This is a genomic window from Cellulosimicrobium sp. G4 BAM 1002 (assembly GCF_057126935.1).
On sequence record NZ_CP182109.1, the window covers coordinates 789,303 to 846,580 of the forward strand.

Here is a 57,278-nt window from a genome sequence, read left to right on the forward strand (position 1 = left end):
CTCGCTCGACGGCGCGGTGAAGCTGCACCGGCACGACCTTGTGTCGCCGCTGGCGCAGCGGCTCGTCGACATCGGCGCCCGGCTGTTCCCGCCGAAGCCCGATGGCGGCGCGGAGCTGACCGAGGAGGAGAAGCGCGCGAAGGTGCTCGAGCTGATCCGCGGAGGCGGCGAGGACGGTGCGGCCAGTGGGTCGTGATCGTCCCGAGGCGATCCCGCTCTTCCACACCCCACGAAACCCGAACCGCGAGACGACCGGACGGCAGAAGGCCGGCGTCGCGCGCGCCATGGGTCGCCCGTTCATCCCGTGGCAGCGGGACGTCGCGGACGTGTGGGGCGAGATCGACCCGCACACCGGGACCTACTGGTACGACACGCTCGTCCTGCTGGGCCTGCGCCAGATCGGCAAGACGACGTTCACCGTCGTTGAGGGCACCGAGACGGGCCTGTTCTACCCCGACGCTCTGATCCGCTATACGGCGCAGACGAAGGGCAAGGCGGCCAGCCGCCTCGAGGACGAGTTCTGGAAGATCCTGCACCGGTCACCGCTCGAGATGTTCCTCGACCACAACTACGGCCGGCGCACAAACAAGCCCGGGTGGGACGGGACGACCGGTGAGGAAGCGATCCGGTTCACGACCGGCGCAAAGTGGGAGGTCGAGGCGCTCAAGGAGGATTCGGGCCACGGCCCGAGCCTGACGAAGGGCATCATCGACGAGGCGTTCGCCCACCTCGACGGCCGCGTAGAGCAGGCCATGCGACCGGCGATGCAGACCATCGAGCACGCGCAACTCATCATCGCGTCGGCCGCCGGGCACTCCAAGTCGCTCTACCTGCGCGCTCGCCAGCTCCAGGAAGAGGCGCGCTTCCGCTCGCTCGTCGAACAGTACGGACCGCTCGGCCCGACCCGCGCGCGGGTGTGCTTCGTGCAGTACGCGCTGCCGGCGGACATGGACCCGGACGACCCGGCGTCGTGGTGGCACTGTCACCCCGGCCTGGGGTGGCTCACGACCGAGGCGAAGCTCGCGGCCGCGCACGAGGCCGCGCAGAGCGACCCGTGGGAGTTCTACCGCCCGTACCTCGGGTGGTGGCCCGAGGCGAAGCGTGACGAGTGGGTCATCCCCGAGGCGGCACTGCGCGACTGCGCAGAGCTCGACGAGACCGTCGACTGGTCCGGCTCCCCGGTGTACGGCATCGACGTCGCCCCTGATCGCTCGGTGTCAACGATCGCGATCGCGGCCGCCGCGCCGAACACGCGCGCGTGGGTCGAGGTCCCGCGGCAGGACATCGGCACGGGGTGGATCGTCGGCGCCGCGGAGAAGCTCCGGCTCGAGTTCGGCGGCTCTCTCGTCGTGCTCGACGGGTCCGGCCCCGCCGCGTCCCTCGCGCCGGACCTGCGTAAGGCCGGCTTCGAGGTCGTCGAGCTCGGCGCCCGTGAGGTCAATGCCTCGTGCGGCGCACTGTTCGACGACGTGGTGCAGACGAACCTCACGCACTCCGGCGACCCCGAGCTGTACGCCGCGGTGAAGGCCGCAGTGAAGGCGCCGTCCGGGGACTCCTGGCGGTGGGGCCGCAAGCGCTCGCTCGAGGACATCACCGCCCTGTACGCCGTCACGCTCGCCCGGCACGGGTACGTCACGCACGCCCCACCGGACTACCCCGTCGAGGACAGCCTCGGCTGACAGGAGGGAGGGCACGAGTGCGCGAGATCATCACGACCGTCCTCGAGCTCGTCGGCGGCCTGGCCGTCATCGTCGGCATCACGCTGTGGATCGCGGCGGCGTCCCTGCCACTGGCGCTCGTCGTCGCGGGCGTCCTGCTCGTCGCGTACTCGTGGCTCCTGACGAACCCGACCGCGCTCGCCACGGCGGCCGCGGCGCTCGCGGCGCGGCGCCGCGGCAAGCACTCGCGAGAGGAGGACGGCTGGTGAGCCTGCTCTTCTCGAACATCGAGTCGCGCGCGACCACGCGCGACGCGTTCGGCCTCGGCGCCGGCGAGGTCCTCGTCGACCCGCTGCGCCTGATCCCGTTCTACGCCGCGACGACGGGCATCGCGGACGACGTCGCCGTCACGCCCTGGGCCGGGTACCGGTCCGGCCCGGACGGCATCGGCGTCAAGATGTCGCCCAAGCCGCCGCTGCTCGACGACCCGGGAATCGGCCTGGACTTCATCCCGTGGATGAGCCAAGCCCTGATGTCCGCGCTGATGCACGGCTTCGCGTTCGGGCTCATCGTGACGCGCAAGGCCGGGTGGCCCCACAAGGTCGCATGGGTGAAGCCGTCGAAGGTCCACATCGACGAGACCGGCCCCGTGCCCGTGTTCTCCGTCAACGGCAAGGTCGTGCTCCCCGGCGACTACATCTACGTCCCGGGCCCGACCGTGCCCGGCAGCATCCGGGGCCTGTCGCCCGTCGCACTGTTCCGCCTGCAGCTCGGCAAGAGCAAGCTCGCGCAGAAGTACGCGAGCGAGTTCTTCGACCGCGGCATCATGCCGCCCGGGGTGCTCAAGAACACCGCGCGCACCCTGGACGGCGGCGCCGTGCAGGTCGCGAAGGACCGGTTCAAGGCGGCGGTATCGGGGCGCGACATCTTCGTCACCGGGAACGACTGGGACTGGACGGCGCTCTCGATCCCGAACGACGACGCCGTGTTCCTTGAGACGATCAAGGCGAGCGCGACGGAGATCGCCGCGATCTTCCGCGTCGCGCCCGAGGACATCGGCGGCGAGACCGGCTCGTCGATGACGTACAGCACGGTCGAGCTCAACGAGCTCAAGCGGCAGCGCCGCGCGCTGCTGCCGTGGGTGCGCCGGTTCGAAGAGGCGTTCACGCGCGTCAGCCCGCGCCCGCAGTACGTCAAGGCCAACCTCGACGCGCTCGTCCGCGTTGACCTCACCGCCCGCACGAACGCGCTCGTCGCCCGCCTCAAGGCCGGTATCGACACGCTCCCCGAGGTCCGGATCCTCGAGGACAAGGCACCGCTCACGACCGAGCAGAAGGCCGAGTGGCAGTCCATGTACGGCCCGCGCGCCGGGCAGCCGATCAGCACCGCAGCCGAAGGGGCACCAGCATGAGCACCACCGTGGACATGGAGAGCCGCGTCCTGACGACCACCGGGCCCGTCGAGCTGCGCGCCGGCGGCACGGGCCTCGGGATCCTCGCGGGGTACGCCGCCGTCTTCAACCGCTACTCCCAGAACCTCGGCGGCTTCGTCGAGCAGGTCGACCCGTCCGCGTTCAACAAGAGCCTCGCCGACAACGCGCCCGTCATGGCGCGTGGAAACCACGACGACGCCTACCTGCTGGGCACCACGTGGGGCAACACCCTGCGCCTGTCCGCGGACGGCACCGGGCTGCGCTACGAGGTCGACCTGCCCGACACCACCGTCGGCCGCGACTACAAGGTCCTTGCCGAGCGCGGTGACCTGCGCTGGTCCTCGTTCGCGTTCCGCACGCTCGAGGACGACTGGGGTGTCACCGAGCAGGGCTTCCCGCTGCGCACGCTGCGCAGCGTCGTCCTGATCGACGTCGCGCCCGTCAACAGCCCCGCGTACCTCGACTCCACCGTCGGGCTGCGCTCCCTCGCCCACCGTCTCGGCGTCGACGACGTCGCGGCGCTCGCGGCCGAGGAGGTGCGGGCGAAGCTCGCGCCGACCACCCAGACCCCCGAGACCGCCGCCGAGGCGCGCTCGGAGCAGGGCGACGACGGGCAGCGCGCCACGCACCCGCCGCTCGCTCTGCGACGTCGGCTCCTCGAGCTCGACGCGCAGACGTAGCACCCGGCTCGGGCAGCGGCAGCACCGCACCCGGCACCCCGCACCACCCGCACCACCAGGTCGGCAGCGAGACACGCACCGGCCACCTCGTCATGCCCACCCGCCCCGAGCCGGGGCCCTTCCGAATGGGAGAACACCGTGAGCCACTCGCTCATCAAGACGCTCACCGAGAAGCGTCAGAACCTCTGGGACGAGCAGAAGAAGCTGCTCGACCGGGCCGCCTCGGAGAACCGTGACTTCACGGCCGAGGAGACCCAGCAGTACGAGGCCCGCGACGCGGACCTCACGGCCATGCGCTCGCGCATCGACTCGCTCGTCGAGTCCGAGGCGACGAACAAGGCGATCGAGGACGGGCTGCGCTCGCTCGGCGTCGGCGAGCTCAGCGGGGGCGACCCCAACGAGGAGCTCGGCAAGGTCGACATGAACGCGCAGTTCCGCGAGCTCGCGCAGCGCAAGCGCGACTCGGTGTCGCTCTCGGCGCGCTCCGTCTCCGACGGCATCGCCGAGCTGCGCGCCCTGTCGAAGGGGACCGCGGCGGCTGGCGGCAACACCGTCCCGACGTCGTTCCGGAACACGCTCCTCGAGCACCTGGTCGAGCAGTCGGGCCTGCTGCTCCTCGGCCCGACGATCCTGTCGACGGACTCGGGCGAGGTGTTCGAGATCCCCGTCACGACCTCGCACGGCGCGGCCGCGCTCGTCGCTGAGGCGGGCAACCTCGCGACCGGCTCGACCGACCCGGCGTTCGGCAAGCGCACGCTCGGCGCGTACAAGTACGCGCAGCTCATCACGGTCGCGCGCGAGCTCGTCGAGGACACGGGCGTCGACCTCACGGGGTACCTCGCCCGTGCCGCCGGGCGCAACGTCGGCCTCGCGCTGTCGAACCACCTCATCAACGGCACGGGCTCCGGTCAGCCGACCGGCGTCCTGACGACCGCGACGGCCGGCAAGACCGGTGCGGCCGCGGTCGCCGGCGCGCCGTCCGCGGACGACCTGATCGACCTGCTCTTCTCGGTCATCGCGCCGTACCGCGCCTCGGCCTCGGCGGGGTGGCTGCTCAAGGACTCGTCCCTCGCGGCGGTCCGCAAGCTCAAGGACGGTGCCGGCCGGTACCTCTTCGAGCCTGCGGCCACGTTCGGCGCGCCGGACGTGCTCCTGGGCAAGCCGATCCAGACCGACCCCTACATGCCGGCGATCGCCGCCGGCGCGGAGTCGATCGCGTTCGGTGACTGGTCCGCGTACTTCGTCCGCCTCGCGGGCGGCGTGCGGTTCGAGCGCGACGACTCGTTCGCGTTCGGCACGGACCAGATCACCTTCCGGTGCATCATCCGCGCGGACGGCGTGCTCGCCGACCAGACGGGCGCCATCAAGACCTTCACCGGTGGCGCCGCAGCCTGACGGCTGCTCGGTCGGTGGCGGTACGCGAGGCGAACCCTCGGCCTTCCGCCGCCGACCGGCCCTGGTCCGACCTCGAGCAGCGAGGAGCAAGAGCATGTCCCAGCACATCATGAAGGCGTACATCTCCGGCACCCGGAACGGTGTCGACTGGCCCAAGCCAGGCGAGCCCGCACCCTCCGACCTGACCGACCGGGAGCTGCGGCAGTACGTCGCCTCGGGTCTCGTGAAGGTCGTCGACGACGAGCCCGGCGTCGAGGTTGCCACGATCCCGACCCCGGTCGAGGTCGCCACGGTCCCGACCACGCGGGCGGTGCCCGAGCCGGTCGAGTCGAAGCCCGACCCCGAGCCCGTCGAGCCGAAGCCGGACCCCGAGCCGGTCGAGCCGAAGCCGGACCCCGAGCCGGTCGACGAGTCGGCGAAGGCCGAGGCGCCGAAGGGCCGTCAGCGCCGCTCCGCGGCCGCGGCCGCCGAGCCGAAGGCGGACTGACCGGTGGCTACGGAGCCGGCCTGGCCGATCACCGGTGCGATGGTCGCGGCTGACATGTCGTGGCCGGAGTCGCGCGCTGACGAGCTCGTGCAGTACGCGGCCTCGGCGGTGTCGGCGATCGAGCGCCGGGTCGGCCCGTGGCACGGGCAGCAGCTCACGCACGCGGTCACGGCGGTGACGTCCCGCTCGGCGGTCGTCCTGCCGTGGCCCGTCGTGAGCATCGACACGGTCACGGTCGACGGCGTGGCCGTCACCCCGCTCGCGACGGACCCCGATGCGGGCCTCGTCTACGGGACGTTCGGGCCGGGCCGCGTCGTGGTGACCGCGACGGCGCGCCCGCCCGGCACGGTCCCGGACGAGGTGGTCCTCGCGGGGCAGCGCCTCGCGGCGTTCCTCGCGGGGCCGACGAAGGTCGGGCCGAAGGGGCCCGGGCGTGCCGGCACGAACGAGCGCGACGTCGACGTGCTGCAGGGCTTCGCCCTGCCGCGTCAGGTGTCCGAGCTCATCAAGGACTACGTGCTCCCGGGAGGCTTCGCGTGACGACCGGCGTCGGCATGTACCCCTCGCTCGGCGCCGCGACGTCGAGCGTCAAGCACGCCCTGCACGACCAGATCGCCGCGGCGCTCGCGGCCGCGGACGAGACCGAGGTCGATGTCCGGTTCGGGTTCGTGTGGCCCGCGGAGTGGTTCGACTCGGTCGCTGTCACCGCCGTGCGCGCGACGCCGGGGGAGGGCACCACGAGCCCGCAGCGGCGCCGCGAGATCACGGTCTATGTCGACGTGAGCATCGTCAGCTTCCGCGTGACGGCGGACGACGCCGAGCCGCACGACCGCGCCTACGGGTTGCTCGGGCTGATCGACGAGCACCTGCGCGAGGACCCGACCATGGCCGGCGCGGCGCTGTGGTGCTTCTCGGACGAGCTCACGTCCGACGGCGCGACCGATGAGACCGAGGCCGGGGAAGGCCGTCTGTGCGAGATCGCGGTGACCTACGCGGCTCGCGTGATCGTGACCAGGTGAGGAGAGACCCGGTGCGCAAGTTCAAGAACGTCAGCCCGCTCGGCGCGCTCGAGCTGCCGCTCGTCGGCCGCGTCGTCGCGCTCGGCGAGGTGATCGAGGTGACGCCCGCGCAGGCGGTGCACCTCGCCGGGCAGGCCGACTGGGAGCCGGCCGACCCGAAGCCGAAGCGTCGCCGCCAGGAGGCGCCCGACCAGGACGACGCCGACGGCGTCGTCGACGACGAGCGAGAGGACTAGCCCCATGGGCATCCAGAGCGACTACACGGTCGGGCTCGCCAGCGAGACGACCTACGGCACCTTCACGGCGCCGTCGAGGTTCCTCGAGGCGGACGCGACCCTCAAGGAGTCCGTCGAGACCGCACAGGGCACGGGCATGCGCCCCGGCCTGCGCGTCGCGCGGGCGAACCGCCGAGCGATCGTGAAGCGGTCGTCCGAGGGCGAGATCACCCTCGACGCCCCGACCCGCGGCCTGGGCTACCTGCTCGCCGCGTTCTTCGGCGTCTCCACCATCACGGAGACCGCGACGGACTCGGGCGTGTTCCAGCAGGTGCACACGCTCAAGCGCGAGGACTGGGGCCCGTCCTACACGATCCAGCAGGGCATCCCGCAGTTGGGGTCCTCGACGACCGACGCGTACACCTACCTCGGTGCGCAGTGCTCGACGCTCTCGCTCGAGGCGGCCGCCGACTCGATCGTCGCCGTGACGACCGGGTGGGTCGCGCGCGAGCTCGCGATGGACGAACCCTACGCGGCCCCGTCCTACGCCGCCGAGTTCGACCTGTTCACGTTCGTGCACGGTGGCCTGTACGTCGGCGGGGACGCCTTCACCGCCCCGACAGCCACGGCGCCGGCGTCGGCCGGCACCCCGCTCGCCTCGGTCCGATCCGCCTCCGTCGCGCTCGACAACGGGCTCGACGAGAACGGGTGGAACCTCGGCAACGGCGGCCGGCGCTCGCGGCCGGCGGCGTTCACCGGCGGCAAGGACGACGGCGTGTCCGGGTCGTTCGAGATCGAGTACACCGGGCGCGACCTCACCGACGCCTACCGCGACCAGGAGCAGCTGACGATGCTGCTCAACTTCGAGGGCCCGGCCGAGATCGCGACCGGCGTCAAGCCGCTGCTGCAGATCGCGGTGCCCGCGATCTACCTCGACGGCGACCTGCCGACCGGCAACGGTGGCGACGTCATCACGGTCTCGCACGACTGGACCGGCCTGCAGGGCACCGACCCCGAGCCCGTCTACGCCGTGTACCGGTCGCTGGACACGGCGTACTGATGGCGGGCACGTCGTCGGGCTCGGCCGCTGCGCAGGCCGCGGCCGGGCTCGACTTCGAGCTCGACACGTCCAACCTGCGCGAGGTCCTGGCCGCGGTCAAGGACTTCTCCCCGAAGCTCGCGCGCGAGCTGCGCCGCGAGCTGCGCTCGGTCGGGGACGACATCATCGCCGATCAGCGCCAGCTGCTGACCGCGAATCTGCCCGGCTCGGTCGCGGTGACCGGGACCAAGACGCGGCTCGTGACCCCGAAGGACGGGCGCAAGCCGTACCTGCGGCGCGTGAACGTCTACGAGGAGCGCGAGCGGGTCGCGCGCGACCGCAACCGCGGGATGCGCAAGGCGATCGGCGCCGGGCTCAAGACCCGGGTCGTGACGGGCAAGACCCGCCAGGGCGTGTCCGTGCGCACCGACCGGCGGATCTCGGGACCGATGGCGCAGGCGTGGCAGGCGAAGCGGTTCCGCCACCCCGTGTTCCGCACGGGGGAGTACGTCAACCAGCTCGGCGGGCCTTACTTCTGGGGCCCGGCCGTCGCCGGCCGCGACGCGGCCGCGAAGAAGATCGACGAGGCGATCGCCGCGGCGATCACCGAGATGACCAAGGGAGGCGCCTAGTGCGCATCATCATCGACGGCCAGAGTGTGCGGGCCGTGAACCTCAACGACGCCCCGGGCCGCGCCGTCATCGCGCTGCAGCAGCAGTCCGGGCTCGGGATCGACGACATCGTCGCGATGAACGGCGACAAGACGAAGCAGACGCTCATCACGAAGATCGTCGAGTTCTTGTCCGAGCACAACCGAGGGCGCTTCCTCACCTGGGACGAGATCCTCGACAAGCCGATCCCGCAGATCGAGGCCGAGCCCGGCGACGTCGGCATGCGCGACGCCGAGCCCACCCAGGGCGAGGCCGAGGACCCTACGTCAGCGTCGACGGCTTCCCCGCCGGTCGACGCCGTCGCCGCGCCCAGCGCTCCGGTCGTGACCCGCGCGTCGCTCAGCTCTACCGAGACGAGCGATGGCTCGACGACCAGATCGACGCCCGGCTCCTCGACCTCCTGAGGCTCTTCCCCGGCATGACGCCGCGGGAGGTCCTCGAGCTCCCGTTCCGCCAGTGGGTCGCGATGGCCCTGTCCGTCGACGACGACCGCAAGGCAAAGCGTGAGCGGGCCCGCCATGCCCAGCGCAGCGCCCGCGGCACCGTCGCCCGCGCTCGTCGCAGGTAGCACCGAGAGGAGGCCGCCGTGGCGAACGCGAAGGACTTCGTCGTCAACATCCTCGGCGAGGACAAGACGGCCAAGGCGTGGGAGTCGTTCAAGGCCAACGCCGGGAAGGCTGCCGCGACCGCCGCCGCGGCGTTCGCCGGCAAGGAGATCGGCGAGGCGCTCGCGGCGAACATCGACGCCGCGGCGCTCGAGGACAAGGTCGCGGCGTCCCTCGGCGCGTCCGCGGCCGAGGCCGAGCGGTGGGGCGCGGCCGCGGCCGGGGCGTACCGGGGCGCGTGGGGCGAGTCGATGGACGAAGCCTCAGCCGCGGTCGAGGCCGTCGTGGGGAACATCGGCGGGATGCGCACCGCGGCCGAGACCGACATCCAGGCCGCGACGGAGAAGGCCCTCGCGCTCTCGCAGGCGATGGGTGTCGACGTCGCCGAGTCGACGACCACGGCGGGCATCCTCATCAAGAACGGGCTCGCGAGGGACGCGACCGAGGCGTTCGACCTCATCACGACGTCGCTGCAGCAGATCCCGACGTCGATGCGCGGCGAGGCCCTGGACGCGCTCAACGAGTACAGCGTCAACTTCTCCCAGCTCGGCCTCTCCGGTGACCAGGCCATGGCGATGCTCGTCAACGCCTCGGCCAACGGCGGCATCGCGATCGACAAGACCGGGGACTCCCTCAAGGAGTTCACGATCCGCGCGACCGACATGTCGACCTCGTCGGTGGCCGCCTACGACGCGCTCGGGCTCAACGCGCAGGACATGTCCAACGCGATCCTCGCGGGCGGCGACACGGCCGCTGGCGCGTTCTCGACCATCGTGTCCGGGCTGCAGGGGATCTCCGACCCGGCGACGCAGGCGAACACCGCCATCGCGCTGTTCGGCACACCGATCGAGGACCTCGGTACCGCGCAGATCCCCGCGTTCCTCGACGCGCTCGGTGGCGCGCAGACCGGCCTCGGCGACACCGCCGGCGCCGCGGAGAACATGGCCGCGACCCTGTCGGGCAACCCCAAGGCGCGGGTCGAGGAGCTGCGCCGCGGGTTCGAGGGCTGGAAGCAAGACCTCGTCGGGATGCCCGGCCCGGTCGGCGACATCGCCGTCGGGGTGCAGGCGTTCGGCGGGGACGCGGCCCAGCTCGCGACCACGGTCGGCATGACGGTCATCGCGCTGAACAACATGAAGCTCGCGACCGTCGCGACCACCGTCGCGACGACCGCCGGCAAGGTCGCCACGGCGGCCGCCACGGCCGGTCAGTGGCTCTTCAACGCGGCGATGCGGGCCAACCCTCTCGGACTCGTCCTGACCGCCGTGACGGCCCTCGTGGCGGGCATCGTGTGGTTCTTCACCGAGACCGAGACCGGGCAGAAGATCATCCAAGCCGCGTGGGCCGGGATCAAGATCGCGATCTCCGCCGTCACGGACTGGTGGAACAACACCGCCCTGCCGTTCCTGCAGGCCGGGTGGCAGGCGATCGGGATCATGTTCGAGAAGGGCAAGCAGACCGTCTCGAACGTCATGAGCGCCATCCTCGGCGCGGTGCGCCGCGTGTGGGAGTGGTCCCCGATCGGGCTCGTCGTGACGAACTGGGACGCGATCGTCGGGTTCGTCAGGGGCCTGCCAGGCAAGATCTCCTCGGCCGCCTCGGGCATGTGGGACGGGATCTCCGACGCCTTCCGCGGCGCGCTCAACAAGGTGATCCGCTGGTGGAACGACTTCAAGGTCGAGCTCACCGTCCCGGACAACGCGCTCACGTCCGCGATCGGGCTCGCCGGCAAGGGCTTCACCATCAACACGCCGAACATCCCGATGCTCGCCGACGGCGGCATCGCCACCCGGGCAACCCTCGCCGTCATCGGCGAGGGCCGCGGACCCGAGGCCGTCGTCCCGCTCGACCGCCTCGGCGAGTTCATCTCGAACGTCAACCGGGCGACCGACCGCGACAACGGCGGCCGCGCACCGCTGCACATCGAGCACTTCCACGCAGACGGCATGTCCCCGGCCGACGTCGGCGACGCGTTCGCCTGGGCATCGAGGTAGGGAGAGACCGCGTGACCGAGACGCTCACGACCCTGTCGTCCGTCGCCATCCTCTCGGCGGCGCCCGTGCTCGAGCCGTGGCAGGCCATGCTTGGCACGCTACGGCTCGGGCCGGGCACCGCCTATGAGTGGGCGTCGCTGTCCGGGCTGGACGAGCTGCCGTCGCTGCGCACCTCCGACGAGGCGCGCCCCTGGGCGCACGGCGACTACGCCGGCGACGACTGGGCCGAGGGGCGCGCGATCGCGTGGGAGATCGAGATCGCCGCCGAGCCCGAGCTCGGTGTCACCTACGACCAGGCGCTCGCGGAGCTGCGCCGTGCGATGGTTCCCACGGTGGGGGACCTGATCCCGCTGTGGGCCTACCTCCCGCACCGCGGGGCGCCCGTGCGCTGGGACGTCAAGGTGCGCCGGCACCGGGTCACGACAGACATGCGGTACGAGCTCGGGCTCGCCCTCGCCGAGGCGCAGCTCTACGCCCCGGACCCCGTGGGGTACGGCGACGAGCTCGGCACCTCCACGGGGTTCCCGCTCATGGTCGGCGGCCTCGAGTTCGACCTGTTCACCGACGGCGCCACGGACACCGGGTTCCTCGAGTTCGGGGAGAGCGGCGGCACGGGACGCGTCGCGCTGGCCAACGAGGGCACGGCCGAGTCGTGGCCACGGTTTCGCACCTCGGGCGCGATCGCGGCCGGGTTCGAAATCCTCGAGGTCCCGACCGGGCGCCGACTCCGTTTCGAGGGCGACGTCGCCGCAGGCTCGTCGGTCTCGATCGACGCGGCCACCGGGACCGTGCTCCTGGACGACGTCGCCGACCGCTCCGGTTCCCTCACGGTGCGCGAGTGGTTCCCCGTGCCGGCGAACGGCGGCACGGAGGTCATGTTCCTTCCGCTCGGGTCCCACACGTCAGCATCGCTCGGGGTGACCTGGGCGCCGGCTTGGTGGTGAGGAGGCCCCGTGATCCGCATCGTGTGCGGTGAGCTCGTCACCGGCAAGATCCTCGCCACCGTCCCCACGACCGACAACGGCGGCGCCTGGTCGACCGTGCTCAACGACGCCGGCACCGTCGACGCGACCGTGCCACTGCGCACCCGCGGCGTGCGCGCCCGGCGGGAGCTCCTCGGTTACCTCGAACCCACCCGGTGCTACCTGGCCGCGATCACCGACGACGGCGACGTGCTCGAGGCCGGGCCGATCTGGAAGCACGGCTTCGACGACAACACGGGCCAGCTCAAGGTTGGTGCCGCGGGTCTGATGTCGGTGCTCGACCACCGCGTCGTCGTCAAGGTCCTCGCCGCCGGCGAGCGCGCTCAGACCACGACCCTGTCTTGGTCCGACCTGTCGCTCGCCACGATCGCGAAGCGGCTCATTCAGACCGCGATGAGCCACACCGGGGGATCCCTGCCGCTCGTGCTGCCCGACGACGAGCCCGGCACCGCTGTGCGCAACTATCCCGGCTACGAGCTCGGTGTCGTCGGGGAGCGCGTGCGTCAGCTCATCGAGGTGGCCGGCGGCCCGGACATCGCGCTGCAGCCGCGCCTCGCGGGCGGCGGCACGCGCGTCGAGTGGGTCATGCGTACCGGCACCACCGCCGACCCGCTGCTGCACCAGGGCGGCGACGACTGGGCATGGGACCGCGGCGCTGCCCGCGGCTCCCTCACCAAGCTCTCCGTCGACGTCGACGCGACCGGCGTCGCCCAGCGCACCTGGGCCATCGGTTCCGGGATGGAGACCGCACTCATGATCGGCACCGCCTACGACCCGACCCCGCTTCCTGCCGGGTACCCCCTGCTCGAGGCCACCGGATCGTTCACCTCCGTCCTCGAGCAGGCCACCCTCGACGCCCACGCCGCGGCGCTCGCCGACACCGCGCGCCGACCGTGGCAGACCTGGACGCTCGCCGTGCGTGCCGACGCGGCGCCGCGCCTGGGCACGTACCGGCCGGGGGACTGGGCGCGCGTGCACGTGCCCGCGTCGCACGAGTACCTGCGCGAGGGCCGCTACCGGTCCCGGGTCCTGTCGATGTCGGGCGACCTGTCCCGCTCGGTGAGCGTGAAGCTCGCCCCGACGATGGAGAACCGATGAGCGACGACCAGGGGTGGAAGGGCCGCCCGCCCGAGAACCCGTCCCCGATGGGCCCGATCCTCGAGCGGTTCCGAAAGCTCGAGAACCGGGTCGCCTCCCTCGAGACGTCCGCGCCCCTGCAGTCCGCCACGATCAGCTCGGGCGGCCTGACCGTCAAGGACGGCGGGAACCTCACCGTGCGCGACGGCGGCGGGATCCGCGCCGAGTACGCCGACGGGACCCCCGCCGTCCACTTCGGGCCGCTGTGGACCGACGCGGGGCACGTGCCCGACGGCATCGGCCTACATGTGCAGGCACCAGACACCACCCCAGACGACGAAGTCCGAGGCGGGCCCGACGTCTTCCGCGCCAAGGTGTTTCCCGACGGTGTCACGACGGCCGTCATCATCGGACAGACCGACGTCCCCATCAGCTACCTGTGGGGGTACGTCGACGGCGACCTCTATCTCGAGTCACGCAACGGGTGGGGCACCCTCAAGGGCAAGGACGCGTGGCTCGAGGCGAAAGCCGGGACTGCGACCGTGAAGGGCTCGGCCGGCCTGACGCTCGACTCCGGCGGGCAGGTCCTCATCAAGTCGGCCACGTCGAGAGTCTTCATCGACCACGAGACGACGTCGAACGCGGGCAACTGCTACATCGGCACGACCGGGATCGTCCAGCGATCCACGTCGTCCCTGCGCTACAAGCAGGACGTCGAGGACCTGGCCGTCGACATCGACGACGTGCTCAAGCTGCGCCCGCGCACGTGGCGCGACCGACTCGAGGTCGAAGCCGACCCCGACGCCGGCACCCGCTACGTCGGGTTCATCGCCGAGGAGCTCGACGCCGCCGGCCTCGGGCAGTGGGTCCTGTACGACGACCAGGGGCGCCCCGACGCGATCGCCTACGACCGCCTCACCGCCGCCCTCGTCCCCGTGATCCAAGACCAGCAGCGCCGCCTCGACGACCAGGCGCAGACGCTCGCCGACCTCACCGCCCAGCTCGACGAGCTGCGCGCAATCGTCACCCCCCAGGAGGCATGACATGGCCCTGTTCCGTGGCCTGTTCGTCCGCAAGGACGCGACCCGCGGCACGACCCCGGTCGAAGCACGCAAGGCGCTCGCGGGCCTGCTCGCACCCGCCGGTGCGTTCGGCGCCCGCCCAGGCATCCTGTCCGGCGGCCGCGTCACCGGCGCCGCCGGCTGGGCCTACCAGCTCGGGCCCTCGCACGTCGCCGTCGTGCGCGCGACGGCGGACGGCGTCGTGCTCACGGGCAACGACGGCAACCTGTCGGTCAACACCGACCCCGCGCCGGCCTCCGGTGCACGGATCGACATCGTCTGGATCCGCCACCTCGACATCGACTCCGGCGACGCGACGTCGGACATCGAGGTCGGCGTCGCCAAGGGCGCCGCGTCCGGGTCTCCGGCCGAGCCGTCCCTCCCGGCCGGCGCGCTCGAGCTCGCGCGCGCAACCGTCGGCGCGGGTGCGACGAACACCAACCACGCGAACGTCACGATCACGCAGAGCGGCCTGCGCACCTCCGGTCGCGGGACGCCGGTGCCCGTGCGTGACAAGACCGAGCGCAACGCCTACGCCACGGCGTTCACCGGTGCCGGCGGGATCGTGTCCGCACTGGCGCCCCTGTGGGTGATCCGCGCTGACGCCGGAGAGGGTCGCGAGTTCGAGTACACCGTGGACGGGACGAACTGGCGCGCTGTGCCGTCCGAGCGAGCGGTCAAGATCGCGACGTCGGAGATCTCGGCCGGGTGGGCGCCGACGGCGGGCTCGCAGTACACGCCGTTTCTCCTGCGATCGGGCAACTCGATCACGATGCACGGTGCGCTCTCGCGAAGCAGCGGCGCGGCGGGCAGCCTCCTGACGGTGCGCGAGGGCTTCCGCCCGGGGTCTCCGGGGTCGACCTTCGTCGGGACGACGGCCACGAGCTCGGGCTACATCGGCGCACTGCTCCTCACCGGCAACACGGGGATCCTCTCGCTTCCCTCGGCCTACGGTTCGGGCACCCTGTCCAACACGGCGGTCGTCCCGCTCGTCGCGCACTGGACGTCGCTCGACCCGGTCGACGTCGCCCAGGTGCCCGCGTCGTGACCCCGCCCCCACCCGAGACCCCGTGGTGGGGCTGGGCCCTGGTCGTCGTCGCCCTCGCGCTCATCACGACGGCGGGCACCGTGCTCGCGAACCGGCCGATGCGCAAGAAGCTCGAGGCCGTCGCCGCCGACGCACGCGAGGCGCGTGACCAGACCGCGAACACGCACAAGACGAACCTGCGCGACGACCTCGACTTGCTGCGCGCCGAGGTGCGCCAGGGCTTCGAGGACGTCTCGTCCGAGCAGGGCGAGTTGCGCCGGTCCGTCGGGATCGCGCGCCGCGAGATCCGCGGCGTGCGCAAGGACGTCGGCTCGGTGCAAGAGGACGTCGTCGAGGTCCGCGACGAGACCCGCACCGTGCGCGAGCGCCTCGACGAGCACCTCAACCCCGACACCTGACCCCCATCCAACCCCGGCCCCGGCCGCCTGACGGCGCCCGGGGTTCCGTCATGCCAGGAGGTACCTCATGGCCGGAGAGTCGTTCTTCGGGATCGACCATCCGAACCGCCGGTCCCCGCAGATCGGCAACCCGCGCCGCGGCGGCGCCGAGCCGTCCGGCACGATCGTGATCCACACCGCGGAGTGCGCGGCCGACCTCGTCGGCCCGGACACCTCCGCGGAGGGCGTCGCCCGGTACCTGACCGAGCGCACGACGCCCGGGTCGTACCACCGCATCGTCGACTCCGACACCGTCGTGCGGTACGCCCCGCTCGGATACGAGACCTGGCACTGCCGCTTCACCAACCGGTGGTCGATCGGGATCTCGTTCGCCGTGCAGGCGCACATGTGGGACCGGTACCCGCCCGACTTCGTGACCGCGATCCTGCGCCTCGGCGCCCGCACCACGGCCCAGGCGATCCGCGACCTCAAGACGTACTGGAACGTCGACGTCCCCCTCGTGCGGATCAGCCGCGAGCAGGCGCTCGCGCGCCGGCCCGGGTTCATCGGGCACGGCGAGACCGACCCCGCCCGCCGCTCCGACCCCGGCCCCGCGTTCCCCTGGGCCCGGTTCCTCGACATGGTCCGCGCCCAGCTCACCGGCGTCCCGACCGCACCCGCAGCACCGGCAGCACCCCCGCTGCCCCCGCCCGACAACATGGAGGAGATCCTCATGGGCTACCCGTTCATCATCCGCGGCACCGACCAGGACGCCTGGACGCTCGTCCTGTCGCCCACCAAGCAGGTCAACATCTCGTCCGCCGACGTCAAGGCGCGCCGCGCCGAGATCACCGCCGCCTTCGGTGAGCCGCGCACGGTCGGCGCCGGTCTCGCGGCGAGCATCCGCGCGGAGATCGGCTGATGCGTGCCCGGCGCGCCGCGCTCGCCGCGGCGCGCCGGCTCCCCGCCGTCCTGGCCCTCGGCGCCGCCGCGCTCGCGCTCGGCGTCCTCAGCCTGGCCGTCGTCCTGCACCTCGCTCTCGTCGAGCCCCTGCGAGTGCTCGCCCACCTGATCGGAGCTAGCTCATGACCACAACGTCCACCCAGCAGACCTACCCGGCGCGCGCGTCCTGGCGCACCGCGGCCCAGACCGTCATCTCCGTCATCCTCGTGCTCGGGGTCCTCGCTCCGATCGTCGCAGCGATCCTGTCCGACGAGCTCGGCGCCTACCTGCCGGACGCCTGGCTCGCATGGGTCGTCGCCGCGGGCGCCGTCCTGGCAGCCGTCGCCGCTGCCCTCGCACGCATCATGGCAATCCCCGGCGTCGATGCCTGGCTGCGCCACCTCGGCCTCTCCTCGACACCGAGCGTCGCGCCCGTCGGACCGGACGGCGTCCCCGACGTCACGTCGATCGTCAACACGACGACGCCCGCCGGCTACGAGGTTCCCGAGGTGTCTGCGGCCAAGGACGAGGTCGCCGAAGCGGTGCGCGACCTGCTCGGGTACCACCTCGACGACGTCGAGGCCGTCTACTCGACGCCCCGGGACCCGATCCACGAGGCCGACTTGATCGTCGAGAAGCTCCTCGAGCTTGGCTGGCGGCCGACCGCCTGACCATGTCTGCACGTGATTGCGCCCCCGCTCCTCCCGCGTGGAGGAGCGGGGGCACATCTGTCGCATGAGGCGCGCCACGGGCGGGTACCTTTCTCAGCCATGGGGATCCTGTCGTTGATGCGGAACGCGTGGTACGGGCCAACACACCTGAGGGTGCCTCCCGCCACGGAGATGGACATGTCCCAAGACTGGCTCTTCTCCGGCGTCGTGACGGTGACGGACGTCCAGGAGGCAATCGAACTAGCCGAGAACCTCTACAAGGCCGAGGCGCCGGCGCACGCGCCTCCAGGTGCAGACGTTCTCGTTCGGACGCATTCCGGCACAGGCAACGTCCGATACGGCGCGAAGGTCGCGGATCTAGCCGGAGCGGAGTGGGAGAGCGTCACGTTCGAGGTCGGCTTCGCGGTCGAGATCGCAGAGCCATCCGACGAGTGGAATCGGTACATGTGGTACGACACAATGCGCCTCCATCTTGACGGACACAGCTCGAGCCTCATGTCCCAGCCGCCAGACGGGGGCGGGGCTCCCGCGCCCCGTGAGTCGACGTCGCAACGTGCCCACGCCGCTGCGCTTAAGGCGCTCGTTTCCGGCGTCCGCCGCCGGACGCCGCCGGTTCGTCGAAAGCAGGCAGTCGCAGCTGTTGTCCCGGGAGTGCTGGCGGGCTTGTGGCTTTGGGCGATGCTCGCCTCTTCCCCGGCGCTCGCTGTCTGGTTGTTCTCGGGCGTTCTCGCTGCGTTCGTCGGTGGATCGATCTTCGTGTCCGGGGCGCGCAATCCTCCGACGGCCTACACGATGAGGTACTACCCAGAGCTCAACGGCAGGCTTCTGGTCGATCTAACGCCCCGAGCTGAGATGCTCGCCGCCCGTGCCAGCGGACACCGGGACGCGAAGGTCGTGGCCGTGACCGTCGCTGGCACCTTGCTTGCTGCTGTGCTGACCGCGTACTTCACGGGCCTATGGACACCAGGCCCCTCCAACTGACTCGGTCGAACATGTGTTCGAGTTGGTGCGAGACTGTGTTTGTGGGGGAGAGCGACTGGCCAGGTTGGGTCGAGATTCGTCGCGGCCGGTGGCTCAAGATCCCGCCGCGGCAGTGTCCGGCGTGCGCGTCGGCGTGGGACGTCGTCCGGGACCGTCCGCGGGAGCGGTTCGTCCGGTGCGGGTGCTCGGAGCCGTTCTGGCACACGCTGTGGACGTGTCCGGTGTGCGGGGCGCTCGCCGCGGAGGGGTGCGCCGACGTCGGCCGGTGGCAGAACCACACGACCCCGGTCGGCGCCGACCCCTCGCGGCGGTGGGCAGTCGGCCCGTGGCGGGCTGCTAAGGCGTAAGACCGACGACCGCGGCCCAGACGTATCCGACCACGGTGCAGCTCGTACCGCGCCGACGGCTCCGGGCTTCCAGATCCGTTCGGGAACGTCCGCGTGGTCCGTGGCGTGTGCTGGAAGATGGGCTGCCGCCCTCCGCTGCGCTCCCGGTTGCCACCGGAGAGGCTTGAACACGGCCCGGATGCGGGCGCTAAAGAGCAGCGCGGCCGATAGCGTGCGCACACGGTGGTTCGTGCTCGACAGCACAGCTGAGACTCGGTGCGGGCCCACCAGGTTCGACCAGTAGGCAGACGGGGACGGCGAGGCGGCCAAAATGACATCTGAAGAGATAGCGCGGAGCGCGCACATGGAGGCGTTCTACGACGAGAGGCTCGGCAGACCGAAGTCGCGCAGGCAACGGCTCCGTGAGTGGTTCGCCGCTCGGAAGGTCTGGGGTGTTGTCCTCGCAGTAGCGCTGGGGCTCGCCTTGGTTCTCTGGGGAGTGCCTCTTCTCGTGGCGCCCGACGTCGGGGATCCAGTCGAGCGCGCCAGCCTCATGGTCGAGGAGCGACGAACGGTCATCACGACACTTGCCGCTCTTGGCGCTGGCGTCACGGTTTGGCTCTCCTGGCGCCGGCACGGCCTCGAATCCGCGCGCCACGATCTTGAGCGTGACGCCAACCGAACCGGGCGCTATGCCTCCGCTGTGGAACAGCTTGGTTCGGAATCCCCCCATATCCGTCTCGGCGGGATCTACGCACTGGAGAGGATCGCAAACGACTCCGACCGCGATGCCGATGTGATCGTCGATGTTCTCGCGGCCTTCGTCCGTGACACTTGCCGTCGTCCGCCGCTCAGTTTCGAGAACGTGACGATGGGCGGCGTCAGCGCGCACGCGGGTGTGGGCCCAAGCATCCCCGAGTACCCGGCAACCCGCATCGACGTTCAAGCCGCGCTCACGGTTCTGGCTCGCAGACCGAATAAGAGAAAGCCGGTTGATTTGTCGGGGGCCTATCTGGCGCGCGCGGATCTGGCGCATGCTGATCTGAACGACGCACGTCTTGCCAAGACGGACCTCTCGGAGGCCAAGCTTGACGGCGCTACACTGAACGGCGCGCATCTGATGGGGGCGAATCTCAAGCATGCACGTCTCCTGCGCGCCGAGCTGGTCCGCGCGGATCTGAGGGATGCCGACCTCACGGCGGCCAACCTCATGGGGGCTGACCTCACGGCGGCGAGCTGCCTACGGACGAACTTCACAGATGCTGTGGTCCGCCGCGCGGACTTGGGTGGCACCTACATGCGAGGTGCCAACCTCACGCGGGTAAACCTCGATGACGCAGCCGACATCAGCTACATGAAGCGCTAACGGCCGCGCGCCACTAGGGAGTCAAGCCCTCAGCTCGCGCGACGGCTCGTGGGGCACCGTCGCCACCCGTCACCGAGCTCGCGCGCGAGGCGGCTGGAGTCGCGTATCCGTCGTCATGCGGGGGAGCCTACGGCGAGCTCGAGCGTCCCGGACGGCGTCTCCGCCTGTCCGTCCCGGGCCTCGCGGACGATCGCGCAGACGGCCGTCTTGTCCAGGCCGAGGTCCTCGGCGATGCGACGTCCGGACCTGTCGGTTGTCCGGGCGAGACGCACGATCTCGTCGTGGTGCCGGGCGACGCGTCCGCGCCGCGCCGTCCGGGCCTGCCCGCCGTCTGTCCGAGTGTCCGGTGCGGCGTGCAGCTCGGGCGCGTGCTCCGCGACGATCGCGACCGGCACGGCGACCTCCGCGGCTTCCGTGTCCGTCTCTCCCGCGCTCGCGGCCCTCGTCTCGGTGTCCGTGTCCGTCACCGGGGCGGTGTCCGTGAGCGGGCCGAACGCGACGCCGGCGACGACGTGCGCGGCGGCGAGCGTCATGAACGGGAACCCCGCGGCGAGGAGCGCGCCGACGATGCCCTGCCAGCCCTGGGGGCCGGCGTCCCAGGCGTGGGCGGCGTTGATCGCGGACGAGACGGTGGTGAGGGCCCAGACGAGCGTCCAGGGCAGGCGTGCACTCTCGCCGCGGTGGGTGCGGACGAACGCGGCGATTACGTAGCCGAGCATGGCGACCTCGAGCGCGACGGGCACGAGCCACGCGAGGTGGACGGGGATCGCGGCCCACGGCGCGGCCGCGGAGACGCCGGTGAACGAGAGCGTGAAAGACGCGGCTGCGACCGCGACCAGGACGACGAGCAGGCCGGCGAGCATGAGGCGGTTGTCGGGGTTGATCCGGGCGGACGTCGTCGGGCGGGGCGTGGCGGTGGTCGTCATAGCGGTGGTCCTCTCGTGCGTGGTGGTCAGCGGGCGAGGCGGCGTGCGGCGGCGATCGCGGCGCGGACGTCGGCGATGGTCTCGGGCTGCGGGGGTGCGGCGGCCTGGGCGGCGTCGGCCTCGGCGAAGAGAGCGCGGGTCGTGGTCGTCGGGCGGTTGGGCGTGCGGGGCGCGGGCGCCGGAGCGGGTCCGGACTGCGCGAGTGCGGTGAGGCGGTAGCGGAGAAGGCCCGGGCCGCGGGCGCCCGCGAAGTCCTGTGCGCGCAGCTCGAGCGCGAACGTGTCGAGCGTCCACCCGGCGGCGCGCAGCTCGCGTGCGTGGTTGCGTGCCGCCGCGGCCGCCAGGCCGCGGGCGAGGGGGTGTGAGCGGATCTCCTCCACCACCCCGTCGAGCAGGGCGTCCCGCTCGCCGGTGGCGTCGTCGACGACGGTCAGCGGCCTGGTGGAGGGATGGGGCAGGGGATAGGGAAGGGGATCGGGGTCGGCAGGCGACACGCGTTCGTCGCGAGGCGACACCTGTTCGTCGTGAGCCGACACGAGTCGCGGCGCTCGCGGCTCGTGCGCCTGGTGCTCGACGACGTCGCCGACCTGGTCGTCGCGCTCAAGCTCGACGACGTCGCCGGGCGTGGTGAGCGCGTAGCGGGTCGTGGCGCCCCGGCGGCCGGTGCTGGTGGTGGTGATCCACCCGGCGTCGCGCAGGCGCCGCACGGCGGCCGTCGTGGCGGTCCGACCGAGGCTCGTGCGCGCCTGCAAGCGCTCGGCGGCGACCCACACCCGCAGTGGCCCGTCGCCCGCGTGGTCGGCGTAGGCGAGGGCGACGAGCTTGTCGGTGGCGGGGAGGTCGGACGCCCACAGGGCGTCGCGCCAGCGGTTCACGTGGCGGCGCGCGGACGTCGTCGGGTCGGGCGCTGACGGTGCCGTGGGCAGGGTCCTGCTAGCGTTGGCGAGAGCCATCTGAGAGGGTCCGTTCCTCTTGTGGTGGTCAGGCCCCGCTCGGTGTTGACGCACCGGCCGGGGCCGTTCTGTTGTGGGTGCTGCTAGTCGGTCGCGAAGGCGTCGAGCACGAGCTCGGCGGCGCGCACGTTCTGCTCGGGCACGTCCTGGTCGTAGAACCACGTGCGCGTCTCGTCGTCGGGGGTGAGCGCGACGGCGATCGCCTCGGCGGACGCCTCGAGCGCGGTGTCCGTGTCGCCGCGCGAGAACTCGAGCTCGGCCAGGAAGAGGTCCGCGAGGGTGGCGTCGTCGAGAGCGAGCAGGAACGTCAGCGCGTGCCCGAACTCGTGCCGAACCGTGGTGCGCACGTGCTGCTCGAGCAAGGCCCCTTTGACCGCGACCTCGCCTTCCTTGGCGTAGGCGGCGACGTCCTCGACGATCCACACGAAGGGTGACCCGTCCAGCTCGTCGGCGGGCTCGGCGTAGCCCCACCACCACCAGTCGTCGCGATCCGCGACGAACCGCCACTCCACGTCGCACACCGGCAGCCCGGCATCACCGAGACGCGAGATCTCCGCCCACGCGATCTCGTTGACGACGCCCAAGACGTCGTCGGGCACGCACGCCGCGCCAGGCGAAGCCGGAAGGTACGCAGGGAACCGCGACGGCTCCGGCTCGGCGCTCGCGGTGGACCCGACCAGGACGGCCGAGGTGGTGAGCAGGAGCGCGGCGGCGATCGCGCGACGGCGTGCCTGCCCCCAGCGGCTCACACGAGCAAGAGAAGCGCGAACGTGCCGTGCCTGCCCGCCGTGAGCGGGTGAAGTCTGGAGCGGTTGCCCAGCATCTGCCCAGCAGGACCGAACGGGCGCTCGAGTCGAGGGGTGTTCTTGCAGGTCAGAGAGTGGGCCCCGTGGGGTTCGAACCCACAACCTACGGATTAAAAGTCCGCAGCTCTGCCAGTTGAGCTAGAGGCCCGGGCGTCGCTCGGGGCGCCGTCCGGAGCCCAGGGTACCCGCGGCGGTACGACCCGGGGTCGCGCGGGCGCGGACCCTACGCGCGTCGTCGGGACCTGGCACCCGGGGTCTTGCTCCGTGAGAAATTCGGTGAGAACCGGGCGATTCGCTTGCATGTCGGCGCCGTTCTTGTTTCGGTGGAGAAGACCGAGGAGCCCGCGGGAGGGTGCACCGACGGCAGGTCACGCCGGCCAGGCGTGGGCCGCACGGACGTGTCCCGCGGGTCCCGCCCGGCGACGAGAGGAGCTCTCGTGCTCACCCTGACCGACAATGCCCGTACCGCCGTCCACGACCTGCAGACCCAGGCCGGGGTCCCCGACGGAGGCGGTCTGCGGATCGCCGAGTCGACGGACCAGGCGGGCAGCTTCGAGCTCGCGCTCGTGCCCGCCCCGCAGCCTGACGACACCGTCGTCGAGGACGGGGAGGCGAAGGTCTTCGTGGAGTCGTCCACGGTGCAGACCCTCGCGAACCTCACGCTCGACACGGACCCGAACGCCCAGGGACCGTCGTTCGTCCTGACTCCTCAGGGCTGACCGGCACCCCAGCCTGACCTGGCGCCTCGCGCCGGCACGATCTCGGCGTCGCGTCCTCCTCCTCCAGGCGCGTCATCGGATCCTCGACGGGCCGTCCGCACCGCGGGCGGCCCGTCGTCGTGCGCGACCGGGATCTACTCGCCCTCGGCCGGTCCCGGCCCGTGTGGTGCCGCTGCACTCAGGGCCGCAGCCCGACGCAGTCGAGCGCCCAGAACGTGTCCGCGTACACGAGCCGCCCGCGCATCCACGGCTCGTGGCCGACGAGGGGGAAAACCTGGAACGCGGGTGGCGGGATGCGGTCCGAGGGCGCGAGGAATCCGAGCCGGGAGCCGTCGACGAACCCGAGCCGTCGGTAGTACCCGGGGTCGCCCTCGAGGAACACGAGCGGCCACCCCGCGCCGTCGGCCGCGTCGAGCGCGTGCCGGACGAGCGCGCGGCCCACCCCCGTGCCCTGCCGCTCCGGGACGACGCCGAGCGGGGACAGCACCAGCACCTCGACGAGGCGCTCCGTGGCGTCGAGCCACGACCGGGTCAGCATGACGTGACCGACGACCTCGTCCCCTCCGTCGGGCCGCTGCGCGGTCGCGACGAAGGACAGACCGGGGACGTGCGCAGCGGACGCGCGCAGCGCCTCGACGAGGTCCGCGACGATCTCCTCGCCCGGCCCGAACGCTCGCAGGACGACATCACGGACGGGCCCCGCGTCGTCACGCGACTCGGGGCGGATGATCACGGGGGCGGTGCCCGGTGACTGGGCGAGCGACGGCATGGCGCGATGGTAGGCCGCAGGAAGCCCGAGGTCCCGGGGATTCTCGCCGGGCCTGCTTCGGCAAGCAGCCCGGCTCCCGCGGTGACGCGGCCGATCAGGCCGCCGGGCCCACGATCCACGACCCGCCGAGCACCGCGGCGCCCAGGGTGACGACGAGGAACACCCCGACCCAGAACAGCCCGGGCAGGCGCGTGAGGCGCGCGAGGATGTCGGCGTCGGAGCGTGCCGCCCGGCCGCGCGACCGCTCGGTCTGGAGCTCCAGCACAGGTCGCACCGCCCCGAGCAGGAGGAACCACGTCACCGCGTAGGCCACGGCGCTCTGGACGTCGGGCGACGCCCACCACGAGACCGCGACGAGCGCGGCGCCGGTCACGAGGACCGACCACAGCCCGAACCAGTTGCGGATCTGCAGCAGCATCAGGGCGAGCAGGACGACGAGCAGCCACAGCAGCCCGACCGCGTAGCCCTGGCGCAGCAGCGCGGCGGCACCGAGCCCGATGAGCCCCGGCCCGACGTAGCCCATGAAAGCCGTGAGCACCATGCCGAACCCGCGCGGTCGGCCCGACGAGACGGTGAGCCCGGACGTGTCGGAGTGCAGCCGGATGCCGGAGAGGCGTCGGCCGGTGAGCAGCGCGGCGAGCGCGTGGGAGGCCTCGTGCGCGATCGTCACGACGTGCCGCGCCACCCGCCACACGGGCGTCACGAGCACGACGGCGAGCGCGAGCGCGCCCATCGCGAGCACCACCGCGGTGTCGGGCGGGGCGACGGCGGTCGTCGCGGCCTGCCACACCTGCCCGACGACGTCGCCCAGCGAGGAGGCGGCGTCACCGCCCGTGGTCGCCCCGCCGTCGGACACGAGGGCGCCGGCAGCGGCGAGGGAAGGCGTGAGCGCGTGCACGCGCGACATTCCACCACAGCCCGGTGGACACCGGCCCGAGGCCGCTCGCGACGGACGAGACGCACCTCACCCGAGGGCACGGCGTCGGGCATGAGACACTGGAGGTTCGAGGGCAGCGCGATCGTGCGCGCCCCGCGTCGTGGAGATCCCCCCGGATTACGTGCGGCGGACCCCGACCTTGAGCCCCGAGAGGCCCATCACCTTGACTTCTTTTGCCGACTTCGGCCTGCCCACCCCTGTCGTGCGCGAGCTCTCGCGCCAGGGCATCGACTCCCCGTTCCCCATCCAGACCGCCACGCTGCCCGACTCGCTGAAGGGCCGTGACGTCCTCGGCCGCGGCCGTACCGGCTCCGGCAAGACGCTCGCGTTCTCGCTGCCGACCGTCGCGCGCCTCGCGCAGGCGAAGTCGTCGCGCCACCCGCGCCGGCCCCGCGCCCTCGTGCTGTGCCCGACGCGCGAGCTCGCCAACCAGATCAACGCCACCATGGAGCCGGTCGCCAAGGCCCTGGGCCTGACGACGACCACGATCTTCGGCGGCGTCGCGCAGTCGCGCCAGGTCGCCGCGCTCGACAAGGGCGTGGACATCGTCATCGCCTGCCCCGGCCGCCTCGAGGACCTCCTCAACCAGCGCCTGCTCACGCTCGACGGCATCGAGATCACCGTGCTCGACGAGGCGGACCACATGGCCGACCTCGGGTTCCTGCCCGGCGTGAAGCGCATCATGGACAAGACCCCGAAGCAGGGTCAGCGCATGCTGTTCTCCGCGACGCTCGACAACGGCGTGGACCAGCTCGTCAAGCGCTACCTCAACAACCCTGTGCGCCACTCGGTGGACGACGCCGCGGCCGCGCCCCCGCAGATGACGCACCACATCCTCGCGGTGCGCGACGCGGACGCGAAGAAGCAGGTCGTGCAGGAGCTCGCGTCGGGCACCGGCCGCCGCGTGCTGTTCATGCGCACCAAGCACCAGGCGAAGAAGCTCGCGAAGCAGCTCACCGCCAACGGTGTCCCGGCCGTCGACCTGCACGGCAACCTCGGCCAGGGCGCGCGCGAGCGCAACCTCGAGGCGTTCTCGTCGGGTGCCGTCAAGGTGCTCGTCGCGACGGACATCGCGGCGCGCGGCATCCACGTCGACGACGTCGAGCTCGTCGTGCACGTCGACCCGCCGGCCGAGCACAAGGCGTACCTGCACCGCTCGGGCCGTACGGCCCGCGCCGGGTCGGAGGGCGTCGTCGTCACCGTCATGCTGCCCGAGCAGCGCGGCGACGTGCGCGACCTGACCCGCAAGGCGAAGATCACCGCGCAGCCGAAGCCCGTCGCCCCCGGCGACGCGACCATCACGGGTCTGGTCGGCGAGATCGCGGCGTACGTGCGCCCGAGCGACATCACGCCGCCGCAGACGCAGGCGCGGCGTGGGACGCCGTCGACCAACGGCGGGTCGCGTGCCTCGCGCCGTGGGCGCGGCGCCCAGGGTGGCGGCCGCACGGCCGCGCAGGGCGCGGGCCAGGGCTCGGGTCAGGGCGCGACGGCGCAGCGCGGCCAGAGCGGTCAGCGCCCGGCGCAGCGTGGTTCCGGCAACGGCGCGCCTGCCGGCGGCGGCCAGGGTGGTTCGGGGCGTCGTCGTGGTGGCAGCGGCCGCGCGCAGCGCCCCGCCGGCGGGACGGTCTACTCGACCACCACCCCCCGCTGACCGTCACGCACGAGCTGTGGGCGTGAGATCGGGCCCGGTTTCGACCTCGGAACCGGGCCCGTCTCATGCCCACAGCCGTTCTCCTGGTGGGGAACACCGCGCGGGCTCGCGTGGTTGGGAACGTCGGAGGTGGACCATGACCAGCCAGACCCACGACAACCAGTCCTACGAGGTCGTCAAGTCCGACGACGAGTGGCGCGCCGAGCTGTCGCCGCAGGAGTACGCCGTGCTGCGGCAGGCCGGGACGGAGCGCGCCTGGACGGGCGAGCTCCTCGACGAGAAGCGCACCGGCGTGTACAGCTGTCGCGCGTGCGGCAACGAGCTGTTCCGCTCGGACACGAAGTTCGACTCCCACTGCGGGTGGCCGAGCTTCTTCAGCCCGCTCGCGGGCGACCGCGTCGAGCTGCTCACCGACCGCAGCCTCGGCATGGTGCGCACCGAGGTGCGCTGCGCGCGCTGCGGCTCCCACCTGGGGCACGTGTTCGACGACGCGCCGCAGACCCCGACCGGCGACCGCTTCTGCATGAACTCGGTCAGCCTGACGTTCGAGTCCGGCGAGTAGCCACGACGACGTCGACCCAGCACGCGACCGCGACCCCGGCCGCGTAGCAGACCAGGTCCCGCACCGCGAACGTGCTGCCCAGCAGCCACGCCGCGGGCGGGACCGCGTCGTTCACGGCGGACGCCGCACCGGTCGCCTGCAGCACCTCGACCCCCCAGCACCACGCGAGCGCGATCCCCGCCGCGGGCAGCGGGCGCAGGCGGGCGAACGCGAGCACGAGGAGCACGTAGGCCGCCACCGCGTACAGGACGTCGCCGCCGACGTCGCCCCACGGGTCGGGCAGCTGGGTCGCGACCACGAGCCCGGCGAGCACGACGCTCCCCAGGACGAGCGCGACGCGGGACCGCCGCCTGGGTGCCCGGGGGAGCGTGGGTGCGCCGAGGGGCCGGGGCGAGCGGGCGCCGTCGGGCACGCTCACGCCCCGTGCGAGCGCAGGGTCACCGGTTCGCGTTCCAGCGCACGACGTCTTCGGAGTACCGGTGCAGGAGCGTGGCGAGCGTCGCGACGTCGTCGCGCTCCCACCCGTCGAGCGCCTCCGTGATCGAGGTGACGCGGCCGCGGTGCGCGGCGTGGAGGCGCGACGCGCCGTCCGGCGTCAGGGTGATGAGCTGCCCGCGCGAGTCGTCCGGGTCGACCTCGCGCGCGACGAGGCCGAGCGAGTGCAGCCGGCTGAGCTGGCGCGAGATGGTCGCGCGCCCGACGCCGAACTGCGCGGCGAGGTCCGAGCCCCGGACGCCGGGGTGGTCGGCGATGTGCGCGAGGAGCGGGTAGGCGCTCGCCTCGAGGCCGGGGTGGATGCGGCGCGCCATCGCCGTCGCCGCGGCACCGGCCCGGCGCAGCAGGATCCGCAGCTCGCGTTCGAGGTCGACGTACGCGGCGTCGGGCTCGGCGGAGCCTGCGGCGTCTCGTCCGGAGCTGGTGGGAGGGGTCTCGGCTGGCACAGGGCCATCATGGCGCGAAGGGCGGGCTGCGGTCACGTTCGTCCGGGAAACCTCACCCGCTGGACGGTCGACCAAGACGCCGGGTGCAGGAAATGTGCGGCCCCGAAACGCTTCGAGACCGCACATTTCCTGCACTCAGCGTTTGAGGAGGGTGTTCAACGCGACGGGCGACCAGTCTCCTGGCCGTCGACCACTCCCGCGGGCTCGTACGCCCCGACGAGCGTCGACTCCGTCTCCTCGGCGAGGGTGACCCGGCCGGGGGAGGCGTCCACCGGGGCGTCCTCAGGGGTGCCGTCGAGCGCGGCCTCCCGCTCGAGGCGCTCCTGGAGGCCCGTCTTGGTGCCGAGCGGGACCTCCTTGAGGAACGACACGGCGATCAGGGCGATCAGCGCGAGCGGCACGGCGACGAGGAAGATCTCGGCGATGCCGTCCCCGTAGGACTTCTCCACGAGGTCCTTGATCGGGCCAGGCAGGGTGGAGACGTCCGGTACCGCGTTGCTGCCGCCCATCGAGTCCGCCGGGACGCCGAGCTTGACGAGGCCGTCCTGGATGGAGGACGAGACCTTGGTCGCGAGCACCGCGCCGAGCACGGAGACGCCGATCGCTCCGCCGAGGCTGCGGAAGAACGCGACGGTCGACGTCCCTGCACCCATCTCCTGGACGTCGAGCGTGTTCTGCACGGCGAGCACGAGGTTCTGCATGAGCATGCCCATGCTGGCGCCGAGGAAGAACAGGTAGACGCTGATCAGCGTGAAGCTCGTGTGGTAGTCGATGGTCGACAGGGCGAAGAGCGAGGCGACGAGCGCCGCACCACCGGCGACCATGATGCTCTTGTAGCGCCCGTAGCGCGTGATGAGCTGGCCGAACAGGGTCGACGCGACGAACGTCCCGACGATCATGGGGATCGTCAGCAGGCCCGACTCGGTCGGGGTCTTGCCGCGCGCGACCTGCATGTACTGGCTGAGGAACACCGCGGTGCCGAACATCGCGACGCCCACCGCGACGGACGCGACGACCGCGAGGACGAAGGTGCGGTTCTTGAACAGGTGCAGCGGGATGATCGGCTCGGGCGTCACGCGCTCGACCAGCACGGCGCCGAGCAGGGCAAGGACGGCACCGCCGACCATGGCGAACGTCTGCCACGACAGCCACTCGAAGTTCTGCCCGGCGAACGTCACCCACAGCAGGAGCGCGGAGACGCCGACGGCGACGAGCAGCGCGCCCCAGTAGTCGATCCGCACGACGCGGCGTGCGACCTTCGGCAGGTGCAGCGTGCGCTGGAGCACGACGATCGCGGCGATCGCGAACGGGAGCCCGACGAAGAAGTTCAGGCGCCAGCTCGCGGCGTCGGTGAGGACACCGCCCAGGAGCGGGCCGCCGATCTGGCTCACGGCCATGATGCCGCCCATGAGTCCCATGAACTTCCCGCGCTCGCGCGGGGAGATGATGTCGGTCATGAGGACGGTGGCGAGCGCCATGAGTCCGCCCGCGCCGATGCCCTGGAACGCGCGGAACGTGATGAGGGTGCCGACGTTCTGCGACAGGCCGGCGAGCGCCGAGGAGACGACGGCGATCACGAGCGCGACCTGGATGAGGACCTTGCGGTTGGTGAGGTCCGCGAGCTTGCCCCAGATCGGGGTGGAGATCGTCATGGCGAGGAGCGTCGAGGTGACGACCCAGGTGTAGGAGGCCTGCGAGCCGTCCAGGTCGCTGACGATCTTGGGCAGCGAGCTCGACACGATCGAGCTCGCGAGGATCGCGACGAACATGCCGAGGAGGATCCCCGAGAGGGACTCCATGACCTCGCGGCGGGTCATCGGGGTGGCGGCTGCGCCGGGCGGGGCGGTCCGTTCTGAGGTGCTGGTCATCAGGTGCGCTGTCCTTCGTTCTGCGGGCTCACGTGTCGTGGCGGGGTGTCAGGAGGTCCTTCGTGGCGGCCCGACGACGCGGGCTGCGGGCGGGGTCGGTGCCCGACGGCGCGCGGTCGCCGGGCGCCCGGGTCACCCGGTCGTGCGGTGGTGCTCGTGGCCGGCCGCGACCGCGGCGACGACGCGCTCGATCTCGCGCGTCGCGGCGACGATCTCGTCGTCGGTCCAGCCGGCGAAGATCTCGGTGCCGAGGGCGTCGATGAGGTCGTAGGCGCGGCCGACGACCTCCCGTCCCGCGTCGGTGAGCTCGACCGTGCGGGCGCGGCGGTCGCCGTCGTCGACGGTGCGGCGGGCGAGGCCTTCGTCGACGAGGTGGCTCACCTGGCGGCTCGCCACCGAGAGGTCGACCCGGAGCCGGGTGGCGACGTCACCGAGCGGGGCCGGCCCGCAGCGGTGCAGCATGCGCAGCACGCCGAACGAGGCGCGCGGGATGTCGAGGTCGCGCGCGATCCGGACGGCGCTCTCGCGCTGGACGCGGGCGAGCTCGTCGAGCGCGCGGACGAGTCCGGTCGTGGGCGAGGGGTCCGTCGAGGATTCGGGCGAGGTGTCGTGCGGGCGACGGGTGCCGCCGGGCACGACGGCGGTCGCGACAGGCATGGGTACTCCTTGGTTGCTGCAGGCAAGCATACGCCTTCAAGTTGCTTGCAGCAACCATTGTGTCGAGCAACCTCTGTCAGAGGGCGCGGACGACCCGGTAGGACGCTCGGCGGGCAGGCTCAGGAGCTGCTGGCCGGCGGCCCGGCGGACTGCTCAGTGCGCCCCGCGACCCACTCGCTCGTTGCCCATGTCCTCGAGCTCGACGCCCTTGGTCTCGGGAACCTTCGTGAACACGAACACGAACGACAGCGCCGCGAAGATCGCGTACATGAGGTACGGGATCGTCGCCCCGAAGGCGGCGAGCATCGGCGGGAACGAGAGGGTGATCGCGAAGTTCGCGAGCCACTGCGCCATCGCGGCGACTCCCAGCGCGGCGGCCCGGATGCGGTTGGGGAACATCTCGCCGAGGAGCACCCACACGAGCGGGCCCCACGACGCGCCGAAGAACACGACGAACGCGTTCGCGGCGACGAGGGCGACCGGGCCCCACGGGTCCGGCAGCGTGATGTTGTCGCCGCTGCCGCTCGCCTGCGTGAACGCGAGGGCCATGAGACCGAGCGAGACCGTCATGCCGGCCGAGCCGATGAGCAGGATCGGGCGGCGTCCCACCTTGTCCACCAGCGCGATGGCGATGAAGGTCACCGCGACGTTCGTCACGGACGTGATCGTCGAGACGAGGAACGACTGGCTCTCGTCGAACCCGACGGCCTGCCAGAGCGTCGTCGAGTAGTAGAAGATCACGTTGATCCCGACGAACTGCTGGAACACCGACAGCAGGATGCCGACCCAGACGATCGGCTTGAGCCCGAACGACGAGCCCTTGAGCGAGCCCTCCTGGGCGTTCTTCTCGTCGACGGCGATCGAGCGGTGGATCTGCGCGATGCGGTCGTCGACGTCCTCGTCGGGGCCGAGGACGGACGTGAGCACGGCTCTGGCCTCCTCGTCGCGGCCCTTGGCGACGAGGTACCGGGGTGACTCGGGGATGCGCAGCGCGAGGATGCCGTAGACAGCGGCCGGGATCACGCACACGAGGAACATCCAGCGCCACGCCTCCCAGCCGAGCCACAGCTCGTTGGAGGCGCCGCCTGCCGCCTCGGCGAGGAGCTGGTCGGACAGGAGGGCCGCGAAGATGCCGACCGTGATCGCGAGCTGCTGCAGCGAACCCATCCGGCCGCGCAGGCGTGCGGGCGCGATCTCCGCGATGTAGGCAGGCGCGATGACGGACGCGATGCCGATGCCGACGCCCGCCATGAAGCGCCACAGCGCGAGGTCGAGCGCGGACCAGGCGATCGCGGACAGGATCGACGACGCGAAGAAGAGGATCGCGCCGAACACCATGACGCGCGTGCGCCCCCAACGGTCGGCGAGGCGACCACCCGACCACGCTCCGAGCGCGCACCCGAGGAGGGCGATCGCGACGACGAGTCCGGTCACGGCGGCATCGAGCTCGAACTGGCCCTCGATCGCCGCGACGGCGCCGTTGATCACGGAGCTGTCGAAGCCGAAGAGGAAGCCACCGACCGCGGCCGCGACGGCGAGGCCGATCGCCTTGCGGTGGGCGCTCCTGGCCGTCACGGTGCCGTGGCCTGCTGCTTCGCTTCTCGTCATCGCGGTCCTCCGGTCGTCCAGGTCCTCGGCGGGGTCTTCGGTCACTGTAGGTCGGCGTGTCGGTCCCGGCGCGGCGAAGGCGGGTTCCGCCACCGGACCGCGCGTCGGCGTCGCCTGTCCGGGGCGTGCATCGTCCCGGCGTGCGGGGGGAGACTGTGCAGGTGCCAGACGACGACACCTCGCTCCCGCCGGACGGCGGCGGACCGGGCCGCGCCGGGCGGCCGCGCCGCCCGGCGATGCTGGACCCGCGCGACGCCGAGGACCTCCCCGGCGAGCTCGATCCCGCCCTGCGGGACCAGGTCGCCCACACGAGCGCGCACGCGATCGTGCACCGTGCGCGTGACGCCGAGGACCCCGAGGTCGTCGAGCGGCTCGTCCACCTCGTCGAGACCGAGGGGCTCGACGTCGTCGCGGCGCTGTGGTCCGACGCCCCCCCGAACTCGCTGCCGGGCGCGCTCTGGCGGCTCTACGTCCTGCGCGAGTGGGTGCGTCGCGACCCCCAGACCGTGACGCTGCGCTACCGGCTCGGGGTCGACGCCGCGCCCGTCCACGAGGCCATCGCCGGCGTCCCCCGCCCGCCTGGCCCGCAGGACGTCCGCGACCTGGCCGACGCGGTGCTGTCCGGCGTCTTCACCGGCGACCTCGCGGTCGCGCTCGAGCGGGCGGGGTCGTTCTGCCGGATCCTCGCGACCGGCGCGGCGTTCGACGCGGACTCGCGAGAGGTCGCCGACCCGTCCGGAGCGCTGCGGATGACCCGCGGCGCGGCCTCGCTGCTGCGCACCGCCCAGGAGCTCGAGCACGCGGCCGAGCTCTGGCGCGCCGGCCGCCTGGACTGACCCGACGCCGGACAGGACACGGCTCACGCCGAACAGCTCCCGGCCCACGCGAGGGAAACCCCCCACCCACCCCGACACCCAGGCGAGCACGCGCCGTCGGCCCCAAGGAACCACGGTTCTACCTCGCGGGACCAGAGTTCTACTTCGGCGGCCCGCGGTTCTCCCGCAGGACCCGGGTACCCGGGGTGACGCTCGCACGCACGGCGAGGGGCCAGGTTCTCCGGAGCGCGAACACGGGCTGCGAGCAGTTCCGGGACGGCGGACGGGCACGTACGATGGTCGACGACGCCGGGCCGCGGTAGCCCCGGGCTCCACACTCAGCCGCTTCGAGCGGCCACGCGCCGAGAGGCGCTCCCGGTCCGGCGTCTCATCTTCGGGCATGTCCCCGACGCGGTCACTGGCAACGACGCCAGGTGCCCGTCGCGAGCATCCTGCGCCGTCAGCGGCCGCGTGGCGGCGATTCCAGCATCGGTCTGCGCGTCGGCTACATTTGACGAGAGTTCGACGTGCGTTCATCCAAAGATCATCCGACCAGAGATCAGTGACCACCCCGGCCGACCGGTTTCGTCCGGCCACCGAGCGGCCCCCGAGGCCGACGCCAGCTCAGACCCCGACCCCGCGTCCCTTCCGGAGCCCCCCGTGCGCCTGCGCCTGACACCGCGCGACACCTCGTTCTTCGACCTTCTCGCCGCTCTGGCGCAGCACCTGGTCACCGGATCCACGCTCCTCGCAGAGCTGCTCGGCGCCGACCGCGCGACGCGCAAGCAGCTCGCGAAGCAGCTCAGCGAGACCGAGCACCTCGCCGACGACGCGACGCACTCCATCATGCGGCGCCTCAACCAGACGTTCGTCACGCCGTTCGACCGCGACGACATCTACGCGCTCGCGTCCGCGCTCGACGACTGCATGGACTACATGGAGGAGGCCGCGGACCTCATCGTCCTGTACAAGGTCGAGGAGCTCCCGGCCCGTGTGTCCGAGCAGGTCCAGGTGCTCCAGCGAGCGTCGGAGCTCACCGCCGAGGCCATGCCGCGACTGCGCTCGATGGACGACCTCCCGGAGTACTGGGTCGAGGTCAACCGCCTGGAGAACCAGGCCGACAAGGTCCACCGCAAGCTGCTCGCCGAGCTCTTCGACGAGGTGTCGGACCCGATCCTCCTCATGAAGCTCAAGGAGATCGTGGAGGTCCTCGAGCAGGCGGCCGACGCCTTCGAGAAGGTCGCCAACACGGTCGAGACCATCGCGCTCAAGGAGTCCTGAGCCCCGTGGAGGTAGTGCTCGTCGTCGTCGTCGTGGCGTTCGCCCTGGCGTTCGACTACACCAACGGGTTCCACGACGCGGCGAACGCCATCGCGACGTCGGTCTCGACCAGGGCCCTCACCCCGCGCGCCGCGCTCATCATGGCAGCGGTCTTCAACCTGATCGGCGCGCTGCTCGGTACCGCGGTCGCCCAGACCATCGCCGAGGACATCGTCGCGGTGAACGACGTCCCGCCTCACCAAGGCCTCGTCATCGTGCTGTGCGGCCTCGTCGGTGCGATCACGTGGAACCTCATCACGTGGTGGTTGGGCCTCCCCTCGTCGTCGACGCACGCGATCATCGGAGGGCTTGCGGGCGTCGGGGTCGCGTCCGGGATCACGGTCCACTGGGACGCGATCGTCGACAAGGTCGTGCTGCCGATGATCTTCTCGCCGCTCATCGGGTTCGGCCTCGCGTTCGCCCTCATGGTCGGCGTGCTGTGGATCTTCCGGAACGCGGCACCGGCCAGGGCGTTCCGCCGCTTCCGCATCGCGCAGACTGCGTCCGCTGCGGCCATGGCCCTCGGCCACGGCCTCCAGGACGCGCAGAAGACGATGGGCGTCATCGTGCTCGCCCTCGTCGCGGGCGGCTTCCAGGACGACAACACCATCCCGCTGTGGGTCAAGCTCTCCGCGGCGACCGCGATCTCGCTCGGGACCTACGCCGGCGGGTGGCGCATCATGCGCACGCTCGGCCGCAAGATCATCGAGCTCGACCCGGCGCGCGGGTTCGTCGCCGAGTCCGTGGCGTCCGTCGTCCTCTACGCGAACGCGTTCATCTTCCACGCGCCGGTGTCCACGACGCACACCATCACGTCGGCCATCATGGGCGTCGGTGCGACGAAGCGTCTCTCGGCGGTGCGCTGGGGTGTCGCGAAGAACATCGGCGTCGCGTGGGTCCTCACCATCCCGATGGCCGCACTCGTCGCCGCGGTCATGTACTGGATCCTCAGCCCGATCCTCAGCCCGATCCTCATCTGAGCCCCGCGAGCTCACGAGCCCGCCGAGCCAGGGAGCCCGCTCAGTGCAGCGGCGGCGCCACCTTCTCCGCCGCGACGACGCGCGGGCCACGGGACGTGCGGGCCACGTGCGCGACGATCATCTCGCCCGGTTCGAGGTACGGGTCGTCGGTGGGCAGGGCGTTCGCGACGGCGCGGCGCGAGTGCTGGCCGAGCACGTCGAGGACCGTGGGCAGGACGGGTCGGTGCGTGCAGAGCACGGACGAGCGCTCCGACTCGAGGAGCTCGCGGACGGTCCGGGCGACGCGCGCGGGGGAGCGCTCGTGCTGCGCCTCGGTGAGGTGGTCGCTGCTCGCGGGCTCCGACCCGGACGCGCCGGCGTAGGGCGCGATCGTCTGGGCGCAGCGGTCCCACCGGCTCGTCACGACGGTCTGGACCCCGTAGGCGGCGAGCACCGGCACGAGCGCCATCGACTGGGCGTGGCCGGCCGGGGTCAACGGCCGGTGCTGCTCCTCGCCGTGCCACGCGGCCCGGGTGACGGCCTTGCCGTGGCGCACGATGACGACGACGTGCGTCGCGAGCCGGCCCTCGTCGCGCTCCCGCACGAGCGCCTCGAGCGGCGTCCGGTCCGCGTACCGCGTGAGTCGGCGGGCGGCGTCGTCGACCGAGAGCCACGCCGCACGGTCGATCTCCTGGGGTGACACCGGCGGGACGGGGGCGCGCGCGGCGAGGGCCCCCGCGTCCCGCGACGGTGACGCCTTGCGCGCGGCCCAGTAGTGCACACGCTTCACGCGGCCCTCTGGCGTGAGGTACTGCAGGCCGGGGAGCGGCACGCCGAGCACGACCGGCTTGCCCGTCTCCTCGGCGACCTCGCGCGCCGCGGCCGCCTGGAACGTCTCGCCCGGGTCGAGCTTGCCCTTGGGCCACGACCAGTCGTCGTAGCGCGGCCGGTGCACGAGCCGGACCTGCAGCACGTCGTCGTGCACGCGCCACACGAGCGCGCCGGCCGACTCGATGACGGGCGCGTGCTCCACGTGCGTGGGCCCGAGGGCGGGCACCAGGGGCACGCCGGCGTGCAGGGCGGACGGCGGCACTCCCATCCGCTACCGCCTCCCGCTGAGCCGGCGCCGTTGGCGCTGCACGAGGCTCGCCTGGAGGTCGACGAGGGGGCTTCCGTCGGGTGCCGCCTCGGGGCGGTGCCACGTCCCGTCGGCGTCGAGGTGCCACGACGCCGTGCGCTCGGACATCGACGTCTCCAGGAGGTCGAGCAGCTCGAGGACCTGGTCGGGGTCGGTGATGCGCACGAGAGCCTCGACCCGCCGGTCGAGGTTGCGGTGCATGAGGTCGGCCGACCCGATGAACACCTCGGGCCCGCTCTCCGGCCCTTCGCCGATGGCCGGCCCCGCCGAGTTCGCGAACGCGAAGATGCGCGAGTGCTCGAGGAACCGGCCGAGGATCGAGCGCACGCGGATGTTCTCGCTCAGGCCGGGGACGCCCGGCCGGACGGCGCAGATGCCGCGCACGACGAGGTCGACCTGCACGCCCGCCTGGGACGCGCGGTAGAGCGCGTCGAGCGTCGTCTCGTCGACGACCGAGTTGACCTTGATCTTGACCCACGCCTCGTGCCCGGCGCGCGCGGCGGCGGCCTCGCGGTCGATGCGCTCGAGCAGCCCCGTGCGCACGGTGCGCGGCGCGACGAGCAGCCGGTGGAAGCGTGACTGCGGCGCGTAGCCCGAGAGCTGGTTGAACAGCCGGGTGAGGTCCTGCCCCACGTCGGGGTCGCACGTGAGCAGGCCGTGGTCGGTGTACAGGCGAGCGGTCTTCGGGTGGTAGTTCCCGGTGCCGACGTGGCAGTAGCGGCGCAGCCCGTCGGACTCCTGGCGTACGACGAGCGACAGCTTGCAGTGCGTCTTGAGCCCGACGATCCCGTACACGACGTGCACGCCCGCCTGCTCGAGCTTGCGCGCCCACGAGATGTTGGCCTCCTCGTCGAACCGCGCCTTGATCTCGACGAGGGCGAGCACCTGCTTGCCGGCCTCCGCCGCGTCGATCAGCGCGTCGACGATGGGCGAGTCGCCCGACGTCCGGTACAGCGTCTGCTTGATCGCGAGCACCTTCGGGTCCGCGGCGGCCTGCTCGAGGAACGTCTGGACCGACGTCGAGAACGAGTCGTACGGGTGGTGCAGCAGGACGTCGCGGGCGCGGATGGCGGCGAACACGTCGGTCGGCGACGCGCTCTCGACCTCGGCGAGGAGCCGGTGGGTCGTGGGCACGAACGGCGGGAAGTGCAGGTCGGCGCGGTCGAGGTCGGCGAGCAGGTTGAGACCCGTCAGGTCGAGCGGCTCGGGCAGCTCGTAGACCTCCTCCTCCACGACGCCCAGCTCGCGCACGAGCAGGGCCCGGATGCGGTCGCTGATCCCGTGCGCGAGCTCGAGCCGGACCGGCGGCCCGAAACGGCGACGCAGCAGCTCCTTCTCCATGGCCTGGAGGAGGTTCTCGGCGTCGTCCTCCTCGACCTCGACGTCCTCGTTTCGCGTCACGCGGAACGTGTGGTGCTCGAGCACGTCCATGCCGGGGAACAGCGCGTCGAGGTGGTGGGCGATGACCTCCTCGATCGGCACGAACGACGTCGGTCCCTTGTCCGGGGCGGCGGTCCGGGTCGTCGGGGCGCTCGGGCGCCCGCGGGCGTCGACGGCGATGAAGCGCGGCAGCAGCGGCGGCACCTTGACGCGCGCGAAGTGCTCCTTGCCCGTCGCCGGGTTGGCGACGACGACCGCGAGGTTGAGCGACAGCCCGGAGATGTACGGGAACGGGTGCGCGGGGTCGACGGCGAGCGGCGTGAGCACGGGGAAGATCTGCTTGCGGAAGTACTTGTGCAGGCGCTCCTGCTCGCGCGTCTCGAGCTCGTCCCAGTGCACGAGCGTGATGCCCTCGGCGGCGAGCGCGGGCTGGACGTCGTCGCTGAACACCGCCGCGTGGCGGGTCATGAGGTCGTGCGCGCGGTCGCTGATCGCGTCGAGCACCTGGCGCGGCGAGAGGCCCGAGGCCGCCGTGACCGCGATCCCGGTGGCCATGCGGCGCTTCAGGCCGGCGACCCGCACCATGAAGAACTCGTCCAGGTTCGACGCGAAGATCGCGAGGAACCGCACGCGCTCGAGGAGCGGCTGCCGAGGGTCCTCGGCGAGCTCGAGCACGCGCTGGTTGAACGCGAGCCAGCTCAGCTCGCGGTCGGCGAACCGGTCGTCGGGCAGCGGTTCGAGGTCCAGGCCCACACCCAGGGGCTCGATCTCGGGCTCCTCCGCGATGTGCTCCGCGATGTGCGCGGCCAGGTCGGAGTCGAGCGTGCGCTGGGTGGACGTCTCGGTCATGGGTTCATGGTGGCACCAGTTGATGAACGGCGCGTGACTCGGGTCACCGTCCGGACCGTGCCCCTCCGGGCTTCACGCGTCGTCCACGGCCTGGCGCGCGTACTGGACGTGGACCGCCCGGCGCGTGAAGCCCGCGCGCTCGTAGGTGCGCACCGCCGGCACGTTGTCCCCGTCCACGTAGAGCACCGCGGTGCGCACGCCGCGCGCCGCGAGGTGGGCGAGCCCGACGGCGGTGAGCAGCCGGCCCAGACCCTCGCCCTGGGCTGCGGGCACCACGCCGACGACGTAGATCTCACCCTCGACCGCGCCGTCGGCCTGGCCCGTGGGCACCTTGGTCCACACGAAACCCACCAGCTCGGGCACCGCGCCGGACCCAGGGGCCGCATCGCGCTCGAGCAGGAGCAGCCCGGCGGGCTCGAACCAGTCCTCGCGCGTCCGGGCGCGCAGGTCGGCGACCGTCAGCCGCCCCTGCTCCGGGTGGTGGGCGAAGGCGAGCGCGTTCGCCCGGACCCAGGCGTCGTCGTCGGCCCGGGGGACGAACGCGCGCAGCCGCATGCCCGCCGGGACCGCGGGGAGCGGGTGCTCGGCCACCGGGCCGAGTCGTCGCTCGAGCACGAGCAGCTCACGCACGGCGACGTAGCCCGCCCGCGCCGCGAGGCCCCGCGCCGGGGGGAGGTCGCCGTGGGCCCACACGCGCAGCAGCGCACGCGGGGACGGGACACCGTCGTGCTGCCCGGTACCGCCGTCGTCGGGTGCGTCGCGAGCCTCGGCGGCCGACGGCGTCGGTTCGGCCGCGCGGTCCGCGGCGCTGCCGAGCAGGTGGAACCCCAGGCCGTGGCGTCGGTGCGTCGGGCGCACGACGAGCTCCGCGCTCGGCGCCTCGCCGCGCTTGTCCACCTGCGCGTAGCCGGCGAGCTCGCCGCCTCGCCAGGTGAGCAGGTGCACGACGTCGTCCGTCGCCTCGCGCAGGTTGAGCAGCGGCTGCTCGGACAGGGGAGCGACGCCGTCCTCGCGCTCGGCCACGGCGGCCAGGTCGTGCACCTGCGCGATCTCGACGTCGTCGATGAGCGGCCCGGTGTGCCAGAGGATCGCGGTCTCCACCGGTCCATCTTGCCCCGGGAGCGACGCGGGGTGGGCCTCTGCCGGCACGGGGACGGCAGGAAGACGACGTCCCGTGGCGCTGTCGCCCCTCGCCAGAGCGTCCCTGGACGGCCTAGCGTTCGAGAGTGAGCACCGCACCCCGCCCCGAGCACGGTAGCGAGCATCCCGCCGCACCGACGCCGCCCGCGTCGTCGGCACCGCTGCCCACGCAGCGCCGGACGCTCACGACGCTCGCGGCGACGCAGGTGCTCGCGGGGGTCGGGGTGGCCAGCGGCATCGCCGTCGCGCCGCTGATCGCCTCGGCGCTGTCCGGCTCCGACGCGATCGCCGGGCTCACGTCGACGGCAGGCGTCGTCGGGGCGGCGCTCGTCGCGCTGCCTCTCTCGCAGGTCGCGGGAAGCCGTGGGCGGCGACCGTCGCTGCTCCTCGGCTTCGGGGTCGCGACGGCGGGCGCGGCGGTCGCGGCGGTCGCGGTCCTCGCCGGGTCCTGGCCCGTGCTCGTCGTCGCCATGCTGCTCTTCGGGTCGGGCGCCGCCGCAGGCCTCGCGGCGCGGTTTGCCGCGACGGACCTCGCGACCCCGGAGCGCCGGGCGCGGGACCTGTCAGTCGTGGTCTGGGCGACGACGGTCGGGTCCGTCGTCGGGCCGACGCTCGCCGGCGTCGCCGACCGTGCCTCCGGGTCCGCGCTGCGCCTCGGCGGCGACGAGCACGCGCACCACGGTGCGACGCAGCCCAGCGCCGCGCCGTTCGTGCTCGCGGCGGTGGCGTTCGCGCTCGCGGCGACGGTGGTCGCGGTGTGGCTGCGGCCCGACCCTCTCGTCGCGTCCCGGGTGGTGCAGGACGCCGCACCGGCGGGGGCGCGCGACGGGGACCCTGGTGGGGACGCGCCGGACGGAGGCGCGCGGTGGTCCGCAGGGTTGCGCTCCGGCTGGGCGGTCGTGTCGGCCAGCCCGACGGCGCGGCTCGCGCTCGGCGCGATCGTCCTGAGCCACCTGGTGATGGTCGGGCTCATGTCGATGACTCCCGTCCACATGAACCACGGCGGCGCGACGCTGCAGGTCGTGGGGCTCGTCATCAGCGCGCACATCGCCGGCATGTACGCGCTGAGCCCGGTGGTCGGCTGGCTCGCGGACCGTGTGGGGCACGCGCGCGTCCTGTTCCTCGGCCTCGCGCTGCTGCTGGCGGCGGCCGTCGTCGTGGCCGGTGCCCCGGGCGAGGACTCGGCACGGCTCACGGTCGGGCTCGTGCTGCTCGGGCTCGGGTGGTCGTGCGGGCTGGTCGCCGGGTCGGCGCTGCTCGTCGACGCGACCCCCGCACCGTCGCGCACGTCCGTGCAGGGACTGTCCGACCTGTCGATGAACGGCGGCGGCGCCGTCGGCGGCATCCTTGCCGGCGCGATCATCGGGTTCTCGTCCTACGGGGCGCTCGCGTGGGGCGCGGCCGTGCTCGTCGTGGCGTGCGCGGTCGCGGCGCTGCCGCTCGCTCGCGCCGCGCGGACCGAGGTCGGGCGGTGACCGGTCGGCACCTCGTGCGCTGATCGGTACGCGAGGGCAGAGATCGGCCGAACCGGTCGTGCGGACCGAGCCTTCAGGTCGCCCAGCGCGGGAGCCGGGTCGCCGCGTCGGTGCGTGCGGCACCGAGCTGGGCCGGGGTGAGGAACAGCGCACGGGAGAGGTCGGCGCCGCGGGCGTCCGCGCCGCGCAGGTCGGCGCCGAGGAGGTCGACGGCGGCGAGCCCAGCACCGCGCAGGTCTGCGCCGAGGAGCAGCGCCCCCCGCAGGTCGGATCCGGCGAGGTCCAGACCACGCAGGTCCGCGCCGACGAGGTCCCCGCCGGGGCGCAGCCGACGTCGCGTCGCGGCTCCGGGCGCACGGTGCCTAACGGCGGACGTCGCCCGGGCGGCGGGATCACCGGCACGGCTCTCCGGGGCGCGCCTCGCCGGAGCGGGGACCGCAGCCCGGACGAGAGCGCTCGCGCGGTCGATCAGCGGTCCGACGTCGCGGCGGACCGTGCCGACGTCGAGCATGAGCAGGTCCGCCGGGGCGAGGTCCGCGAGGGGCGCGGTCCGGTCGAGCGCCCGGCGGGCGTCGTCGTGCACAGAGGCCGCGGCGGGAAGCGACAGCACCTCCGCGAGGTACCAGAGCAGCTCCTGGAGCTGCGTCACCACAGGCAGCGCGGCGAACGCGTCGCGAGCCGCGGCGGGGTCGTCGCGCCACGTCGCGCCGTCGTGCGCGGACCGGACGGCCGCCGTCACGCGCTGGCCGGCGCCGAGGCAGTCGTACGCGACGCAGCCGGAGAACCCGCTCTCGCGCAGGCGCGAGTGGATGCCGCAGCCGAAGTCGTCGCGCAGGTTCGGGCACGGGGTGCCCGCGGGCTTGTCGATCGCGAAGTCGGCCGAGCGCACGAGGTGCAGGCCGACGCAGCACAGGCCCGTGCAGCGCGCGCAGTCGCTGCGCAGGTCGAGCTGCTCGACGAGGAGGTCGCGGCCGTCGGGCGCGGGAAGGGGCGGCACCTCTCGACGCTACGCCGCCCACGGCGTGCCGAGCACGGGCATATCGACGGCCGAGCACGGGGAGGGCGACCGGATCCGGGGAGATCCGGTCGCCGACCCCGTGCTCGGCAGGCCTCAGGGGGCGCTGCAGGTGGCTGTGGGGGCCGTGCCGGGCGCGGTGCCCGTCGCGACGAACCCGGCGGTCGTCGTGCCGCCCGCGGCGAGAGCACCGTTCCACGCGGCGTTCGTCACCTGCGCACCCGACGTCGTCGTGCTGTGCACGCCGCCCCAGAGCTGCGCGACGGCGGTCCCCGACGGCAGCGAGAACGTCGCCGTCCAGCCGGTGACCGCCTCGGCGCCCGCCGTGACGACGAGCTCGCCCTGCCACCCGCCGGGCCACGCGTTCGCGACGCGGACGGACGCGGAGCACGCCCCGTCGTCCGGCGGGTCGGTCGGGTCGGGCGGGTCCGTGGGGTCCGGCGGGTCGGTCGGGCCGTCGTCGCCGAACCACGACGCCTCGACCGCCGTCTCGCGCAGGCCGTCCGGGCCGTCGACCAGGCGCGTGCCCCACGCGCTCGGGCGCGCGGGGTCGAATCCCTGGACCAGGTCCAGGTATTCGACGCCACCACCGTTGCCGCTCCACGACCAGCCGAGCCAGCCGATCCCGAGGCGTCGGGACTCGGCGAGGATCGCGTCCTCGTCGACGTCGCCGTCCGAGTGCGTGTTCCCGAACTCCCCGACGATCAGCGGCAGACCCTCGGCCACGAAGTGCTCGAGGTAGCCGGTGACGGTCGCTGCCTGCGCGTACACGCCGTACATGTGGACGGAGAAGATCGTGTTGGCGTCCGGGTCGGCGGCGAAGACCTGCCCGGCCTGGTCGTACTGCGTCCGCTTCCAGTCCTGACCCCAGTTCGGGGCGTCGACGACGACCGCGTGCTCGTACCCGATCGTGCGCAGGCGCTGGATCGCGGACGACGTGTCCGAGGCCCAGGTCGCGTTCGTCGCCTCGTCGTTGCCGTACGGCTCGTTGCCGATGTTGACCAGGACGAAGTCCTCGGTTCCCGCGAGCGTCGGGTACAGGTCCTCCCAGTAGTCGACGGCCCGGTCCAGCGACACGGCGCCCGGCGCGTGCTGCGGCTCGCCGTAGCCCGTCGTGTCGTGGACCTCGAGGACGCACACGAGGCGGTTCTCCTCGCACAGGTCGACGACCGCCGCGACGTCCTCGGGGGAGTTCCGCGTCCACCGGTCGCCGCTCGAGAGCACGACGCGCACGGAGTTCGCGCCCGTGGCCTTGATGTCGGCGAACGACCCGGTCTGGTGGGCGTACCAGGTGTGGGCGTGGTTGACGCCGCGCAGCACGAGGTCGGTGCCGTCGGCCTCGACGACCCGTCCGTCGGCGACGTGGATGCCGGGCGGCGCGTCGGCCTCGACCTCCGCGGCGGACGCCGACCGCGCGGCCACCGTGGCGACGAGCGCGGCCGTCGCGAGCAGCGCGGCGGTCGTGAGGCCCGCGGCGAGCGGGGTGATCCGTCCTGTGCGCGGCGGCGGCGCGGCGCCGGCACCGGTCGTGCGTGGCAGGGGCGGCGGGGGTGGCAACGGTGCGGAGCGGCTCATCGGACGTCCTCGTCTCTGTCGGCGGCGCGCACGGGCTGGCGCGCGCTGTCATCGTGAGACGCGCGGGCGCCCTCCGACAGACGCTTAACCGATTAAGCGAGGCGCCCGGCCGTCGAGCACGAGCCTTCGTGCGCACGAGAACGGGGTTGGTGTCGTCATCGCGCGGATGACGGCACCAACCCCGTGGTCGGCGGTGGGCCGGTCAGTCCTCCGAGGACGACGGCTGCTGCAGGCCCGCCGAGATGAGCTCCATGACCGACGAGTCCGCGAGCGTCGTCGCGTCGCCGACGGTGCGGTTCTCGGCGACGTCGCGCAGCAGGCGGCGCATGATCTTGCCGGACCGGGTCTTGGGCAGCTCGGCCACGACGAGGATCCGCTTCGGCTTGGCGATCGGGCCGATCTCCTTCGCCACGTGGTTGCGCAGCTCCGTCTGCACCGCGGCGGCGCCGTCGGCGTCCGAGGCCCGGCCCGCGTGCTCGCTGCGCAGGATGACGAACGCGACGACGGCCTGGCCCGTGAGGTCGTCGCTCGCCCCGACGACCGCCGCCTCCGCGACGATCTCGTTGGACACGAGCGCCGACTCGATCTCCGTCGTGGACAGGCGGTGGCCCGAGACGTTCATGACGTCGTCCACGCGGCCGAGGAGCCAGATGTCGCCGTCCTCGTCCTTCTTGGCGCCGTCGCCCGCGAAGTAGATCCCGGGGAAGCGGGACCAGTACGTGTCCTTGAACCGCTCGAGGTCGCCCCAGATTCCGCGCAGCATCGACGGCCACGGCTCGGACAGCACGAGGTACCCGCCGCCGCCGTCCGGCACGGAGTGCGCCTCGTCGTCGACGACGTCCGCGACGACGCCCGGCAGCGGCACCTGGGCGGAGCCCGGCTTGGCGGCCGTGACGCCCGGCAGGGGCGAGATCATGATCGCGCCCGTCTCGGTCTGCCACCACGTGTCGACGATCGGCGTGCGGTCGCCGCCGATCACGCGGCGGTACCACATCCATGCCTCGGGGTTGATGGGCTCGCCCACGGAGCCGAGCACGCGCAGCGACGACAGGTCGAACTTCGCGGGGATGTCCTCGCCCCACTTCATGCACGCGCGGATCGCGGTCGGCGCGGTGTAGAGGATCGAGACCTTGTACTTCTCGACGAGCTCCCACCAGCGGCCCTGGTGCGGGGTGTCGGGCGTGCCCTCGTAGATCACCTGCGTCGCACCGTTGAGCAGCGGGCCGTAGACGACGTACGAGTGCCCCGTGACCCAGCCGATGTCGGCCGTGCACCAGTACACGTCGCTCTCGGCCTTGAGGTCGAAGACGTTGCGGTGCGTGTACGCGGTCTGCGTGAGGTAGCCGCCCGTCGTGTGGAGGATGCCCTTGGGCTTCCCTGTCGTGCCGGACGTGTAGAGGATGAACAGCGGGTGCTCGGCGTCGACCCACACGGGCGTGTGCGTCGTGTCGGCCGACTCGAGCGCGTCGTGCCACCACACGTCGCGCCCCTCGGTCCAGGCGGTGTCCTGGCCGGTGCGCCGCACGACGAGCACGCGCTCGACCGTCGTCGGGTCGGCGCCCTCCTTGGGTGCGATCGCGTCGTCGACCGCAGGCTTGAGCGCCGACGCGGACCCGCGGCGGTAGCCACCGTCGGCCGTGATGACGAGCTTCGCCCCGGCGTCGGCGATGCGGCTGCGCAGCGCGTCGGCGGAGAAGCCGCCGAACACGACGGAGTGCGGGGCACCGACTCGCGCGCACGCGAGCATCGCGACGACGGCCTCGACGACCATCGGCAGGTAGACGACGACGCGGTCGCCGGTCTCCACGCCCAGGGCCGCGAGCGCGTTGGCCGCGCGCGAGACCTCGCGCTGCAGCTCTGCGTACGTCACCGTGCGCGTGTCGCCCGGCTCGCCCTCGAAGTGGAGCGCGACCCGGTCGCCCAGGCCGGCCTCGACGTGGCGGTCGACCGCGTTGTAGGCGGCGTTGAGCGTTCCGTCCGCGAACCAGCGGGCGACGGGCGCCTGCGACCAGTCGAGGGTCTCGGTGAAGGGCGTCCGCCACGTGACGAGCTCGTTCGCCTGCCGGGCCCAGAACGCGAGCCGGTCGGCCTGCGCCTCCTCGTAGAGACCTGCCTTCGCGTTCGCCTGCGCGGCGAACTCGGGGCTGGGCGGGAAGCTCCGGGTCTCGTGGAGGAGGTTCTCCAGGCTGGGGCTGGCGTCCGCCGCCGGGGTGGTGGACTCGTTCTCTGGCACGCTGACCTCCGGTGCGCATCGACTCTGGTGCGGTCCGCCGGCGCGCGACGCGTCGCGCCCGGGGAGGCGGGTCCCTGTAGGGCCTCGTCGCGGGCGAGTCTAGACCGAGGGAGTGATCGGGGTCACCGCGTCCACGATTCGATCGCTTTCCTCGCAAAACCGGTACGGCAGCGCCTGCGGTCGCCGTCCCGCGGTCCTGTTGCCATCCTGGGGTGGCGCCGGAGGGGAGGGAGACCCGCCAGTGGGCCAGAGCACCTTCGTCCACCAGGACGTCCTCGCGTCCGTCGTGCGCTGGGTCCGGTCGGGGCACGACGTCGTGCTCACGGGCGACACCGGCTCGGGCCGGTCGACCGTGCTGCGCGCGCTCGCCGCGCCGCTGCGGGCTTCGGGCGCCGCCGTCGTGGAGCTGCGCGGGTCGGGCACCGGCGACGCGGTGCCGCTGGGGGCCTTCACGACGCACCCCGTCCTGCGGCCACGCTCCGGGCGCGCGGGGCCGGCCGAGGCGGTGGCCGTGCTCGCGGAGGCTCTCGGCTCGCGGTCCGCCGTCGTCCTCGTCGACGACGTCCACCTGCTCGACCGGGCGTCCCTCACGGTCGTGGCAGCAGCGGCCAGACAGCGACCCGACCAGGTCCGCGTCGTCACGACCCTCCCGGCGGGTGCCGCGCCAGACGCCGGTGCGCCGCTGTCGAGCGGTGCGGTGGTCGAGCGCGTACCGCCCGTCGGTGTAGACGCGACGGTCGCCCTTCTCGCCGACGCCCTCGGCGGGCCGGTGGAGGTCGGCCTCGCGGCCGCGGTGGCGGGACGCTCGGGCGGCAACCCGCGCGTCGTGCAGATGCTGGCGACGTCTGCGCACGAGGCGGGCGTGATCGGCAGGTCCCACGGGCGGTGGGCGCAGACGGGCAGCCTCGAGTCGGTCCCGGCAGAGCCGGTCGTGCACGCGCTGCTCGGCCACCTCCCCGCGGACCAGCGCGACGCGCTCGACGCCCTGGCGTGGTTCGGCCTCCTCGACCTCGGCCACGCGCGCGTCCTGCTCAGCGACGACGTCCTGCTCGCGCTCGACGACGCGGGACGGGTCGCCGTCGACGAACGCTCCCGGGACCGCGCCATGGCCGTCAGCCCCCCGGTGCTCGGGCACGCGCTGCGGCTGCGGCTCACGCCGGCGCGGCGCGCCCTCCTGCGCGAGCGCGCGGGAGAGATCCTCGGCACCGACGCGCCGACGCCGGAGCCCGGACCGCGCCTCGTCGGCGGACTCGACGAGGAGGCGGTGGAGCCCGACGACCGTCCCGTCCACCAGCAGGTCGCTCTCATCGCGGAGTCCGTCCGCACACGCGCGGCGCTGTGGTCGCGAGCCTGGTCCGAGCGCAAGGACGTCGCCAGCGCGCTGCCGCTCCTGCGTCTCCACCTCGTCGACGGGCTGGTGCCCGTCGACGTCGACGAGGTGTTCGCCGGCACGTCCGCGGGCGCGGACGACGACCCGGAGGAGGTCGGCGCGTACGTGCTGCTGCGCGGGCAGTGGTCCGCGCAGCGCGGGGGGACCGTTCGTGAGGGCCTGCTTCACGACCCCGGTCCGTCGGGTCGGCTCGTGCTCTCCGGCGCCCGCGAGCCGTTCCTGGCCCACCTCGACGCGGTCTACCGGCAGGGGGCCGACGACGCGGTCGTCCCAGACCTCGCCGACGTCGACGACGAGCGCGACGTGCCCGACTCCCTGCGCGGGCTCGCGACCATCTTCCGGGTGCAGGCGGCGATCGAGGACGGCGCACCCGACCGGGCGCTCGACCTTCTCGGGTCCTGGACGGGCTCGGCGCGGCAGCAGCCGTTCACGCACCAGCTCGACGCGCTGCGAGGCGACGCGCTGCTGCTCGTCGGGCAGGTCGACGACGCTGTGAGCTGGGCACGGTCGCGGCTCAGCGCCGCGTACGACGAGCTGAGCCCGTTCGGCATTCGGCTCGCGTCGCGCTGCCTCGCGACGGCGCTGTTCCTGCGTGGCGAGCATGCGCGGGCGCGGCGGGCGCTGAGCGTCGTCCTGCGGCTCGGGCGGTGCGGTCCGGTCCAGAGCCCGTTCGACGAGAGGGTGTTCGCGCTCGCCGCGGTCCTGCGCGCGCGCGAGGACGGACCTGAGCTGGCGGGGACCCTGCTGGAGGAGCTCGACGGCACTCCCCGGCCCTACACCCCGGCGCTGGACTTCATGCGGCCCTGGGCCCGGCTCGAGGTCGAGGCGGCGACCGGCAGCGACCCGGACGCCGACGCGATGTGGAAGGCGGGCGAGGAGCTGCGGACGGCGGGCCGTGTCACGTCGGCGGCCTTCTGCTGGGCGTTGACGCCGCAGCGGCTCTCCGAGGAGCGGCTCGCGCGGTTGGAGGAGGTGTTCGCCGCGACGCGGCTCCCGGTCCTCGGCCCGGCGGTGCGCCTGCACCGGTACCTGGTGCACGGCACCAGCGGGTCCGTGCTCGACGCCGTGCGCGCGCTGCGGGCGCGCGGGCCGCTCGCGCGGGTCGCCGTCGACGTCGCCCGGGAGCGGGCGTCGCAGGAGGGCCGTCGTCCCCTGACCGCCGAGGAGGCGACCGAGCTGATCGGCGCCGACCCGCGAACGGCGGGACCGGTGGACGGCGAGTCCGCCGGGCTCACCGCGCGCGAGGGCGAGATCGTCGACCTCGCGCGCAAGGCCCTCACGAACCGGGAGATCGCCAGCCGCCTGTTCCTGTCCGTGCGCACCGTGGAGAACCACCTGTACCGGGCCATGCAGAAGCTCGGGGTCTCAGACCGGCGGGCGCTCGTCGGCTGACGTCGTCGCCGCGTGGTCAGGTGCCCCCGGCACGCGTCCGCCGCCGCCAGGCCCGCCACCACAGGCTGATCGCCCACAGGAAGAGCGCGCCCGCGACGACGTACACCGCCACCGCGCGCTGCTCGCCGTTGACCGCCGAGTTCACGTGGCCGAGCCAGGGCACGGCGTACGAGACAGTCCCGCGCACCTGGTGCTCCTGCACCGGGTCGTCCGGGCTCGCGTTCGCGTCGCCCTGGAGAGTGAACGTGCGGGTCCCGTCCTGGTGCGTGTCGATCCCGACCACGCGGTGCGTGACCGCCGTCGGGTCCTCCGGGTTCGGCAGGTAGGTGACGATGTCGCCGAGGCGGATCTCGCCCGGGTCGACCGGCCGGACGACGGCGAGCGACCCGACGGGCAGGTTCGGCTCCATCGAACCGGACAGGATGGTGAGCGGGACCCCGCCCACGAGCCTCGGCACGACGATCACCAGCGCCGCGAGCAGCAGGACCAGCGCCAGCACGCCGTACGTGATCCCGGTCCAGAGCCCGGACAGCACGGCTCGCCGCCGGGTCTGCCGGTCCGGCGCGTCCGGCACCGGTGCCGGGTGCGGTGCCGGAGTCCCGGGGGCGTCAGCGCTGATGTCGACCTCCCGACGTCGTGGCGCAGGGCCGCCCCCACGCTTGCTCAGTCTGCCTGCTCGCCCTCGGAGGTGGCCATCGGACGTGCCGACGACGCAGGGGTCCGGCCCTCGTCCGGCACGGCCGTCTGCGTTCCGGTGCCCGTCTCCGTGCCCGTACTCGTGCCCGACGGCGCCTCGTCGGTCGACAGGTCGGGCGTGCCCGGGTCGGGCAGCGTTGCGTCCGGTGCCGGTGCCGGTGCCGGTGCCGGTGCCGGTGGCGGGGACGCTGCGTCGTCCGCGGATTCCTCCTGCGAGGGCAGTGCTCCGGCCGTCCCGACCGTCGCGCAGTCGGCACCGGCGAAGCAGGGGAGCTGCTCGGGGGTGAGCGACGACCCCTCGGCGAACCCGTCGTGGTTGCCGACCTTCGCGACGTCCCAGCCGCTGAGGTCCCGCGAGAAGCGTGCCGCGCCGTGGAACATCTCCTGCATCGTCGTGACGTTGCCCGTGCTCCAGGCGCCGAGGTCCTGGTCGAACGACGTCGCGCCCTGGAACATCTTGGACATGTTCTGCGCGGCCGAGGTGTCCCACGAGCCGATCGCCCCGCCGAACGACGCGGCGCCGTTGAACATGCTGGAGAAGCGGGTGACGTGCGAGGTGTCCCACGCGCCGATGTTCCCGTTGAAGTTCGACGCCCCCTTGAACATGCTCTCCATGGTCGTCACGCGTCCCGTGCTCCAGCGCGAGACGTCCCCGTTGAACGTGCGGGCGCCGTCGAACATGTTCGCCATGGTGGTGACGTTCGAGACGTCCCATCGTGACCCGTTCGTGTTGAGGTTCTGGTTCAGCGCGAGCGCGCCCTGGAACATCGACGACATGTCCGTGACGCTCGACGTGTCCCACCGCGACAGGTCCTGGCTGAAAGAGGTCGCACCTCGGAACATGGCCGACATGTCCGTCACCCGCGACGTGTCCCAGTTCTCGAGCCGCCGGTTGAACGCCGAGGCCCCGTCGAACATGTGGGCCATGGTCGTCACGTGGGAGACGTCCCAGAACTGGATGAAGGCGCCGTCCGACCAGCCCGCGCCCTCGTAGGCGGTGGCGTTCTGAAACATGCCTTCCATCGTCGTCACGCTCGACGTCGAGGAGAACTTCAGGGGTCCCTTGAAGCTCGCCGTGTTGGCGAACATGTAGGACATGTCCGTGACGCTCGAGGTGTCCCAGGTGGGCTGGTACTGCTTGTAGTTCGTCGCGCCGTCGAACATGTGCGCCATCGTGGTGACGTGGGAGGAGTCCCAGTTCGTCAGCTCGAAGGACGTAGAGCCGGGAGCGTTGGCCGAGCCGGCGTTCTGGAAGGCGTAGGACGTGTCCGTGAGCGTGTCGGGGAATTCGTTGACGTGCTGCAGGTGGACGGCGTCCTTGAAGGCGAACCGGGCCGACGTGGACCCGTAGTCCTCGGTCCAGCCGGACACGTGCGTGAGTGCGCCGATGAGGCTCGCGGTCTGCTCGGGCGATCCGAACCCGTCGAAGGCGCCCACGACGTCGACGTTCGGGTTGGTCAGCAGGTCGCCGTAGTCCATCGAGTTCAGTCCGTCGACGGCCTCGGTCCTGCGTTCGGTCCCGCCGTCCCAGACGCCCCACGAGATCATGGTGCCGGGCGCGGGGTCGTCGAGGTAGAACCCGATGACGCCGTCGTCGTCGAGCGCGAGGCTGAAGATGAGCGACAGCGTCGACCCGCCAGGAGCCGGCGTGCGGCCCGTGGTGAGGGTGCCCGCGTCGAGAACGGCGGTGTCCGACCACGCGTGGCCGTTCGTGAGCGTGACGGTGAGGCCGGTGAGGTCCACGGTCTGCGTGCCGGAGGGCAGGCCCGCGTCCGCGGTCACGGTGAGCCTGAGGTCGACGTCCTGGTGCCCGGTGGCGTCGGACGCAGCGCCCAGCACCGGGCCCGGCTCCGAGGCGACGGCGACGGTCACGTGATCCGCGATCGCGGTCGGGACCTGCGCGCCCGAGACGGTGAACGTCGCCGCCAGGTTGTCCCCGACGGCGGTGACCGGGACGTCCGCGACCGTGTACGTGAGCGTGGTGCCCGCGGTGAGGCGGTCCGTCGTCGGGTCGAACGCGGCGCCGCTCCGGGTCCAGGTCCCCGCGGGAAGCGCGTCCTGGTAGAGACCCAGGGAGCCGGTGGTCGTCGCGCCCCCGACCGGCGCCGCGTCGTTCCACGCCGCGTACGCCCCCGTCGCCGGCGCCACGAGCAGCAGGACGGCGGCGGCCGCCGTCGTGAGCAGGGTCGTGCGCAGCGGCGTCGTGGGGCGTGACTGGCGGTTCATGGGGCTTCCCGTCGGGGGAGGGCGGGTGGGGAAGAGGCCGCGGGCGGTGGGGCCGGGGACGCGATCCGCCACCGCCCGCGGGGTCCGGGGGGAGGCGTCAGGCGTTGAGGCGCTGCTGGAGGTCGATCTTGACGTTGCTGAGGTCGATCGGCTGGGTCATCGAGCCTGCGGCGTCCTCGGCGAAGGACAGGGTGACCTCGGCCGTGAGGTTGTACGTCGTGCCGTCGTTCGAGCCCTGCAAGGTCGTGACCTCGGCGTCGGCGGCGTCGGTCAGCACGACGTCGGCGCTCACACCCTGGGGGAGGGTGGTGGCCGACGTGTCGAGCGTCGCGTCCACCAGGAGGTTCTCACCGGTCGCCGTGACCTCGACCGTGGTCGTGCCGACGACCGTGTCGCCGGGCACCATGCGGAAGGCCGTGATGTCGGAGATCGCGCCGGCGGCGCCCGGAGTGACGTCCTCCCACGCCGTGGCGCCGCTGAACTCGGCCGTCAGCTCGCCGGTCTCGGTGCCCACGGTGCCGATGCTGCCGCTCTGGTTCCACAGCGCGAACGTGCCGGCGCCGCCGAGGAGGACGGCGATGCCCGCGGCCGCGGCGACCGAACCCTTGATGGCGCCGTGGTTCTTCTTCGTCGTGGTGGTCATGGTGCTCGGTCCCCTTCGGTCGTCGGTCGCGCACGGTGCACGTCCTTCTCCCAGCAGCGTGAAGCGTGGGGAGCGCGCACGGTGGTGGCGGTGGGGACTGAGTAGGTAGCGGCGGCGCAGCGACCAGCGGCTTTACCGATGCCCGAGGCGAACTTGAGGTCGTCCGGCCGCGACTGAGTCCACCGTCCCGTGCCGAGGCCGCACTGACCCTCGCCCGGGCGACGAGGGCCCGAACGTCGTCGGGGCCAGCGAACCTCAGCCCTGCGCCCGACGCTGGCGGACCGCCTCGTACAGCACGACCGTCGTGGCGCTCGCGGCGTTGAGCGAGCTCGCCGAACCACCCATGGGGATGCTCACCATGACGTCGCACGCCTCGCGCCAGCCCGCGCTCAGCCCGGTCGTCTCGTTACCGGTGAGGACGAGCGTCGGGCCGGTGAGGTCGTGGTCCGCGAGCTCGACGTCGCCGTCCTCATCCGTGCCGAGGATCGTGAGCGGGTGACCGGCGTCGCGCTGCGCCGCGACCCAGTCGAGCACCTCGCGGCCCGACGGGACGCGCACCGTCGGCACCGAGAAGATCGACCCGGTGCTCGCGCGCACGGCGCGCGGGTCGTAGGGGTCCGCGGCGTGTCCCGCGACGACGAGGCCTGCGCCGCCGAACGCGTCGAGCGAGCGCGCGACCGTCCCCACGTTCCCCGGGCTCGTGGGCCGGTCGAGCACGACGCCGAGAAAGCTGTCGCCCACGGCGAGCCGGCCCAGGTCGTCCGGCGGCATCGCGACGACGGCGAGCAGCTCGGGCACGTCGTCCTCCTTGCCGCCGAGCTCGCGCAGGAGCTCGGTCGACACGGCGAACTGCTTCGCCCGGACGCGGTCGAGCATCGTGTGCGCCCACGAGGACAGCGTCCGGTCGGCGTCGACGAGCCAGGTGCGCACGGTCCAGCCCGACTCGACGGCGAGCGTGATCGGCCGGACGCCCTGGACCACCATCTCGCCGGCCCGGTGCCGCTTGGTGCGGTTGGTGAGCAGCGCCTCCCACTGCTGGAACGCCGCGTTGCGGGTCGTGACGCGCTGCACGCTCAGGCCTCCTGGGTCGTGGTCGTCGAGGGTGCCGTCGCGGAGGCGCCGGCAACCGCGACGCGCGGCAGACCGCCCGTGAGCGCGGCCGGCTCGGCCGCGTCGGCCTCGCGCGCGGCGCGCTCGACCGCCGCGGCGACCAGCGTCGTCACCTCGGGGTTGAACACGCTCGGGATGATGTAGGTCGGGTTGAGCTGGTCCTCGTGGATCGCCGACGCGAGCGCGCGCGCCGCGGCGAGGAGCATGCCGTCGGTGATGCGGTGCGACTGAGCGTCGAGCAGGCCGCGGAACACACCGGGGAACGCGAGCACGTTGTTGATCTGGTTGGCGAAGTCGGAGCGTCCGGTGCCGACGATCGCCGCGTGCTTCGCCGCCTCGACGGGGTCGACCTCGGGCCGCGGGTTCGCCATGGCGAAGACGATCGCGCCGGGTGCCATGCGCGCGACGTCGTCGCCCGTGATGACGTCGGGCGCGGAGACGCCGATGAACACGTCGGCGTCCACGACGGCGTCGCGGAGCGTCCCGGTGACGCGGCGCGGGTTGGTGTTGACCGCGGTCCACGCGAGCGACGGCGAGAGGCCCGGCCGTCCGGGGTGCACCACGCCCTCGACGTCCGCGACGACGACGTCGTGCGCGCCCGCCGCGAGGAGCAGCTTGAGCACCGCGGTGCCGGCGGCGCCCGCGCCGGACAGCACGATGCGTACGTCGGGCAGCTCCTTGCCGACGACCTTGAGCGCGTTCGTCAGGGCGGCGAGCGCGACGATCGCCGTGCCGTGCTGGTCGTCGTGGAACACGGGGATGTCGAGCTCGGCCCGCAGGCGCGCCTCGATCTCGAAGCAGCGCGGCGCGGAGATGTCCTCGAGGTTGATGCCCGCGAACACGGGAGCGATGGCCTTGACCGTCCGGACGATCTCGTCGACGTCCGTCGTGTCGAGCGCGATGGGGAACGCGTCGATGTCGGCGAAGCGCTTGAACAGCGCGGCCTTGCCCTCCATCACCGGGAGCGACGCGAGCGGGCCGATGTCGCCGAGGCCCAGCACGGCCGACCCGTCGGTGACCACCGCGATGGTGTTGCGCTTGATCGTGAGGCGCCGGGCGTCGTCGGGGTTCGCGGCGATGGCCTCGCACACGCGCGCGACGCCGGGCGTGTAGATCATCGACAGGTCGTCGCGGTTGCGGATCGGCACCTTGGACTCGATCTTCAGCTTGCCGCCCAGGTGCAGCAGGAACGTGCGGTCGGAGACGCGCTCGACGACCACGCCGTGCAGGGCGCGCAGCGCCTCGACGATCTGGCCGGCGTGCTCCTCGCCGCGCGTCGCGACCGTGACGTCGACCGTGATGCGCTCGTGGCCCGACGCCGTGACGTCGAGCGCCGAGACGATCCCGCCGGTGTGCTCGATCGCCGTCGTCAGCTCGCTCACGGCGGTGGGGCGCGCCTCGACCTGGAGGCGGACGGTGATGGAGGAGGAGACACTCGGCGCGGACGTCATGGGCCCCAGTATCGGCCTCGCGCGGCACGTCGTGCACACGCGCCGCGCACGACGACGGCGCCCTCTCGGACGCCGTGGTCGCCAGCGGGTGGCGGCTAGCAGGCGCGCTCGCTCCAAGTCGCTGCAACGGTTCGGGGGGCCGTCGTGGCCTGGTCCGCCCGGTCAGCGAGTCCTTCGGTGGACTGTCCTGCGCGTGGGTACCGCCGTCGTGCTGTTGTCCTTCCATGACAGCCCCCGCAGCCGCCGAGCGCAAGCGTTCGGCGGGACGTGCACACCGTGTTCTACGGCTGTTCGAACCGGCGGCGCCGCAGCCCTCGCCACACGAGCCAGACCGCGAGCCCGACGGCGACGAGGCCCGCGGCGGCGAGGGCCGGCGTCGTCGCGGCGAGGTGCGAGCGCAGCGCGACGGGCTTGGTGAACGTCAGGCCGCCCCAGCCGTGCTCGGCGGCCAGGCGTCGCAGCGCGCGGTCGGGGTTGACGACGAACGCGTGCCCGACGACGCCGAGCATCGGCGCGTCCGTGACCGAGTCGGAGTACGCGTAGCTCGCCTCGAGGTCGTAGCCCTCCCGGTCGGCGAGCTCGCGGATCGCGGCCGCCTTGTTCTCCCCGTACGCGTAGAAGTCGATCCCGCCCGTGTACCGGCCGTCCTCGACGGCCATGCGCGACGAGATGGTGTGGTCCGCGCCCAGCACCGCGGCGATGGGCTCGACGACCTCGCTCCCGGAGGCAGAGACCACGACGACGTCGTGCCCGTGCTCGTGGTGCGACTCGATGAGCTCGACCGCCTCCGCGTACACGACGGGGTCGATGTGCTCGTGCAGGGTCTCCGCGACGATCCGCGACACGGTGGCGACGTCCCAGCCGGTCACGAGGCTCGACAGATGGGCGCGCATGCGCTCGGTCTGGTCGGCGTCCGCGCCGCCGACCATGAAGAGGAAGTGCGCGTACGCGCTGCGCAGCACGTCGGTGCGGTTGATGAGCCCGCCCGCGAAGAAGGGGCGCGAGAACGCCGCGGCGGACGACGTCGCGATGATCGTCTTGTCGAGGTCGAAGAACGCGGCGACCCGGCCGTGCCGGGGCTCCGGCGCGGACGTCGGGTCCGGGTGCGGGGTCACGGTCGCGAGCCTAGCCGCGGATCGTCGCCGTCCACAGGTGCGCTCGCCGACGCTCGTGTCCACAGGCGCGACGTCCGACGTGGCGCCGGCGCCGGTCCGGCGTCCAGGGTGTCGCCACGGATCCGGAGGAGGGAGGGCGCGTGGGAGCGGTCGTGGGGGTGGTCGGCGCACGGGGCGGTGCCGGGGCGAGCGTCGTCGCGGCGGCCCTCGCGCGCGGTGCGGCCCGACGGCGGGTGCCCACGTGCCTTGTCGACCTCGCCCTCGTCGGGGGCGGGCTCGACGTCCTGCTCGGCGTCGAGGAGGAGCCCGGCGTGCGCTGGCCCGACCTCACGGACGCGCGCGGCCGCCTGGACGGCGACGAGCTGCTGGCCCGCCTGCCGCGCTGGAGCGCGGTGCCGGTCGTGAGCACCGAGCGCGGCAGCGGCCCGGAGCCGGCCGCGCTCGCGGACGTGGTCGCCGCCCTCGCCGACGTCACGGCGGCACGCTCCGGCGTCCTCGTGCTCGACGTCGACCGCGCCACGCTCGCGGCGGGCTCGAGCACGCACGGACTGCTCGAGGCGTGCGACGAGGTGCTCGTCGTGACGCCGCTCGACGTCCTCGCGGTGGCGGGGGCGGCGGCGGTCCGGGACCGGCTGGACGTCCCGGCGGCGCTCGTCGTGCGTCGTCCGGCGCCGGGGCGGCTGTCAGGAGCGGAGGTCGCCGACGCCGTCGGGCTCGACGTCGCGGCGACCGTGCGCTGGGACCGCGGGCTCGCGGGTGCGATCGAGCGCGGCGCGGGCCCCGGCGCGGCTCGCGGCCCCGTCGAGCGCGCGGGTCGCGCGCTCGCCGCGCGATACGTGCGAGCCACGGCGTGAGCGCGCGGACGGGTGGCACGTCGGGCGCGCTGCTCGACGGCGTGCGGGACCGCCTCGTGCGGACGGCGCCCGGGACGG

The 57,278-nt window shown here is 72.7% G+C and carries 57 protein-coding genes and 1 tRNA gene (2 of these 58 cut by a window edge); 35 read left to right on the forward strand and 23 right to left on the reverse strand.

Features of this window, described 5'->3' with window-relative positions:
* The 25 genes from ACMXGY_RS03700 to ACMXGY_RS03820 form a co-directional block, all read left to right on the forward strand.
* Positions 1–196 carry the 3' end of a hypothetical protein gene (locus tag ACMXGY_RS03700; protein ID WP_483775538.1) on the forward strand. The gene continues 305 nt to the left of window position 1, outside the view, so the window shows 196 of its 501 coding nt (coding positions 306–501); its start codon lies off the left edge, out of view; it ends in the stop codon at positions 194–196.
* Positions 186–1,679 carry a hypothetical protein gene (locus ACMXGY_RS03705; protein WP_483775539.1) on the forward strand — a complete coding sequence of 498 codons (1,494 nt, stop codon included), beginning with the start codon at positions 186–188 and terminating at the stop codon, positions 1,677–1,679. Before ACMXGY_RS03700 ends, ACMXGY_RS03705 begins: the two co-directional genes overlap by 11 nt.
* A 17-nt stretch (positions 1,680–1,696) precedes the next feature.
* The gene (locus ACMXGY_RS03710; protein WP_483775540.1) at positions 1,697–1,927 is read left to right on the forward strand and encodes a hypothetical protein; all 231 of its coding nucleotides are present in this window, start codon (positions 1,697–1,699) and stop codon (positions 1,925–1,927) included.
* Positions 1,924–3,069 carry a phage portal protein gene (locus tag ACMXGY_RS03715; RefSeq protein ID WP_483775541.1) on the forward strand — a complete coding sequence of 382 codons (1,146 nt, stop codon included), beginning with the start codon at positions 1,924–1,926 and terminating at the stop codon, positions 3,067–3,069. The genes ACMXGY_RS03710 and ACMXGY_RS03715 overlap by 4 nt, the downstream gene beginning before the upstream one ends.
* Positions 3,066–3,770 (forward strand): HK97 family phage prohead protease, encoded by a 705-nt coding sequence (locus ACMXGY_RS03720; RefSeq protein ID WP_483775542.1) that lies wholly within the window; start codon positions 3,066–3,068, stop codon positions 3,768–3,770. Before ACMXGY_RS03715 ends, ACMXGY_RS03720 begins: the two co-directional genes overlap by 4 nt.
* Positions 3,771–3,908: 138 nt before the next feature.
* Positions 3,909–5,165: a phage major capsid protein gene (locus ACMXGY_RS03725; protein WP_483775543.1), complete on the forward strand. Its 1,257-nt coding sequence runs from the start codon at positions 3,909–3,911 to the stop codon at positions 5,163–5,165.
* A gap of 94 nt (positions 5,166–5,259) precedes the next feature.
* Positions 5,260–5,652, forward strand: a complete 393-nt coding sequence (locus ACMXGY_RS03730) for a hypothetical protein (protein ID WP_483775544.1) — start codon at positions 5,260–5,262, stop codon at positions 5,650–5,652.
* Positions 5,653–5,655: 3 nt separating this feature from the next.
* On the forward strand, positions 5,656–6,192 hold the full coding sequence (locus ACMXGY_RS03735; RefSeq protein ID WP_483775545.1) for a hypothetical protein: 537 nt from the start codon (positions 5,656–5,658) through the stop codon (positions 6,190–6,192).
* Entirely contained in the window at positions 6,189–6,671 is a 483-nt protein-coding gene (locus tag ACMXGY_RS03740; RefSeq protein ID WP_483775546.1) for a hypothetical protein, read from the forward strand. The genes ACMXGY_RS03735 and ACMXGY_RS03740 overlap by 4 nt, the downstream gene beginning before the upstream one ends.
* An 11-nt stretch (positions 6,672–6,682) precedes the next feature.
* Positions 6,683–6,907: a hypothetical protein gene (locus tag ACMXGY_RS03745; protein WP_483775547.1), complete on the forward strand. Its 225-nt coding sequence runs from the start codon at positions 6,683–6,685 to the stop codon at positions 6,905–6,907.
* 4 nt (positions 6,908–6,911) lie between these two features.
* Positions 6,912–7,946, forward strand: a complete 1,035-nt coding sequence (locus ACMXGY_RS03750) for a phage tail tube protein (protein ID WP_483775548.1) — start codon at positions 6,912–6,914, stop codon at positions 7,944–7,946.
* The gene (locus ACMXGY_RS03755) at positions 7,946–8,557 is read left to right on the forward strand and encodes a hypothetical protein (protein WP_483775549.1); all 612 of its coding nucleotides are present in this window, start codon (positions 7,946–7,948) and stop codon (positions 8,555–8,557) included. The genes ACMXGY_RS03750 and ACMXGY_RS03755 overlap by 1 nt, the downstream gene beginning before the upstream one ends.
* Entirely contained in the window at positions 8,557–9,000 is a 444-nt protein-coding gene (locus ACMXGY_RS03760) for a hypothetical protein (protein WP_483775550.1), read from the forward strand. Before ACMXGY_RS03755 ends, ACMXGY_RS03760 begins: the two co-directional genes overlap by 1 nt.
* 14 nt (positions 9,001–9,014) lie before the next feature.
* Entirely contained in the window at positions 9,015–9,164 is a 150-nt protein-coding gene (locus ACMXGY_RS03765; protein ID WP_483775551.1) for a hypothetical protein, read from the forward strand.
* Positions 9,165–9,182: 18 nt separating this feature from the next.
* A complete protein-coding gene (locus ACMXGY_RS03770; protein WP_483775552.1) occupies positions 9,183–11,195 on the forward strand; it encodes a phage tail tape measure protein in 2,013 nt (670 codons plus the stop codon).
* Positions 11,196–11,206: 11 nt separating this feature from the next.
* Positions 11,207–12,139 carry a phage distal tail protein gene (locus ACMXGY_RS03775; protein ID WP_483775553.1) on the forward strand — a complete coding sequence of 311 codons (933 nt, stop codon included), beginning with the start codon at positions 11,207–11,209 and terminating at the stop codon, positions 12,137–12,139.
* A gap of 9 nt (positions 12,140–12,148) precedes the next feature.
* Complete coding sequence (locus ACMXGY_RS03780; protein ID WP_483775554.1) at positions 12,149–13,276, forward strand: hypothetical protein; 1,128 nt, start codon at positions 12,149–12,151, stop codon at positions 13,274–13,276.
* Positions 13,273–14,298: a tail fiber domain-containing protein gene (locus tag ACMXGY_RS03785; protein ID WP_483775555.1), complete on the forward strand. Its 1,026-nt coding sequence runs from the start codon at positions 13,273–13,275 to the stop codon at positions 14,296–14,298. The genes ACMXGY_RS03780 and ACMXGY_RS03785 overlap by 4 nt, the downstream gene beginning before the upstream one ends.
* A 1-nt stretch (position 14,299) precedes the next feature.
* Complete coding sequence (locus ACMXGY_RS03790; RefSeq protein ID WP_483775556.1) at positions 14,300–15,364, forward strand: hypothetical protein; 1,065 nt, start codon at positions 14,300–14,302, stop codon at positions 15,362–15,364.
* Positions 15,361–15,762 (forward strand): DUF2746 domain-containing protein, encoded by a 402-nt coding sequence (locus ACMXGY_RS03795; RefSeq protein WP_483775557.1) that lies wholly within the window; start codon positions 15,361–15,363, stop codon positions 15,760–15,762. The genes ACMXGY_RS03790 and ACMXGY_RS03795 overlap by 4 nt, the downstream gene beginning before the upstream one ends.
* Before the next feature lie 67 nt (positions 15,763–15,829).
* Positions 15,830–16,663: an N-acetylmuramoyl-L-alanine amidase gene (locus ACMXGY_RS03800; RefSeq protein ID WP_483775558.1), complete on the forward strand. Its 834-nt coding sequence runs from the start codon at positions 15,830–15,832 to the stop codon at positions 16,661–16,663.
* Entirely contained in the window at positions 16,663–16,830 is a 168-nt protein-coding gene (locus ACMXGY_RS03805; protein ID WP_483775559.1) for a hypothetical protein, read from the forward strand. The genes ACMXGY_RS03800 and ACMXGY_RS03805 overlap by 1 nt, the downstream gene beginning before the upstream one ends.
* A complete protein-coding gene (locus tag ACMXGY_RS03810) occupies positions 16,827–17,354 on the forward strand; it encodes a hypothetical protein (protein ID WP_483775560.1) in 528 nt (175 codons plus the stop codon). Before ACMXGY_RS03805 ends, ACMXGY_RS03810 begins: the two co-directional genes overlap by 4 nt.
* Before the next feature lie 99 nt (positions 17,355–17,453).
* Positions 17,454–18,335, forward strand: a complete 882-nt coding sequence (locus ACMXGY_RS03815) for a hypothetical protein (RefSeq protein ID WP_483775561.1) — start codon at positions 17,454–17,456, stop codon at positions 18,333–18,335.
* Between the two features lie 690 nt (positions 18,336–19,025).
* Positions 19,026–20,027: a pentapeptide repeat-containing protein gene (locus ACMXGY_RS03820; protein WP_483775562.1), complete on the forward strand. Its 1,002-nt coding sequence runs from the start codon at positions 19,026–19,028 to the stop codon at positions 20,025–20,027.
* Positions 20,028–20,140: 113 nt separating this feature from the next.
* Here ACMXGY_RS03820 and ACMXGY_RS03825 read toward each other — a convergent pair whose 3' ends face one another.
* The 4 genes from ACMXGY_RS03825 to ACMXGY_RS03840 form a co-directional block, all read right to left on the reverse strand.
* Positions 20,141–20,953, reverse strand: a complete 813-nt coding sequence (locus tag ACMXGY_RS03825; RefSeq protein WP_483775563.1) for a DUF2637 domain-containing protein — start codon at positions 20,951–20,953, stop codon at positions 20,141–20,143.
* A gap of 26 nt (positions 20,954–20,979) precedes the next feature.
* A complete protein-coding gene (locus ACMXGY_RS03830; RefSeq protein ID WP_483775564.1) occupies positions 20,980–21,828 on the reverse strand; it encodes a hypothetical protein in 849 nt (282 codons plus the stop codon).
* 161 nt (positions 21,829–21,989) lie between these two features.
* Positions 21,990–22,655: a hypothetical protein gene (locus ACMXGY_RS03835; RefSeq protein ID WP_483775565.1), complete on the reverse strand. Its 666-nt coding sequence runs from the start codon at positions 22,653–22,655 to the stop codon at positions 21,990–21,992.
* A gap of 132 nt (positions 22,656–22,787) precedes the next feature.
* Positions 22,788–22,860, reverse strand: a tRNA-Lys gene (locus ACMXGY_RS03840).
* 289 nt (positions 22,861–23,149) lie between these two features.
* On the opposite strand from ACMXGY_RS03840, the gene ACMXGY_RS03845 reads away from it, so the two are divergent.
* Positions 23,150–23,431 (forward strand): HesB/IscA family protein, encoded by a 282-nt coding sequence (locus tag ACMXGY_RS03845; protein ID WP_483775566.1) that lies wholly within the window; start codon positions 23,150–23,152, stop codon positions 23,429–23,431.
* A gap of 178 nt (positions 23,432–23,609) precedes the next feature.
* Here ACMXGY_RS03845 and ACMXGY_RS03850 read toward each other — a convergent pair whose 3' ends face one another.
* Both ACMXGY_RS03850 and ACMXGY_RS03855 read right to left on the reverse strand, forming a co-directional pair.
* Complete coding sequence (locus ACMXGY_RS03850; protein WP_483775567.1) at positions 23,610–24,200, reverse strand: GNAT family N-acetyltransferase; 591 nt, start codon at positions 24,198–24,200, stop codon at positions 23,610–23,612.
* A gap of 94 nt (positions 24,201–24,294) precedes the next feature.
* Positions 24,295–25,011 (reverse strand): M50 family metallopeptidase, encoded by a 717-nt coding sequence (locus tag ACMXGY_RS03855; RefSeq protein WP_483776777.1) that lies wholly within the window; start codon positions 25,009–25,011, stop codon positions 24,295–24,297.
* Positions 25,012–25,300: 289 nt separating this feature from the next.
* On the opposite strand from ACMXGY_RS03855, the gene ACMXGY_RS03860 reads away from it, so the two are divergent.
* Together ACMXGY_RS03860 and msrB are read left to right on the forward strand one after the other, a co-directional pair.
* On the forward strand, positions 25,301–26,788 hold the full coding sequence (locus ACMXGY_RS03860; protein ID WP_483776778.1) for a DEAD/DEAH box helicase: 1,488 nt from the start codon (positions 25,301–25,303) through the stop codon (positions 26,786–26,788).
* 136 nt (positions 26,789–26,924) lie between these two features.
* On the forward strand, positions 26,925–27,350 hold the full coding sequence (gene msrB, locus ACMXGY_RS03865) for a peptide-methionine (R)-S-oxide reductase MsrB (RefSeq protein ID WP_483775568.1): 426 nt from the start codon (positions 26,925–26,927) through the stop codon (positions 27,348–27,350).
* On the opposite strand, the gene ACMXGY_RS03870 is transcribed toward msrB, so the two are convergent.
* The 5 genes from ACMXGY_RS03870 to ACMXGY_RS03890 all read right to left on the reverse strand — a co-directional run bounded on the left by ACMXGY_RS03870 (position 27,322) and on the right by ACMXGY_RS03890 (position 32,424).
* Positions 27,322–27,768, reverse strand: a complete 447-nt coding sequence (locus tag ACMXGY_RS03870; RefSeq protein ID WP_483775569.1) for a ribosomal maturation YjgA family protein — start codon at positions 27,766–27,768, stop codon at positions 27,322–27,324. The genes msrB and ACMXGY_RS03870 overlap by 29 nt on opposite strands.
* A 19-nt stretch (positions 27,769–27,787) precedes the next feature.
* Positions 27,788–28,291 carry a MarR family winged helix-turn-helix transcriptional regulator gene (locus tag ACMXGY_RS03875; RefSeq protein WP_483775570.1) on the reverse strand — a complete coding sequence of 168 codons (504 nt, stop codon included), beginning with the start codon at positions 28,289–28,291 and terminating at the stop codon, positions 27,788–27,790.
* A 155-nt stretch (positions 28,292–28,446) separates the two neighbouring features.
* Positions 28,447–30,159: an MDR family MFS transporter gene (locus ACMXGY_RS03880; RefSeq protein WP_483775571.1), complete on the reverse strand. Its 1,713-nt coding sequence runs from the start codon at positions 30,157–30,159 to the stop codon at positions 28,447–28,449.
* 132 nt (positions 30,160–30,291) lie between these two features.
* Positions 30,292–30,816, reverse strand: a complete 525-nt coding sequence (locus tag ACMXGY_RS03885; RefSeq protein WP_483775572.1) for a MarR family winged helix-turn-helix transcriptional regulator — start codon at positions 30,814–30,816, stop codon at positions 30,292–30,294.
* Positions 30,817–30,969: 153 nt separating this feature from the next.
* A complete protein-coding gene (locus tag ACMXGY_RS03890; protein ID WP_483775573.1) occupies positions 30,970–32,424 on the reverse strand; it encodes a sugar porter family MFS transporter in 1,455 nt (484 codons plus the stop codon).
* Positions 32,425–32,660: 236 nt separating this feature from the next.
* Between ACMXGY_RS03890 and ACMXGY_RS03895 the strand changes: the two genes are divergently transcribed.
* From ACMXGY_RS03895 to ACMXGY_RS03905, 3 genes are all read left to right on the forward strand, one after another.
* Positions 32,661–33,260 (forward strand): hypothetical protein, encoded by a 600-nt coding sequence (locus ACMXGY_RS03895; protein ID WP_483776779.1) that lies wholly within the window; start codon positions 32,661–32,663, stop codon positions 33,258–33,260.
* 639 nt (positions 33,261–33,899) lie between these two features.
* Complete coding sequence (locus ACMXGY_RS03900; protein ID WP_483775574.1) at positions 33,900–34,520, forward strand: DUF47 domain-containing protein; 621 nt, start codon at positions 33,900–33,902, stop codon at positions 34,518–34,520.
* Between the two features lie 5 nt (positions 34,521–34,525).
* Positions 34,526–35,539 carry an anion permease gene (locus ACMXGY_RS03905; RefSeq protein WP_483775575.1) on the forward strand — a complete coding sequence of 338 codons (1,014 nt, stop codon included), beginning with the start codon at positions 34,526–34,528 and terminating at the stop codon, positions 35,537–35,539.
* 40 nt (positions 35,540–35,579) lie between these two features.
* Here the strand turns inward: ACMXGY_RS03905 and ACMXGY_RS03910 are convergent, their stop codons facing one another.
* From ACMXGY_RS03910 to mshD, 3 genes are all read right to left on the reverse strand, one after another.
* Positions 35,580–36,617, reverse strand: coding sequence for an NUDIX hydrolase (locus tag ACMXGY_RS03910; protein WP_483775576.1), 1,038 nt, complete (start codon positions 36,615–36,617; stop codon positions 35,580–35,582).
* A gap of 3 nt (positions 36,618–36,620) precedes the next feature.
* Complete coding sequence (locus tag ACMXGY_RS03915) at positions 36,621–38,885, reverse strand: RNA degradosome polyphosphate kinase (RefSeq protein WP_483775577.1); 2,265 nt, start codon at positions 38,883–38,885, stop codon at positions 36,621–36,623.
* A gap of 72 nt (positions 38,886–38,957) precedes the next feature.
* Positions 38,958–39,986, reverse strand: coding sequence for a mycothiol synthase (mshD, locus tag ACMXGY_RS03920; RefSeq protein ID WP_483775578.1), 1,029 nt, complete (start codon positions 39,984–39,986; stop codon positions 38,958–38,960).
* Positions 39,987–40,111: 125 nt separating this feature from the next.
* On the opposite strand from mshD, the gene ACMXGY_RS03925 reads away from it, so the two are divergent.
* The gene (locus ACMXGY_RS03925) at positions 40,112–41,500 is read left to right on the forward strand and encodes an MFS transporter (RefSeq protein ID WP_483775579.1); all 1,389 of its coding nucleotides are present in this window, start codon (positions 40,112–40,114) and stop codon (positions 41,498–41,500) included.
* Positions 41,501–41,573: 73 nt separating this feature from the next.
* Here ACMXGY_RS03925 and ACMXGY_RS03930 read toward each other — a convergent pair whose 3' ends face one another.
* The 3 genes from ACMXGY_RS03930 to acs form a co-directional block, all read right to left on the reverse strand.
* A complete protein-coding gene (locus tag ACMXGY_RS03930) occupies positions 41,574–42,497 on the reverse strand; it encodes a pentapeptide repeat-containing protein (RefSeq protein ID WP_483775580.1) in 924 nt (307 codons plus the stop codon).
* Between the two features lie 114 nt (positions 42,498–42,611).
* On the reverse strand, positions 42,612–44,090 hold the full coding sequence (locus tag ACMXGY_RS03935; RefSeq protein ID WP_483775581.1) for a cellulase family glycosylhydrolase: 1,479 nt from the start codon (positions 44,088–44,090) through the stop codon (positions 42,612–42,614).
* Between the two features lie 202 nt (positions 44,091–44,292).
* A complete protein-coding gene (gene acs, locus ACMXGY_RS03940) occupies positions 44,293–46,323 on the reverse strand; it encodes an acetate--CoA ligase (protein WP_483775582.1) in 2,031 nt (676 codons plus the stop codon).
* A 241-nt stretch (positions 46,324–46,564) separates the two neighbouring features.
* Between acs and ACMXGY_RS03945 the strand changes: the two genes are divergently transcribed.
* Entirely contained in the window at positions 46,565–49,105 is a 2,541-nt protein-coding gene (locus ACMXGY_RS03945) for a helix-turn-helix transcriptional regulator (protein ID WP_483775583.1), read from the forward strand.
* Positions 49,106–49,121: 16 nt separating this feature from the next.
* Here ACMXGY_RS03945 and ACMXGY_RS03950 read toward each other — a convergent pair whose 3' ends face one another.
* From ACMXGY_RS03950 to ACMXGY_RS03975, 6 genes are all read right to left on the reverse strand, one after another.
* Positions 49,122–49,679, reverse strand: a complete 558-nt coding sequence (locus ACMXGY_RS03950; RefSeq protein ID WP_483775584.1) for a signal peptidase I — start codon at positions 49,677–49,679, stop codon at positions 49,122–49,124.
* Positions 49,680–49,768: 89 nt separating this feature from the next.
* A complete protein-coding gene (locus ACMXGY_RS03955) occupies positions 49,769–52,027 on the reverse strand; it encodes a BspA family leucine-rich repeat surface protein (RefSeq protein WP_483775585.1) in 2,259 nt (752 codons plus the stop codon).
* Positions 52,028–52,124: 97 nt separating this feature from the next.
* Positions 52,125–52,670, reverse strand: coding sequence for an alternate-type signal peptide domain-containing protein (locus ACMXGY_RS03960; RefSeq protein WP_483775586.1), 546 nt, complete (start codon positions 52,668–52,670; stop codon positions 52,125–52,127).
* Positions 52,671–52,925: 255 nt separating this feature from the next.
* A complete protein-coding gene (locus tag ACMXGY_RS03965; RefSeq protein ID WP_483776780.1) occupies positions 52,926–53,747 on the reverse strand; it encodes a TrmH family RNA methyltransferase in 822 nt (273 codons plus the stop codon).
* Positions 53,744–55,231: an NAD-dependent malic enzyme gene (locus ACMXGY_RS03970; protein WP_483775587.1), complete on the reverse strand. Its 1,488-nt coding sequence runs from the start codon at positions 55,229–55,231 to the stop codon at positions 53,744–53,746. Before ACMXGY_RS03970 ends, ACMXGY_RS03965 begins: the two co-directional genes overlap by 4 nt.
* Positions 55,232–55,512: 281 nt before the next feature.
* Complete coding sequence (locus ACMXGY_RS03975; RefSeq protein WP_483775588.1) at positions 55,513–56,346, reverse strand: HAD family hydrolase; 834 nt, start codon at positions 56,344–56,346, stop codon at positions 55,513–55,515.
* 140 nt (positions 56,347–56,486) lie between these two features.
* Between ACMXGY_RS03975 and ssd the strand changes: the two genes are divergently transcribed.
* Positions 56,487–57,200, forward strand: coding sequence for a septum site-determining protein Ssd (gene ssd / locus ACMXGY_RS03980; RefSeq protein WP_483775589.1), 714 nt, complete (start codon positions 56,487–56,489; stop codon positions 57,198–57,200).
* Positions 57,197–57,278: the 5' portion of a TadA family conjugal transfer-associated ATPase gene (locus ACMXGY_RS03985; RefSeq protein WP_483775590.1), read on the forward strand. 1,136 nt of this gene lie beyond the right edge of the window; the window shows 82 of its 1,218 coding nt (coding positions 1–82); the start codon lies at positions 57,197–57,199; the stop codon falls past the right edge of the window. Before ssd ends, ACMXGY_RS03985 begins: the two co-directional genes overlap by 4 nt.

Bases quoted from the DNA above. Each gene is read 5' to 3' on its own strand.
- ACMXGY_RS03825 (WP_483775563.1), bottom strand. From the start codon at position 20,953: ATGACGACCACCGCCACGCCCCGCCCGACGACGTCCGCCCGGATCAAC.
- ACMXGY_RS03935 (WP_483775581.1), bottom strand. From the start codon at position 44,090: ATGAGCCGCTCCGCACCGTTGCCACCCCCGCCGCCCCTGCCACGCACG.
- ACMXGY_RS03880 (WP_483775571.1), bottom strand. From the start codon at position 30,159: ATGACCAGCACCTCAGAACGGACCGCCCCGCCCGGCGCAGCCGCCACC.
- ACMXGY_RS03895 (WP_483776779.1), top strand. From the start codon at position 32,661: ATGCTGGACCCGCGCGACGCCGAGGACCTCCCCGGCGAGCTCGATCCC.
- ACMXGY_RS03815 (WP_483775561.1), top strand. From the start codon at position 17,454: ATGGGGATCCTGTCGTTGATGCGGAACGCGTGGTACGGGCCAACACAC.
- ACMXGY_RS03955 (WP_483775585.1), bottom strand. From the start codon at position 52,027: ATGAACCGCCAGTCACGCCCCACGACGCCGCTGCGCACGACCCTGCTC.
- ACMXGY_RS03810 (WP_483775560.1), top strand. From the start codon at position 16,827: ATGACCACAACGTCCACCCAGCAGACCTACCCGGCGCGCGCGTCCTGG.
- ACMXGY_RS03960 (WP_483775586.1), bottom strand. From the start codon at position 52,670: ATGACCACCACGACGAAGAAGAACCACGGCGCCATCAAGGGTTCGGTC.
- ACMXGY_RS03790 (WP_483775556.1), top strand. From the start codon at position 14,300: ATGGCCCTGTTCCGTGGCCTGTTCGTCCGCAAGGACGCGACCCGCGGC.
- ACMXGY_RS03730 (WP_483775544.1), top strand. From the start codon at position 5,260: ATGTCCCAGCACATCATGAAGGCGTACATCTCCGGCACCCGGAACGGT.
- ACMXGY_RS03890 (WP_483775573.1), bottom strand. From the start codon at position 32,424: ATGACGAGAAGCGAAGCAGCAGGCCACGGCACCGTGACGGCCAGGAGC.
- ACMXGY_RS03885 (WP_483775572.1), bottom strand. From the start codon at position 30,816: ATGCCTGTCGCGACCGCCGTCGTGCCCGGCGGCACCCGTCGCCCGCAC.
- ACMXGY_RS03765 (WP_483775551.1), top strand. From the start codon at position 9,015: ATGACGCCGCGGGAGGTCCTCGAGCTCCCGTTCCGCCAGTGGGTCGCG.
- ACMXGY_RS03970 (WP_483775587.1), bottom strand. From the start codon at position 55,231: ATGACGTCCGCGCCGAGTGTCTCCTCCTCCATCACCGTCCGCCTCCAG.
- ACMXGY_RS03915 (WP_483775577.1), bottom strand. From the start codon at position 38,885: ATGACCGAGACGTCCACCCAGCGCACGCTCGACTCCGACCTGGCCGCG.
- ACMXGY_RS03850 (WP_483775567.1), bottom strand. From the start codon at position 24,200: ATGCCGTCGCTCGCCCAGTCACCGGGCACCGCCCCCGTGATCATCCGC.
- ACMXGY_RS03785 (WP_483775555.1), top strand. From the start codon at position 13,273: ATGAGCGACGACCAGGGGTGGAAGGGCCGCCCGCCCGAGAACCCGTCC.
- ACMXGY_RS03910 (WP_483775576.1), bottom strand. From the start codon at position 36,617: ATGGGAGTGCCGCCGTCCGCCCTGCACGCCGGCGTGCCCCTGGTGCCC.
- ACMXGY_RS03820 (WP_483775562.1), top strand. From the start codon at position 19,026: ATGGAGGCGTTCTACGACGAGAGGCTCGGCAGACCGAAGTCGCGCAGG.
- ACMXGY_RS03805 (WP_483775559.1), top strand. From the start codon at position 16,663: ATGCGTGCCCGGCGCGCCGCGCTCGCCGCGGCGCGCCGGCTCCCCGCC.
- ACMXGY_RS03720 (WP_483775542.1), top strand. From the start codon at position 3,066: ATGAGCACCACCGTGGACATGGAGAGCCGCGTCCTGACGACCACCGGG.
- ACMXGY_RS03755 (WP_483775549.1), top strand. From the start codon at position 7,946: ATGGCGGGCACGTCGTCGGGCTCGGCCGCTGCGCAGGCCGCGGCCGGG.
- ACMXGY_RS03750 (WP_483775548.1), top strand. From the start codon at position 6,912: ATGGGCATCCAGAGCGACTACACGGTCGGGCTCGCCAGCGAGACGACC.
- msrB (WP_483775568.1), top strand. From the start codon at position 26,925: ATGACCAGCCAGACCCACGACAACCAGTCCTACGAGGTCGTCAAGTCC.
- ACMXGY_RS03800 (WP_483775558.1), top strand. From the start codon at position 15,830: ATGGCCGGAGAGTCGTTCTTCGGGATCGACCATCCGAACCGCCGGTCC.